The 56665-nt window shown below is 55.4% G+C and carries 53 protein-coding genes, 2 tRNA genes and 1 other RNA gene (1 of these 56 cut by a window edge); 32 read left to right on the top strand and 24 right to left on the bottom strand.

Translation table 11 applies throughout. The annotated features are described in order from the left end of the window. Positions 1-1001: D-alanyl-D-alanine carboxypeptidase/D-alanyl-D-alanine endopeptidase (dacB, locus tag ACOTW6_RS07150; RefSeq protein ID WP_421766237.1), on the bottom strand; the 1001-nt coding region annotated here is incomplete at its 3' end. Positions 1002-1229: 228 nt separating this feature from the next. Between dacB and greA the strand changes: the two genes are divergently transcribed. After that, entirely contained in the window at positions 1230-1706 is a 477-nt protein-coding gene (gene greA / locus ACOTW6_RS07155; RefSeq protein ID WP_006812122.1) for a transcription elongation factor GreA, read from the top strand. Between the two features lie 151 nt (positions 1707-1857). Here the strand turns inward: greA and yhbY are convergent, their stop codons facing one another. Beyond that, entirely contained in the window at positions 1858-2151 is a 294-nt protein-coding gene (yhbY, locus tag ACOTW6_RS07160; protein WP_003861814.1) for a ribosome assembly RNA-binding protein YhbY, read from the bottom strand. A 127-nt stretch (positions 2152-2278) separates the two neighbouring features. Between yhbY and rlmE the strand changes: the two genes are divergently transcribed. The 6 genes from rlmE (at position 2279) to ACOTW6_RS07190 (ending at position 7870) form a co-directional block, all read left to right on the top strand. After that, complete coding sequence (gene rlmE, locus ACOTW6_RS07165; RefSeq protein WP_003861812.1) at positions 2279-2905, top strand: 23S rRNA (uridine(2552)-2'-O)-methyltransferase RlmE; 627 nt, start codon at positions 2279-2281, stop codon at positions 2903-2905. A 102-nt stretch (positions 2906-3007) separates the two neighbouring features. Continuing rightward, the gene (ftsH, locus tag ACOTW6_RS07170; protein ID WP_013098921.1) at positions 3008-4942 is read left to right on the top strand and encodes an ATP-dependent zinc metalloprotease FtsH; all 1935 of its coding nucleotides are present in this window, start codon (positions 3008-3010) and stop codon (positions 4940-4942) included. 98 nt (positions 4943-5040) lie between these two features. Further along, a complete protein-coding gene (gene folP, locus ACOTW6_RS07175; protein WP_062933418.1) occupies positions 5041-5889 on the top strand; it encodes a dihydropteroate synthase in 849 nt (282 codons plus the stop codon). After that, the gene (gene glmM / locus ACOTW6_RS07180; protein ID WP_003861804.1) at positions 5882-7219 is read left to right on the top strand and encodes a phosphoglucosamine mutase; all 1338 of its coding nucleotides are present in this window, start codon (positions 5882-5884) and stop codon (positions 7217-7219) included. The genes folP and glmM overlap by 8 nt, the downstream gene beginning before the upstream one ends. Positions 7220-7441: 222 nt before the next feature. Beyond that, a complete protein-coding gene (secG, locus tag ACOTW6_RS07185; RefSeq protein ID WP_003861803.1) occupies positions 7442-7774 on the top strand; it encodes a preprotein translocase subunit SecG in 333 nt (110 codons plus the stop codon). 9 nt (positions 7775-7783) lie between these two features. Then, positions 7784-7870 (top strand) — tRNA-Leu (locus ACOTW6_RS07190). Between the two features lie 187 nt (positions 7871-8057). Here ACOTW6_RS07190 and argG read toward each other — a convergent pair. Beyond that, positions 8058-9404 (bottom strand): argininosuccinate synthase, encoded by a 1347-nt coding sequence (argG, locus tag ACOTW6_RS07195; protein ID WP_006812118.1) that lies wholly within the window; start codon positions 9402-9404, stop codon positions 8058-8060. A 286-nt stretch (positions 9405-9690) separates the two neighbouring features. On the opposite strand from argG, the gene ACOTW6_RS07200 reads away from it, so the two are divergent. The 12 genes from ACOTW6_RS07200 to mtr all read left to right on the top strand — a co-directional run bounded on the left by ACOTW6_RS07200 (position 9691) and on the right by mtr (position 23395). After that, a tRNA-Met gene (locus tag ACOTW6_RS07200) sits at positions 9691-9767 on the top strand. Positions 9768-9974: 207 nt separating this feature from the next. Next, a complete protein-coding gene (gene rimP, locus ACOTW6_RS07205; protein WP_014833432.1) occupies positions 9975-10427 on the top strand; it encodes a ribosome maturation factor RimP in 453 nt (150 codons plus the stop codon). Between the two features lie 28 nt (positions 10428-10455). After that, entirely contained in the window at positions 10456-11958 is a 1503-nt protein-coding gene (nusA, locus tag ACOTW6_RS07210; protein WP_003861798.1) for a transcription termination factor NusA, read from the top strand. Between the two features lie 24 nt (positions 11959-11982). Next, positions 11983-14670 carry a translation initiation factor IF-2 gene (gene infB, locus ACOTW6_RS07215; RefSeq protein WP_006812117.1) on the top strand — a complete coding sequence of 896 codons (2688 nt, stop codon included), beginning with the start codon at positions 11983-11985 and terminating at the stop codon, positions 14668-14670. Positions 14671-14776: 106 nt separating this feature from the next. After that, entirely contained in the window at positions 14777-15181 is a 405-nt protein-coding gene (gene rbfA, locus ACOTW6_RS07220; RefSeq protein ID WP_003861793.1) for a 30S ribosome-binding factor RbfA, read from the top strand. Continuing rightward, positions 15181-16131 carry a tRNA pseudouridine(55) synthase TruB gene (gene truB / locus ACOTW6_RS07225; RefSeq protein ID WP_062933417.1) on the top strand — a complete coding sequence of 317 codons (951 nt, stop codon included), beginning with the start codon at positions 15181-15183 and terminating at the stop codon, positions 16129-16131. The genes rbfA and truB overlap by 1 nt, the downstream gene beginning before the upstream one ends. A gap of 154 nt (positions 16132-16285) precedes the next feature. Continuing rightward, complete coding sequence (gene rpsO / locus ACOTW6_RS07230; protein ID WP_003861789.1) at positions 16286-16555, top strand: 30S ribosomal protein S15; 270 nt, start codon at positions 16286-16288, stop codon at positions 16553-16555. Between the two features lie 242 nt (positions 16556-16797). Continuing rightward, on the top strand, positions 16798-18936 hold the full coding sequence (gene pnp / locus ACOTW6_RS07235) for a polyribonucleotide nucleotidyltransferase (protein WP_003861786.1): 2139 nt from the start codon (positions 16798-16800) through the stop codon (positions 18934-18936). Between the two features lie 110 nt (positions 18937-19046). Next, complete coding sequence (gene nlpI / locus ACOTW6_RS07240) at positions 19047-19931, top strand: lipoprotein NlpI (RefSeq protein WP_003861782.1); 885 nt, start codon at positions 19047-19049, stop codon at positions 19929-19931. 108 nt (positions 19932-20039) lie between these two features. Continuing rightward, complete coding sequence (yrbN, locus tag ACOTW6_RS07245; RefSeq protein WP_097397692.1) at positions 20040-20120, top strand: protein YrbN; 81 nt, start codon at positions 20040-20042, stop codon at positions 20118-20120. Then, positions 20113-22008, top strand: coding sequence for a DEAD/DEAH family ATP-dependent RNA helicase (locus tag ACOTW6_RS07250; RefSeq protein ID WP_003861780.1), 1896 nt, complete (start codon positions 20113-20115; stop codon positions 22006-22008). Before yrbN ends, ACOTW6_RS07250 begins: the two co-directional genes overlap by 8 nt. Positions 22009-22150: 142 nt before the next feature. Next, positions 22151-23395, top strand: a complete 1245-nt coding sequence (gene mtr / locus ACOTW6_RS07255) for a tryptophan permease (protein WP_006812114.1) — start codon at positions 22151-22153, stop codon at positions 23393-23395. An 84-nt stretch (positions 23396-23479) separates the two neighbouring features. Here the strand turns inward: mtr and ACOTW6_RS07260 are convergent, their stop codons facing one another. The 3 genes from ACOTW6_RS07260 to ubiU form a co-directional block, all read right to left on the bottom strand. Further along, positions 23480-24487, bottom strand: coding sequence for a luciferase-like monooxygenase (locus ACOTW6_RS07260; RefSeq protein ID WP_213789275.1), 1008 nt, complete (start codon positions 24485-24487; stop codon positions 23480-23482). Between the two features lie 78 nt (positions 24488-24565). Beyond that, complete coding sequence (locus ACOTW6_RS07265) at positions 24566-25444, bottom strand: U32 family peptidase (RefSeq protein WP_213789274.1); 879 nt, start codon at positions 25442-25444, stop codon at positions 24566-24568. A 7-nt stretch (positions 25445-25451) separates the two neighbouring features. After that, positions 25452-26447: a ubiquinone anaerobic biosynthesis protein UbiU gene (gene ubiU / locus ACOTW6_RS07270; protein ID WP_045329228.1), complete on the bottom strand. Its 996-nt coding sequence runs from the start codon at positions 26445-26447 to the stop codon at positions 25452-25454. 221 nt (positions 26448-26668) lie between these two features. Between ubiU and ubiT the strand changes: the two genes are divergently transcribed. Together ubiT and ACOTW6_RS07280 are read left to right on the top strand one after the other, a co-directional pair. Then, positions 26669-27193, top strand: a complete 525-nt coding sequence (gene ubiT, locus ACOTW6_RS07275) for a ubiquinone anaerobic biosynthesis accessory factor UbiT (RefSeq protein ID WP_063405147.1) — start codon at positions 26669-26671, stop codon at positions 27191-27193. Next, on the top strand, positions 27187-27690 hold the full coding sequence (locus tag ACOTW6_RS07280; RefSeq protein WP_032649650.1) for a GNAT family N-acetyltransferase: 504 nt from the start codon (positions 27187-27189) through the stop codon (positions 27688-27690). The genes ubiT and ACOTW6_RS07280 overlap by 7 nt, the downstream gene beginning before the upstream one ends. Here ACOTW6_RS07280 and ACOTW6_RS07285 read toward each other — a convergent pair. Then, positions 27677-28006 carry a GIY-YIG nuclease family protein gene (locus ACOTW6_RS07285; RefSeq protein WP_003861768.1) on the bottom strand — a complete coding sequence of 110 codons (330 nt, stop codon included), beginning with the start codon at positions 28004-28006 and terminating at the stop codon, positions 27677-27679. The genes ACOTW6_RS07280 and ACOTW6_RS07285 overlap by 14 nt on opposite strands. Before the next feature lie 14 nt (positions 28007-28020). On the opposite strand from ACOTW6_RS07285, the gene ACOTW6_RS07290 reads away from it, so the two are divergent. Beyond that, positions 28021-28455 carry a YhbP family protein gene (locus tag ACOTW6_RS07290; RefSeq protein ID WP_003861766.1) on the top strand — a complete coding sequence of 145 codons (435 nt, stop codon included), beginning with the start codon at positions 28021-28023 and terminating at the stop codon, positions 28453-28455. Here ACOTW6_RS07290 and ACOTW6_RS07295 read toward each other — a convergent pair. Further along, positions 28435-28953 (bottom strand): type 1 glutamine amidotransferase domain-containing protein, encoded by a 519-nt coding sequence (locus ACOTW6_RS07295; RefSeq protein WP_015571965.1) that lies wholly within the window; start codon positions 28951-28953, stop codon positions 28435-28437. The two genes, ACOTW6_RS07290 and ACOTW6_RS07295, sit on opposite strands and share 21 nt — an antisense overlap. 128 nt (positions 28954-29081) lie before the next feature. Between ACOTW6_RS07295 and ACOTW6_RS07300 the strand changes: the two genes are divergently transcribed. Both ACOTW6_RS07300 and ACOTW6_RS07305 read left to right on the top strand, forming a co-directional pair. Beyond that, entirely contained in the window at positions 29082-29726 is a 645-nt protein-coding gene (locus tag ACOTW6_RS07300) for an NAD(P)H-binding protein (protein WP_023304489.1), read from the top strand. Between the two features lie 40 nt (positions 29727-29766). Continuing rightward, entirely contained in the window at positions 29767-30804 is a 1038-nt protein-coding gene (locus ACOTW6_RS07305) for a permease (protein ID WP_213789273.1), read from the top strand. 49 nt (positions 30805-30853) lie between these two features. Here ACOTW6_RS07305 and dolP read toward each other — a convergent pair whose 3' ends face one another. The 4 genes from dolP to ACOTW6_RS07325 are packed head-to-tail and all read right to left on the bottom strand — an operon-like array spanning position 30854 to position 34542. Continuing rightward, positions 30854-31429, bottom strand: coding sequence for a division/outer membrane stress-associated lipid-binding lipoprotein (dolP, locus tag ACOTW6_RS07310; RefSeq protein ID WP_006812102.1), 576 nt, complete (start codon positions 31427-31429; stop codon positions 30854-30856). Positions 31430-31438: 9 nt separating this feature from the next. After that, positions 31439-32029, bottom strand: a complete 591-nt coding sequence (diaA, locus tag ACOTW6_RS07315) for a DnaA initiator-associating protein DiaA (RefSeq protein ID WP_003861754.1) — start codon at positions 32027-32029, stop codon at positions 31439-31441. Between the two features lie 21 nt (positions 32030-32050). Next, positions 32051-32446 carry a YraN family protein gene (locus ACOTW6_RS07320; RefSeq protein ID WP_003861751.1) on the bottom strand — a complete coding sequence of 132 codons (396 nt, stop codon included), beginning with the start codon at positions 32444-32446 and terminating at the stop codon, positions 32051-32053. Further along, positions 32404-34542: a penicillin-binding protein activator gene (locus tag ACOTW6_RS07325; RefSeq protein ID WP_023295491.1), complete on the bottom strand. Its 2139-nt coding sequence runs from the start codon at positions 34540-34542 to the stop codon at positions 32404-32406. Before ACOTW6_RS07325 ends, ACOTW6_RS07320 begins: the two co-directional genes overlap by 43 nt. A 61-nt stretch (positions 34543-34603) precedes the next feature. Between ACOTW6_RS07325 and rsmI the strand changes: the two genes are divergently transcribed. Further along, positions 34604-35467 (top strand): 16S rRNA (cytidine(1402)-2'-O)-methyltransferase, encoded by an 864-nt coding sequence (gene rsmI, locus ACOTW6_RS07330; RefSeq protein ID WP_121478544.1) that lies wholly within the window; start codon positions 34604-34606, stop codon positions 35465-35467. A gap of 67 nt (positions 35468-35534) precedes the next feature. Here the strand turns inward: rsmI and ACOTW6_RS07335 are convergent, their stop codons facing one another. From ACOTW6_RS07335 to kbaZ, 11 genes are all read right to left on the bottom strand, one after another. Continuing rightward, complete coding sequence (locus ACOTW6_RS07335; protein WP_121478545.1) at positions 35535-37424, bottom strand: enterotoxin; 1890 nt, start codon at positions 37422-37424, stop codon at positions 35535-35537. A gap of 16 nt (positions 37425-37440) precedes the next feature. After that, positions 37441-38613, bottom strand: a complete 1173-nt coding sequence (locus ACOTW6_RS07340) for a MalY/PatB family protein (RefSeq protein ID WP_062933409.1) — start codon at positions 38611-38613, stop codon at positions 37441-37443. A 12-nt stretch (positions 38614-38625) separates the two neighbouring features. Next, positions 38626-40197 carry a maltose/glucose-specific PTS transporter subunit IIBC gene (gene malX / locus ACOTW6_RS07345; protein ID WP_062933408.1) on the bottom strand — a complete coding sequence of 524 codons (1572 nt, stop codon included), beginning with the start codon at positions 40195-40197 and terminating at the stop codon, positions 38626-38628. 116 nt (positions 40198-40313) lie between these two features. Next, positions 40314-41186 carry a tagatose-bisphosphate aldolase subunit KbaY gene (gene kbaY, locus ACOTW6_RS07350; protein ID WP_003861740.1) on the bottom strand — a complete coding sequence of 291 codons (873 nt, stop codon included), beginning with the start codon at positions 41184-41186 and terminating at the stop codon, positions 40314-40316. Between the two features lie 12 nt (positions 41187-41198). Beyond that, positions 41199-42344: an SIS domain-containing protein gene (locus ACOTW6_RS07355; RefSeq protein ID WP_062933406.1), complete on the bottom strand. Its 1146-nt coding sequence runs from the start codon at positions 42342-42344 to the stop codon at positions 41199-41201. Between the two features lie 246 nt (positions 42345-42590). Beyond that, positions 42591-43724, bottom strand: coding sequence for an N-acetylglucosamine-6-phosphate deacetylase (gene nagA / locus ACOTW6_RS07360; RefSeq protein ID WP_121478547.1), 1134 nt, complete (start codon positions 43722-43724; stop codon positions 42591-42593). Continuing rightward, a complete protein-coding gene (agaF, locus tag ACOTW6_RS07365; protein ID WP_017382441.1) occupies positions 43721-44155 on the bottom strand; it encodes a PTS galactosamine/N-acetylgalactosamine transporter subunit IIA in 435 nt (144 codons plus the stop codon). The genes nagA and agaF overlap by 4 nt, the downstream gene beginning before the upstream one ends. 17 nt (positions 44156-44172) lie before the next feature. Beyond that, complete coding sequence (gene agaE / locus ACOTW6_RS07370) at positions 44173-45051, bottom strand: PTS N-acetylgalactosamine transporter subunit IID (protein ID WP_017693933.1); 879 nt, start codon at positions 45049-45051, stop codon at positions 44173-44175. Continuing rightward, positions 45041-45820 carry a PTS N-acetylgalactosamine transporter subunit IIC gene (gene agaW, locus ACOTW6_RS07375; RefSeq protein ID WP_003861730.1) on the bottom strand — a complete coding sequence of 260 codons (780 nt, stop codon included), beginning with the start codon at positions 45818-45820 and terminating at the stop codon, positions 45041-45043. The genes agaE and agaW overlap by 11 nt, the downstream gene beginning before the upstream one ends. A gap of 10 nt (positions 45821-45830) precedes the next feature. Then, positions 45831-46304, bottom strand: coding sequence for a PTS N-acetylgalactosamine transporter subunit IIB (agaV, locus tag ACOTW6_RS07380; protein WP_003861728.1), 474 nt, complete (start codon positions 46302-46304; stop codon positions 45831-45833). Positions 46305-46323: 19 nt separating this feature from the next. Beyond that, positions 46324-47631, bottom strand: coding sequence for a tagatose-bisphosphate aldolase subunit KbaZ (gene kbaZ / locus ACOTW6_RS07385; protein WP_062933404.1), 1308 nt, complete (start codon positions 47629-47631; stop codon positions 46324-46326). Between the two features lie 239 nt (positions 47632-47870). Here kbaZ and ACOTW6_RS07390 point away from each other — a divergent pair, with 239 nt between their 5' ends. After that, positions 47871-48674: a DeoR family transcriptional regulator gene (locus ACOTW6_RS07390; protein ID WP_015571958.1), complete on the top strand. Its 804-nt coding sequence runs from the start codon at positions 47871-47873 to the stop codon at positions 48672-48674. A 541-nt stretch (positions 48675-49215) separates the two neighbouring features. On the opposite strand, the gene garD is transcribed toward ACOTW6_RS07390, so the two are convergent. Continuing rightward, positions 49216-50787, bottom strand: a complete 1572-nt coding sequence (gene garD, locus ACOTW6_RS07395; RefSeq protein ID WP_047051217.1) for a galactarate dehydratase — start codon at positions 50785-50787, stop codon at positions 49216-49218. A gap of 367 nt (positions 50788-51154) precedes the next feature. On the opposite strand from garD, the gene garL reads away from it, so the two are divergent. From garL to tdcB, 6 genes are all read left to right on the top strand, one after another. Next, complete coding sequence (garL, locus tag ACOTW6_RS07400; protein WP_032669109.1) at positions 51155-51925, top strand: 2-dehydro-3-deoxyglucarate aldolase; 771 nt, start codon at positions 51155-51157, stop codon at positions 51923-51925. 21 nt (positions 51926-51946) lie between these two features. Further along, positions 51947-52837, top strand: coding sequence for a 2-hydroxy-3-oxopropionate reductase (gene garR / locus ACOTW6_RS07405; protein WP_017382435.1), 891 nt, complete (start codon positions 51947-51949; stop codon positions 52835-52837). Between the two features lie 56 nt (positions 52838-52893). After that, positions 52894-54039, top strand: a complete 1146-nt coding sequence (gene garK / locus ACOTW6_RS07410; protein WP_421766238.1) for a glycerate 2-kinase — start codon at positions 52894-52896, stop codon at positions 54037-54039. Between the two features lie 32 nt (positions 54040-54071). Beyond that, positions 54072-54448, top strand: an RNA gene (gene rnpB / locus ACOTW6_RS07415) — RNase P RNA component class A. 672 nt (positions 54449-55120) lie between these two features. Then, positions 55121-56041, top strand: a complete 921-nt coding sequence (tdcA, locus tag ACOTW6_RS07420) for a transcriptional regulator TdcA (protein WP_062933402.1) — start codon at positions 55121-55123, stop codon at positions 56039-56041. A gap of 96 nt (positions 56042-56137) precedes the next feature. After that, positions 56138-56665: the 5' portion of a bifunctional threonine ammonia-lyase/L-serine ammonia-lyase TdcB gene (gene tdcB / locus ACOTW6_RS07425; RefSeq protein WP_062933444.1), read on the top strand. The gene runs 462 nt beyond the window's last position; only the first 528 of its 990 coding nucleotides appear in the window; it begins with the start codon at positions 56138-56140; its stop codon lies off the right edge, out of view.

The raw sequence follows: 56665 nt of genomic DNA on the forward strand, positions 1-56665 counted from the left end.
GGCTGATTCAAGGCATTTACGGGAGAAAAAATCGGCTCAAACATGAAGAAATGAAATGACTGAGTCAGCCGAGAAGAATTTCCCCGCTTATTCGCACCTTCCTTAAGCAAATCATGCAGTGGCGCGGACTGTTTGCTGGCGATCACCGTGCCTGGCTCATTTACCTGCGTCTGGCGCAGCAGCGTTCCGGTGTAGGTTATGCCCGCCTGCTTCAGTTCATCTTTAAAAATGGCACCGGCATAGCCCGCGCCATCCTGAATGGCAAAGGCCAGCGGGAGGGGATCGGCCCGCTGGGTCAGGCAGCCGGTAAGCGTATAGCGGTTGAGATCGCCCGGTACCACGTCCAGCTCGCAATACTGCGCCTCCGGGGAACCTTTCGCCAGCGTCCGCACCTGGCTGAACATTGTGACCGGGTAGTATGAGGCCACGCGGATAAAAGCTAAGTCATTTGGTTTTGGCGCGCTGTAAAGCGATACGGAGAAGCAGTTACGGTCAACGATGGCGGCGGCTGGCGGGGCGCTAAAGCACTGCGTCATGTCGTTCCACGGCCAGCCAGGCGCTTTATCGTGGCTGGCGAAAATGGAGGTGTCGATCAGCACGTTGCCATCAATTTTTGTTACGCCGGATTTTTTCAGTACCGCCACCATATTGCGGACATCCTGGCGCTTAAAGGTGGGATCGCCACCAAAACGGGCGATAAGATCGCCTTTCAGTTCGCCACCCTCAACGTTACCTCTGGTTTCAAGGGTGGTAGTAAAACGGAAGTCAGGCCCGAGCTGGAGCAGGGCGGCGAGGGCAGTGATCACCTTCTGGGTACTGGCAGGCAGCGCCATCTGTTGACTGTGATAGTCAATCTCGGGAGCCTGCGCGCCAACCTTCTGCACCATCAGGGCAAGGTTCGCGCCGGCGGGCAGTTGATTAATGTACTCATCAACATTCGCGGCCTGAACGGTGAACGTTATACTGGTAGTCAATCCGATGATAAAACTGGAAAATCGCATAATCTCGCGCTAACAACCCGAAAACAAACCGTCATACTACGGTGCATGGCACTGTAAAGTAAACGATGACCCATAGTGAACTTCGCGGTAAAATGCGTATCAAATTGAAAAATTGCTGCTGACCTGGGGCGTTGCTCCCGGGTCGGTTTTCTTTTTGCTTCTGGCCTGTTCAGGTGGGCTGGAGCAGGGAACACTGCTCCCAACAGGAATGTTTAAGAGGTATAACAAATGCAAGCTATTCCGATGACCTTACGTGGTGCCGAAAAACTGCGCGAAGAGCTGGATTTTCTCAAATCTGTGCGTCGCCCTGAAATCATCGCCGCTATCGCGGAAGCGCGTGAGCATGGCGACCTGAAAGAGAATGCTGAATACCACGCGGCGCGTGAGCAGCAGGGTTTCTGTGAGGGGCGCATTAAAGATATCGAGGCAAAGCTGTCTAACGCGCAGGTTATCGATATCACCAAAATGCCAAATAATGGCCGTGTGATCTTCGGCTCTACCGTCAGCGTCCTGAATCTGGACAACGACGAAGAGCAGACCTATCGCATCGTGGGTGATGATGAAGCGGACTTCAAACAGAACCTGATTTCGGTGAACTCGCCGATTGCTCGTGGCCTGATTGGCAAAGAGCAGGACGATGTGGTCACCATCCGCACCCCTGGTGGTGAAGTGGAATACGAAATTATTAAGGTTGAATACCTGTAATTCGCTTCTCTACTAAGATGTTGATACATTGTAAAGAAAAGAAAAAGGCCGCATAGCGGCCTTTTATCAACTCAAGGAGCATGGCATTTTGCTCGCCTGCTGAAAGAAATCCCTCGTTTCACACAGAAAATGTGTTCGATTCAGGATATCCTTAACGTGGCAGCGAGATTTTGCGCTCTTTAGATGGGCGATAGAGCACCAGCGTTTTACCGATGACCTGTACATTACAGGCGCCGGTTTCGCGCACGATGGCTTCCACGATCAGGTTTTTAGTGTCTCTGTCTTCAGAGGCGATTTTCACCTTGATCAGCTCGTGGTGTTCCAGCGCTTGTTCAATCTCGGCAAGCACCCCTTCGGTCAAACCATTGTTGCCAAGCATCACTACAGGCTTGAGCGGATGTGCCAGACCTTTAAGGTGCTGTTTTTGTTTAGTACTCAGATTCATCGTATATTTTTGCTTACGTTGGGATTGAAAACGGTTCATTCTACCGCCATCTCCCTAATATCGCCAAATAGCTGCGTAGAAATTTACGTCACAGGCAAGCAACGATGAACCAGGACGGAAATGTTAAATGACAGGTAAAAAGCGTTCTGCCAGCTCCAGCCGCTGGCTTCAGGAACACTTTAGCGATAAATATGTTCAACAGGCGCAGAAAAAGGGGTTGCGTTCCCGCGCCTGGTTTAAACTTGATGAAATACAGCAAAGTGACAAACTTTTTAAACCGGGAATGACGGTGGTCGACCTCGGTGCGGCACCTGGCGGATGGTCCCAGTATGCGGTTACGCAGATCGGCGGAACGGGCCGAATCATCGCATGCGATCTTTTACCAATGGATCCCATCGTCGGTGTCGACTTCCTTCAGGGCGACTTTCGTGATGAATTAGTGCTTAAAGCATTACTTGATCGTGTAGGTGACAGTAAGGTCCAGGTTGTCATGTCGGATATGGCGCCAAATATGTGTGGAACACCGGCGGTGGATATCCCCCGCGCCATGTATCTGGTGGAACTAGCGTTAGAAATGTGTCGTGATGTACTAGCGCCTGGTGGTAGTTTTGTTGTGAAGGTGTTTCAGGGCGAAGGTTTCGAGGAGTATCTTAAGGAAATTCGCTCCCTGTTTGCGAAGGTCAAAGTTCGTAAGCCGGACTCTTCCCGGGCCCGTTCCCGTGAAGTGTATATTGTAGCGACCGGGCGAAAATGATAACCGGTAGATTTCAGGCGAAAGTTTGAATGAAACTGGATATAGAGTATCCTGACGCTGTTTTTAACACAGTTGTAATATGAGGTTAATCCCTTGAGTGACATGGCGAAAAACCTAATACTCTGGCTGGTCATTGCCGTTGTGCTGATGTCAGTATTCCAGAGCTTTGGGCCCAGCGAGTCGAATGGCCGCAAGGTGGATTATTCTACCTTCCTGCAAGAGGTCAATCAGGACCAGGTTCGCGAAGCGCGTATCAACGGACGTGAGATCAACGTTACCAAGAAAGATAGTAACCGTTACACGACTTACATCCCGGTGAACGATCCTAAGCTGCTTGATAACCTTCTGACCAAAAACGTCAAAGTGGTAGGCGAGCCGCCGGAAGAACCAAGCCTGCTGGCTTCTATCTTCATTTCCTGGTTCCCGATGCTGCTTCTTATCGGCGTCTGGATCTTCTTTATGCGCCAGATGCAGGGCGGTGGTGGCAAAGGTGCCATGTCGTTCGGTAAGAGCAAGGCGCGTATGCTGACGGAAGACCAGATCAAAACCACGTTTGCTGACGTAGCAGGTTGTGACGAAGCAAAAGAAGAGGTGGGTGAACTGGTTGAATACCTGCGCGAGCCGAGCCGTTTCCAGAAACTGGGCGGTAAGATCCCGAAAGGCGTCCTGATGGTCGGCCCTCCGGGTACCGGTAAAACCCTGCTGGCGAAAGCCATCGCGGGTGAAGCGAAGGTGCCGTTCTTTACTATTTCAGGTTCTGACTTCGTTGAAATGTTCGTGGGTGTCGGTGCATCTCGTGTGCGTGACATGTTCGAGCAGGCTAAGAAGGCAGCACCGTGCATCATCTTTATCGATGAAATCGACGCCGTAGGCCGCCAGCGTGGCGCAGGCCTGGGCGGTGGTCACGATGAACGTGAGCAGACCCTGAACCAGATGCTGGTTGAGATGGACGGCTTCGAAGGTAACGAAGGTATCATCGTTATCGCGGCAACTAACCGTCCGGACGTACTTGACCCTGCGCTGCTGCGTCCAGGCCGTTTCGACCGTCAGGTTGTGGTCGGTCTGCCGGATGTTCGCGGTCGTGAACAGATTCTGAAAGTGCATATGCGTCGCGTACCGCTGGCGCCAGATATCGACGCGGCAATCATCGCGCGTGGTACTCCAGGCTTCTCCGGTGCGGATCTGGCTAACCTGGTCAACGAAGCAGCACTGTTTGCCGCTCGCGGTAACAAGCGCGTGGTGTCCATGGTGGAATTCGAGAAAGCGAAAGACAAAATCATGATGGGTGCGGAACGTCGCTCCATGGTGATGACGGAAGCGCAGAAAGAGTCCACGGCATATCACGAAGCGGGCCACGCGATTATCGGTCGTCTGGTGCCGGAACACGATCCCGTACACAAGGTGACGATTATTCCACGCGGTCGTGCGCTGGGTGTGACCTTCTTCCTGCCTGAAGGCGACGCGATCAGCGCCAGCCGTCAGAAGCTGGAAAGCCAGATTTCAACCCTGTACGGCGGTCGTCTGGCCGAAGAGATTATCTACGGTCCGGAACATGTTTCGACCGGTGCGTCCAACGACATTAAAGTGGCGACAAACCTGGCGCGTAACATGGTGACTCAGTGGGGCTTCTCCGACAAACTCGGTCCGCTGCTGTATGCAGAGGAAGAGGGCGAAGTATTCCTGGGCCGCTCCGTGGCAAAAGCGAAACATATGTCCGATGAAACGGCTCGTATCATCGACCAGGAAGTGAAAGCGCTGATCGAACGTAACTACGGTCGCGCCCGTCAGATCCTGAACGACAATATGGACATCCTGCATTCGATGAAAGATGCGCTCATGAAATATGAGACCATCGATGCACCGCAGATTGACGACCTGATGGCGCGCCGCGAAGTGCGTCCGCCGGCAGGCTGGGAAGACCCAGGCGCGTCTAACAATTCTGACAATAATGGCACCCCGCGTGCGCCGCGTCCGGTCGATGAACCGCGTACGCCAAACCCGGGCAACACCATGTCAGAGCAGTTGGGCGACAAGTAAGTCACTGCTGTTGAAGCGTTTGTCTGTATCTCAAACCCTGGAGCTTGCTCCGGGGTTTTTCTTATCTGTTTAACCACATTAATCCCAGGGATTTAACCATGAAACTATTCGCCCAGGACTCGCATCTCGATCTTTCACATCCTCATGTGATGGGGATCCTGAATGTCACGCCTGATTCCTTCTCTGACGGCGGCACGCATAATTCGCTTATCGACGCGGTTAAACACGCGAATTTAATGATCAACGCGGGTGCCACCATCATTGACGTTGGAGGGGAGTCAACGCGGCCTGGCGCGGCGGAGGTTTCGGTGGAAGAAGAGCTGACGCGCGTGGTGCCGGTGGTGGAGGCTATCGCCGGGCGCTTTGAAGTGTGGATCTCCGTTGATACCTCCAAACCCGAAGTGATCCGTGAAGTGGCGAGAGTGGGCGCTCACATTATCAATGATATCCGCTCGCTGACCGAGCCGGGCGCGATTGAAGCCGCCGCAGAAACCGGGCTACCGGTGTGTCTGATGCATATGCAAGGCCAGCCAAAAACAATGCAGGAGGCGCCAAAATATGACGATGTGTTTGCCGACGTCACCCGCTTCTTTATTGAGCATATCGAACGCTGTGAACGTGCGGGTATCGCAAAAGAGAAATTGCTGCTCGACCCGGGCTTCGGTTTCGGTAAAAATCTCTCACACAATTACGCGTTGCTTGCGCGCTTATCAGAGTTTCATCAGTTCGGCCTGCCACTGCTGGTGGGAATGTCGAGAAAATCGATGATTGGTCAGTTGTTGAATGTCGGGCCGAGCGAACGTCTGAGCGGCAGTCTGGCCTGCGCGGTGATTGCCGCGATGCAAGGTGCACATATCATTCGCGTCCATGACGTAAAAGAAACAGTAGAAGCCATGCGTGTGGTGGAAGCCACACTGGCAGCGAAGGAAAACAAACGCTATGAGTAATCGTAAATATTTTGGTACCGATGGCATCCGTGGGCGCGTAGGCGATGCGCCAATTACCCCTGACTTTGTCCTGAAACTGGGCTGGGCAGCGGGAAAGGTGCTGGCGCGTCATGGCTCCCGTAAGATCATTATTGGTAAAGATACCCGTATTTCGGGTTATATGCTGGAATCCGCGCTGGAAGCCGGGCTGGCGGCGGCAGGGCTTTCTGCCTCCTTTACGGGACCAATGCCGACCCCTGCTGTTGCCTACCTGACCCGCACCTTCCGTGCGGAAGCGGGCATCGTCATTTCCGCTTCCCATAACCCGTTCTATGACAACGGTATCAAATTCTTCTCCATCGACGGCACCAAACTGCCGGATGACGTGGAAGAGGCGATTGAAGCGGAAATGGAAAAAGAGATCACCTGTGTTGACTCCGCTGAGCTGGGTAAAGCAAACCGTATTGTCGATGCCGCAGGCCGCTACATTGAATTCTGCAAAGGCACTTTCCCGAATGAACTGAGCCTGGCACACCTCAAAATTGTGGTGGACTGTGCCAACGGTGCAACTTACCACATTGCGCCGAATGTGTTCCGCGAGCTGGGTGCGAAAGTGATCACTATCGGCTGCGAGCCGGACGGCCTGAACATCAACGAAGAAGTTGGCGCGACAGACGTGCGTGCCTTGCAGGCGCGTGTCCTGGCTGAAAAGGCCGATCTGGGTATTGCCCTGGATGGCGATGGCGACCGTGTGATCATGGTTGACCACGAAGGTAACAAGGTCGATGGCGATCAGATCCTCTACATTATTGCGCGTGAAGGCCTGCGTCAGGGGCAGCTGCGGGGTGGCGCGGTCGGTACGCTGATGAGCAATATGGGCCTGGAGCTGGCGCTGAAACAGCTGGGCATCCCGTTTGTTCGTGCGAAAGTGGGTGACCGCTACGTGCTGGAAAAACTCCAGGAGAAAGGCTGGCGTATCGGCGCGGAAAACTCCGGCCACGTGATCCTGCTCGATAAAACCACCACCGGTGACGGCATTGTGGCGGCGCTTCAGGTTGTTGCCGCGATGGCGCGTAACCATATGAGTCTGCACGATCTGTGCAGCGGCATGAAAATGTTCCCGCAGATTCTGGTCAACGTGCGTTTCACCGCGGGTAAAGGCGACCCGCTGGAAAATGATAACGTGAAAGCGGTGATGGCAGAGGTGGAAGCGACTCTTGGCAGCCGTGGGCGCGTCCTGCTGCGTAAGTCGGGTACCGAGCCGCTGATCCGCGTGATGGTGGAAGGCGAAGACGAAGCGCAGGTGACTGAATTTGCGCACCGCATTGCGGATGCAGTCAAAGCTGCATAATCTTTCAGAATAAGTGTTTAAAAAGGCGGCGTTTGCCGCCTTTGTTTTAAGCAATTAATGGCTTTTTGCTGTTTTTTTCCGCAGTTGATACAATGCCTCGAAAATGCCCTTGCGAAGGTGATTCGCTTTGGTTAGTATTCACACCCGCTTCAGTGGGAAACAAAATCCTGCTAATTGGTCGAAGCATTGGTATGCGGCAAATCCGCAAGGAACAGGTTGATTATGTACGAAGCTCTTTTAGTTATTTTCCTTATTGTAGCCATCGCTCTCGTAGCGCTGATTATGCTACAGCAAGGTAAAGGCGCTGATATGGGAGCCTCCTTCGGAGCAGGCGCTTCCGGTACGCTGTTCGGTTCAAGTGGTTCTGCGAACTTCATGACCCGCACCACGGCGATTCTGGCTACGCTGTTCTTCATCATCAGTCTGGTGCTGGGCAATATCAACAGCAATAAGACCAGTAAAGGAAGCGAGTGGGAAAATCTGAGCGCGCCAGCGAAAACTGAGCAAACTCAGCCAGCTGCACCGGCTAAGCCAACCAGCGATATCCCGCAGTAAGTATTCCGTACCGAGGTGGTGGAATTGGTAGACACGCTACCTTGAGGTGGTAGTGCCCTAACGGGCTTGTGGGTTCGAGTCCCATCCTCGGTACCAATATTCCAGAAGAAAGACGTCGCAAGACGTCTTTTTTTTCGTCTGTATATTCTGTGTTTCCGATCTTTTGTAGGGCGGGTAAGCGCAGCGCCACCCGCCGTTTTGCCCGGTGGCGCTGCGCTTACCAGGCCTACGAAGACCACAAAAAAGGCGCCCAATGGGCGCCTTTTGCATGTCTCATTGTCGATTATTTCTTATCGCTGTGTTCCAGGTTCTCAACCTGCGGCAGACCGTTACCGGAGTTTGCGGAGAGCAGGCCATTCTCAACATAGTTGAACAGCTTCTCACGGGTATCGGTGATGTCCAGGTTACGCATGGTCAGCTGGCCAATACGATCGTCCGGAGAGAACACTGACTCACCTTTCTCCATGGTCAGACGCTCTGCTTTATAGGTCAGGTTGTCAGACACAGTGTTCAGGATGGAGTAGTCGTTACCGCGACGCAGTTCCAGCGTCACTTCGCCGGTGATTGCGCTTGCCACCCAACGTTGCAGGGCGTCACGCAGCATCAGCGCCTGTGGATCAAACCAGCGACCCTGATACAGCAGTTTGCCCAGCTGACGGCCATGAGAGTGATACTGCTCAATGGTGTCTTCGTTGTGAATACCGGTCAGCAGACGCTCGTAAGCGATGTGCAGCAGCGCCATCCCCGGCGCTTCGTAAATACCACGGCTTTTTGCTTCGATGATACGGTTTTCGATCTGATCGCTCATACCCAGCCCGTGACGACCGCCGATGCGGTTTGCTTCCAGCATCAGTTCAACATCGTCGGAGAAGGTTTTACCGTTCAGGGCAACCGGATGACCACGTTCGAAACGCACGGTCACTTCTTCCGCCGGGATCTTCACGTTCTCATCCCAGAACTTCACGCCCATGATCGGGTTAACAATTTTTACGCTGGAGTTCAGGAATTCCAGGTCCTTCGCTTCGTGCGTCGCACCCAGCATGTTGGAGTCGGTTGAGTAGGCTTTCTCAACGGACATCTTGTAGTCAAAGCCGCAGGCAATCATAAACTCAGACATTTCATGACGGCCACCCAGCTCGTCGATGAAGTCGGTATCCAGCCACGGCTTGTAGATCTGCAACTCGGCGTTGGTCAGCAGGCCATAACGATAGAAACGTTCAATATCGTTGCCTTTATAGGTGCTACCGTCCCCCCAGATGTTCACGCCATCTTCTTTCATGGCGGCGACCAGCATAGTGCCGGTGACAGCACGACCCAGCGGGGTGGTATTGAAATAGGTCAGGCCGCCGGTCGTATTATGGAAAGCACCGCACTGGATCGCGGCAATCCCTTCGGCAACCAGCTGCTTACGGCAGTCGATCAGACGTGCGTTCTCTGCGCCATATTCCATGGCACGACGAGGGATCGCGTCATAATCTTCCTCGTCCGGCTGACCCAGGTTCGCAGTATATGCATAAGGAACCGCTCCCTTCTGGCGCATCCACAGCAGTGCAGCGCTGGTATCCAGGCCGCCAGAAAAAGCGATGCCAATACGTTGTCCTACCGGGAGATGCTTGAGAATCGTCGTCATATAATAAAACCCTGCTTGATTGACTGATTAGAGACCGCTTTCGCTCTCGATGCATGTTTATGCAAAATAAGTGAGTATTCATTTAATCATCTTTTATCGACGACCGAAAGAGACGTGTGCGTTTTTTGTAAAAATTTCCCTTTTATTGCCCTGGCTGAAGTTGGGTTGACAGGTGGGGTCAACTATCAATATACTGAACGCCGATTTTACGTCCCGTCTTCGGTACCAAATCCCAGCATTATTTGCAAATTCTGTCCAAAACGCGTAGAATTTGCCACGTTTCAGGCGCGGGGTGGAGCAGCCTGGTAGCTCGTCGGGCTCATAACCCGAAGGTCGTCGGTTCAAATCCGGCCCCCGCAACCACTTTCCCATAAAGTTCTTTTTCAAATATACTGTGAAGACTTAGAGCCTTCGTAGCTGGATTTGAAAAAATGCTTTCGGAGAGTGCTCCAGGCCACAGTTGTGGCTATAGGGTTCAGTTATCTAAAGCCCCGATTTATCGGGGTTTTTTGTTATCTGACTACAGAATAACTGGGCTTTACGCCCTTTTTTTATGTCTTGGGGGTGGGCTTGTCCACATTAGAGCAAAAATTAACAGAGATGATTACTGCGCCGGTCGAAGCACTGGGCTACGAACTGGTCGGCATCGAATTCGTTCGCGGCCGTACATCCACACTGCGCATCTATATTGATAGTGAAGATGGCATCAATGTTGATGATTGTGCTGATGTCAGCCACCAGGTGAGTGCGGTTCTTGATGTTGAAGATCCGATTACCGTTGCGTACAACCTGGAAGTTTCCTCACCTGGCCTCGATCGTCCGATGTTCACGGCCGAGCACTACGTGCGCTTTACCGGTGAAGAAGTGGCTCTCGTTCTGCGTATGGCCGTACAGAACCGCCGTAAATGGCAGGGAATTATCAAAGCCGTTGATGGTGAAATGATCACGGTGACAGTCGAAGGCAAAGATGAAGTGTTCGCGCTGAGTAATATCCAGAAGGCGAACCTGGTTCCCCACTTTTAACAGTCTGGATTGAGGTGAAAAGCCCGCGATGAACAAAGAAATTTTGGCTGTTGTTGAAGCCGTCTCCAACGAGAAATCACTGCCGCGTGAGAAGATTTTCGAAGCGCTGGAAAGTGCACTGGCTACAGCAACCAAGAAAAAATACGAACAAGAGATCGATGTTCGCGTAGAAATCGATCGTAAAAGCGGTGACTTCGATACATTCCGTCGTTGGGTAATCGTTGAAGAAGTGACCCAACCGACCAAAGAGATCACCCTGGAAGCGGCACGTTTTGAAGACGAAAGTCTGAACGTGGGTGACTACGTTGAAGATCAGATTGAATCTGTTACCTTCGACCGTATCACCACCCAGACCGCGAAGCAGGTTATCGTGCAGAAAGTTCGCGAAGCCGAGCGCGCGCTGGTTGTCGATCAGTTCCGCGATCAGGAAGGCGAAATCATCACTGGCGTGGTGAAGAAAGTGAACCGCGATAACATCTCTCTGGAGATCAAATCCGAAGGGCTGCCGGGTAACGCTGAAGCCGTGATCCTGCGTGAAGACATGCTGCCGCGTGAAAACTTCCGCCCAGGCGACCGTATTCGTGGTGTGCTGTATGCCGTACGTCCTGAAGCGCGTGGTGCACAGCTGTTCGTGACGCGTTCTAAACCAGAGATGCTGGTTGAACTGTTCCGTATCGAAGTGCCGGAAATCGGCGAAGAAGTTATCGAAATCAAAGCGGCGGCCCGCGATCCGGGTTCCCGTGCGAAAATTGCGGTGAAAACCAACGACAAGCGTATCGACCCGGTCGGTGCTTGCGTCGGTATGCGTGGCGCACGTGTTCAGGCGGTTTCTACCGAACTGGGCGGCGAGCGCATTGATATCGTTCTGTGGGACGATAACCCGGCGCAGTTCGTGATCAACGCAATGGCACCGGCTGATGTGGCGTCTATCGTTGTTGACGAAGACAAACACACCATGGATATCGCTGTAGAAGCGGGCAACCTGGCGCAGGCGATTGGCCGTAACGGTCAGAACGTACGTCTGGCGTCACAGCTGAGCGGCTGGGAACTCAACGTGATGACCGTTGATGACCTTCAGGCCAAGCATCAGGCTGAAGCCCACGCGGCGATCGATACCTTCACCAAATACCTGGACATTGACGAAGACTTCGCCACTGTGCTGGTTGAAGAAGGTTTCTCTACGCTGGAAGAACTGGCCTACGTGCCAATGAAAGAGCTGCTGGAAATTGACGGTCTGGATGAACCAACCGTTGAAGCCCTGCGTGAACGCGCTAAAAACGCACTGACCACCCTGGCGCTGGCTCAGGAAGAAAGCCTTGGCGATAAGAAGCCGGCTGATGACCTGCTGAATCTGGAAGGTCTTGATCGTGCGATTGCGTTCAAGCTGGCTGCCCGTGGTGTTTGTACGCTGGAAGATCTCGCTGAGCAAGGCGTTGATGACCTGGCCGATATCGAAGGTTTAACCGACGAGAAAGCCGGCGAACTCATCATGGCCGCACGTAATATTTGCTGGTTCGGCGACGAAGCGTAATAAACTGTAGCAGGAAGGAACAGCATGACTGATGTAACTGTAAAATCGCTGGCTGCTGAGATTCAGACCTCCGTGGACCGCCTGGTACAGCAATTTGCTGATGCAGGGATCCCGAAGTCCGCTGATGACTCGGTGACCGCGCAAGAAAAACAAACCTTGTTAGCGCACCTGAACCGTGAACACGGCTCTACGCCTGACAAGTTAACGCTACAGCGTAAAACGCGTAGCACGTTGAACATCCCTGGTACCGGTGGCAAAAGCAAGTCGGTACAAATTGAAGTCCGCAAGACGCGCACCTTTGTAAAACGTGATCCGCAAGAGGCAGAACGCCTTGCCGCGGAAGAGCAGGCACAGCGTGAAGCGGAAGAACAAGCTCAGCGTGAGGCAGAAGCCACTGCCAAACGTGAAGCAGAATTAAAAGCTGAACGTGAGGCCGCAGAAAAAGCGAAACGCGACGCCGGTGAAAAAGCGAAGCGTGACGCTGCGGAAAAAGACAAAGTGAGCAATCAACAGACCGACGAAATGACCAAAACTGCCCAGGCTGAAAAAGCCCGCCGTGAAAATGAAGCTGCCGAGCTGAAGCGTAAAGCGGAAGAAGAAGCCCGCCGCAAGCTTGAAGAAGAAGCTCGCCGCGTCGCCGAAGAAGCGCGTCGCATGGCAGAAGAAAACGAGAAGAACGGTGTGAATACCGCTGAACCAACTGAAGATACCAGCGATTATCACGTCACCACGTCTCAGCATGCGCGTCAGGCAGAAGACGACAACGACCGCGAAGTTGAAGGTGGTCGTGGCCGTACTCGCAGTGCAAAAGCTGCGCGTCCTGCGAAAAAAGGTAACAAACACGCTGAATCAAAAGCTGACCGTGAAGAAGCGCGTGCAGCGGTTCGCGGCGGTAAAGGCGGCAAGCGTAAAGGTTCCGCTCTCCAGCAGGGCTTCCAGAAGCCTGCTCAGGCCGTTAACCGTGACGTTGTGATCGGCGAAACCATCACCGTTGGCGAACTGGCTAACAAGATGGCGGTGAAAGGCTCTCAGGTCATCAAAGCGATGATGAAACTGGGCGCAATGGCCACCATCAACCAGGTCATCGACCAGGAAACCGCACAGCTGGTTGCCGAAGAGATGGGCCACAAAGTTATCCTGCGTCGTGAAAACGAGCTGGAAGAAGCAGTAATGAGCGACCGTGATACGGGCGCAGCGGCTGAACCGCGCGCACCGGTCGTGACCATCATGGGTCACGTTGACCACGGTAAAACCTCTCTGCTTGACTACATTCGTTCTACTAAGGTTGCCTCCGGCGAAGCGGGTGGTATTACCCAGCACATCGGTGCTTACCACGTAGAAACCGAAAACGGCATGATCACCTTCCTGGATACCCCAGGCCACGCAGCGTTTACCTCAATGCGTGCTCGTGGTGCTCAGGCAACGGATATCGTTGTTCTGGTTGTTGCTGCCGACGATGGCGTGATGCCACAGACCATTGAAGCTATCCAGCACGCGAAAGCGGCGCAGGTGCCTCTGGTTGTCGCAGTTAACAAAATCGATAAGCCAGAAGCCGATATGGATCGCGTGAAGAACGAACTGTCCCAGTACGGCGTTATGCCGGAAGAGTGGGGCGGTGAAGCGCAGTTCATCCCTGTATCAGCAAAAGCAGGTACCGGTATCGACGACCTGCTGAACGCTATCCTGCTTCAGGCTGAAGTTCTGGAGCTGAAAGCGGTTCGTAAAGGTATGGCGAGCGGCGCGGTAATCGAATCCTTCCTGGATAAAGGTCGTGGTCCGGTTGCAACCGTTCTGGTTCGCGAAGGTACTCTGCACAAGGGCGACATCGTTCTGTGTGGTTTCGAATACGGTCGCGTTCGTGCGATGCGTAACGAACTGGGTCAGGAAGTGCTGGAAGCGGGTCCGTCCATTCCAGTGGAAATCCTCGGCCTGTCCGGTGTTCCGGCTGCCGGTGACGAAGTCACCGTGGTACGTGACGAGAAGAAAGCGCGTGAAGTCGCTCTGTATCGTCAGGGTAAATTCCGTGAAGTGAAGCTGGCTCGTCAGCAGAAATCTAAACTCGAGAACATGTTCGCCAACATGACCGAAGGCGAAGTTCACGAAGTGAACATCGTTCTGAAAGCGGACGTTCAGGGTTCTGTGGAAGCGATCTCCGACTCCTTGCTGAAACTGTCTACCGACGAAGTGAAAGTGAAGATCATCGGTTCTGGCGTAGGTGGTATCACCGAAACCGACGCAACCCTGGCAGCAGCGTCCAACGCGATCCTGGTTGGCTTCAACGTTCGTGCTGACGCATCTGCGCGTAAAGTGATTGATGCTGAAAGCCTGGATCTGCGTTACTACTCCGTCATCTATAACCTGATTGACGAAGTGAAAGCAGCGATGAGCGGCATGCTGTCTCCTGAGCTGAAACAGCAGATCATCGGTCTGGCTGAAGTACGTGACGTGTTCAAATCACCGAAATTCGGTGCGATCGCGGGCTGTATGGTTACCGAAGGGACCATCAAGCGTCACAACCCAATCCGCGTACTGCGTGACAACGTGGTTATCTACGAAGGCGAGCTGGAATCCCTGCGCCGCTTCAAAGATGACGTTAACGAAGTCCGTAACGGTATGGAATGTGGTATCGGCGTGAAGAACTACAACGACGTTCGCGTTGGCGATATGATCGAAGTGTTCGAGATCATCGAAATTCAGCGTACCATCGCGTAATCTTCGTCAACTGAAGATTAATTAGCGTAGGCCGGGTAAGCGAAGCGCCACCCGGCAGTAATTTTAAAAAGGGGCTTAAGCCCCTTTTTTGTCTGGAGAATTTATTATGGCGAAAGAATTTGGTCGCCCACAGCGCGTCGCGCAGGAGATGCAGAAAGAGATCGCTCTCATTCTGCAACGTGAAATCAAAGATCCACGCGTGGGTATGATGACCACCGTGTCTGGCGTGGAAATGTCTCGCGACCTGGCGTACGCCAAAGTGTTTGTAACTTTCCTGAATGACCAGGATGAAGACGCCGTGAAGAACGGCATTAAAGCGTTGCAGGAAGCCTCGGGTTTCATCCGCTCTCTGCTTGGCAAAGCGATGCGCCTGCGTATCGTGCCAGAGCTGACCTTCTTCTACGACAACTCGCTGGTTGAAGGTATGCGTATGTCCAACCTGGTGACCAGCGTGGTGAAACATGACGATGAGCGTCGTGTTAACCCGGCGGACGACAGCAAGGAGGACTGATGAGTCGTCCTCGTCGTCGCGGTCGTGACGTGCATGGCGTGCTGTTGCTGGATAAACCACAGGGCGCATCCAGCAACGACGTGCTGCAAAAAGTGAAGCGTATTTATAACGCCAACCGTGCAGGGCACACTGGCGCGCTGGATCCGCTGGCAACCGGCATGCTGCCGATCTGCCTGGGGGAAGCCACAAAGTTTTCCCAGTACCTGCTGGATTCCGATAAACGCTACCGCGTGATTGCCAAACTGGGCCAGCGCACGGATACCTCCGATGCAGATGGCCAGGTGGTGGAAGAGCGCCCGGTGACCTTCAGCGCAGAGCAACTTGATGCGGCGCTGGACAGCTTCCGTGGTGATACGCTACAGGTGCCGTCGATGTATTCGGCGCTGAAATATCAGGGCAAGAAGCTTTACGAATATGCGCGTCAGGGCATTGAGGTTCCGCGCGAAGCTCGTCCGATTACTGTGTATGAGCTGCTGTTTATTCGTCACGAAGGTGATGAGCTGGAGCTGGAAGTGCACTGTTCGAAAGGGACCTATATCCGCACCATTATTGATGACCTCGGTGAAAAGCTGGGCTGCGGCGCGCATGTGATTTATCTGCGTCGTCTGGCGGTCAGCAAATATCCGGTCGAACGCATGGTGACGCTTGAGCATCTGCACGCCCTGGTTGAACAGGCGCAAGCGCAGGGCGTTGCGCCGGCCGATCTGCTGGACCCGCTGCTGATGCCAATGGACAGTCCGGCAGTGGACTTCCCGGTTGTTAATCTTCCTTTAACATCGTCCGTTTACTTTAAGAACGGAAACCCGGTTCGCACAACGGGAGCTCCCCTTGAGGGCCTGGTACGCGTGACGGAAGGTGACGAAGGCAAATTCATCGGTATGGGCGAAATGGACGGCGAAGGGCGTGTGGCGCCGCGTCGTCTGGTCGTCGACTATCCGGTCGAAGCGTGACGGTGATAACGCCTCACCTTGCGATAAGCAGGGGAGACGAGTAGAATATCGCCGCTTAACGCCTGGTAAATTGTTTAACAATCTGCGGGGCGTACATGGGATAGCTGAATTAGAGATCGGCATCCTTACATTCTTTATACTTTGGAGTTTGAAAATGTCTCTAAGCGTTGAAGCTAAAGCTAAAATCGTTTCTGAGTTTGGTCGTGGTACTAACGACAGCGGTTCTACCGAAGTTCAGGTTGCACTGCTGACTGCACAGATTAACCACCTGCAAGGTCACTTTGCAGAGCACAAAAAAGATCACCACAGCCGTCGTGGTCTGCTGCGTATGGTTTCTCAGCGTCGTAAACTGCTCGACTACCTGAAGCGTAAAGATGTTGCACGCTACACCGCGCTGATCGAGCGTCTGGGTCTGCGTCGCTAATTCTTGCGAGTTTCAGAAAAGGGGGCCTGATGGCCCCTTTTTTCAACCAGACGGCAGCAATTCAATGGAAACTATTGTATTGTTGCTATAAATGATCTTCATTGCAGAGGTTCGCGCGGCTAATGAGAGGCTTCACCCATGGGGGTGTCGGTTGTCATTAGTCGCGAGGATGCGAAGAAGGTCGGGTTAAATCGTCAGCACACCGGTGGTGTGCTTTCAAACATTTAAGAAAGGACAGAATTTTGCTGAATCCGATCGTTCGTAAATTCCAGTATGGTCAGCATACCGTCACGCTGGAAACCGGCATGATGGCGCGTCAGGCTACTGCTGCCGTTATGGTAAGCATGGATGACACTGCTGTATTCGTTACCGTAGTTGGCCAGAAAAAAGCTAAACCAGGTCAGGACTTCTTCCCGCTGACCGTTAACTACCAGGAGCGTACCTACGCTGCCGGTAAAATCCCGGGTGGCTTCTTCCGTCGTGAAGGCCGTCCAAGCGAAGGCGAAACCCTGATCGCGCGTCTGATTGACCGCCCGGTTCGTCCGCTGTTCCCGGAAGGCTTCGTGAACGAAGTGCAGGTTATCGCAACCGTTGTTTCCGTTAACCCGCAGGTTAACCCGGACATCGTCGCGATGATCGGTGCGTCTGCTGCCCTGTCACTGTCTGGTATTCCATTCAATGGCCCAATCGGTGCTGCGCGCGTCGGTTACATCAACGATCAGTACGTGCTGAACCCAACTCAGGAAGAGCTGAAAGAGAGTAAGCTGGACCTGGTTGTCGCTGGTACTGAAGCCGCGGTGCTGATGGTTGAATCCGAAGCTGAACTGCTGAGCGAAGACCAGATGCTGGGCGCTGTGGTATTTGGCCACGACCAGCAGCAGGTTGTTATCCAGAACATCAACGATCTGGTGAAAGAAGCCGGTAAACCACGTTGGGACTGGCAGCCAGAAGCGGCCAACGACGCGCTGAACGCACGCGTTGCTGCACTGGCAGAATCTCGTCTGAGCGACGCATACCGCATCACCGACAAACAGGAGCGCTATGCTCAGGTTGATGTGATCAAATCTGAAGTGACCGCGACCCTGGTTGCCGAAGACGAAACGCTGGACGCTAACGAAATTGGCGAAATCCTGCACGCCATCGAGAAAAACGTTGTTCGTAGCCGCGTACTGGCAGGCGAGCCGCGTATCGATGGCCGTGAAAAAGACATGATCCGTGGCCTGGACGTGCGTACTGGTGTACTGCCACGTACTCACGGTTCTGCGCTGTTCACCCGTGGTGAAACGCAGGCGCTGGTAACCGCGACCCTGGGTACCGCACGTGACGCACAGATCATCGACGAACTGATGGGCGAGCGCACTGACAGCTTCCTGTTCCACTACAACTTCCCTCCGTACTCTGTGGGCGAAACCGGTATGGTTGGCTCACCGAAGCGTCGTGAAATTGGTCACGGTCGTCTGGCGAAGCGCGGCGTGCTGGCAGTGATGCCAGAAGCAGACAAATTCCCGTACACCGTACGTGTGGTGTCTGAAATCACCGAATCCAACGGTTCTTCTTCCATGGCTTCCGTGTGTGGTGCTTCTCTGGCGCTGATGGATGCAGGCGTGCCAATTAAAGCCGCCGTTGCGGGTATCGCAATGGGTCTGGTGAAAGAAGGCGACAACTACGTTGTTCTGTCTGACATTCTGGGTGACGAAGACCACCTGGGCGATATGGACTTCAAAGTGGCGGGTTCCCGCGACGGTATCTCTGCCTTGCAGATGGATATCAAAATTGAAGGCATCACCAAAGAGATCATGCAGGTTGCTCTGAACCAGGCTAAAGGTGCGCGTCTGCACATCCTGGGCGTAATGGAACAGGCTATCAACGCGCCACGCGGTGATATCTCTGAATTCGCTCCGCGTATTCACACCATCAAGATCAATCCAGACAAGATCAAAGATGTTATCGGTAAGGGCGGTTCTGTTATCCGTGCACTGACCGAAGAAACGGGCACCACCATCGAAATCGAAGATGACGGTACTGTGAAGATCGCAGCAACCGACGGCGAGAAAGCGAAATACGCTATCCGTCGTATCGAAGAGATCACGGCAGAAATCGAAGTGGGCCGTATCTACAATGGTAAAGTGACCCGTATCGTTGACTTTGGCGCATTCGTTGCCATCGGTGGCGGTAAAGAAGGTCTGGTACACATCTCTCAGATCGCTGACAAGCGCGTTGAGAAAGTGACCGATTACCTGCAAATGGGTCAGGAAGTACCGGTGAAAGTTCTGGAAGTTGACCGCCAGGGCCGTATCCGTCTGAGCATTAAAGAAGCAACCGAGCAGTCTCAGCCTGCTGCGGCGCCGGAAGCTCCGGCTGCTGAACAGCAAGGCGAGTAAGGTTGCCATTTGCCCTCCGCGCAGGCGGAGGGCTTATTATCAGGCAGGACGCCTTGTTAAGCCGCCGGGGGACAGGACGTTCATCCAATAGTTGTCTTCGGGAGTGGGAAATGAAGCCTTTTTTGCGCTGGTGTTTCGTTGCGACAGCTTTAACGCTGGCAGGATGCAGCAACTCTGCCTGGCGTAAGAGCGAAGTCCTCGCAGTGCCATTGCAACCGACTTTGCAGCAGGAAGTCATTCTGGCACGCATGGAACAAATACTTGCCAGTCGGGCTTTAACCGATGACGAACGCGCACAGCTTTTATATGAGCGCGGAGTGTTGTATGATAGTCTCGGTCTGAGGGCACTGGCGCGAAATGATTTTTCACAAGCGCTGGCGATTCGACCTGATATGCCTGAAGTATTCAATTACTTAGGCATTTATTTAACGCAGGCAGGCAATTTTGATGCTGCCTATGAAGCGTTTGATTCTGTACTTGAGCTTGATCCAACTTACAACTACGCGCACTTGAATCGCGGTATCGCATTGTATTACGGCGGTCGTGATAAGTTAGCGCAAGATGATCTGCTGGCGTTTTATCAAGACGATCCTAATGATCCTTTCCGCAGCCTGTGGCTTTACATCGTTGAGCAGAAGCTCGATGAGAAGCAGGCCAAAGAAGCACTGAAACAGCGCTTCGAGAAATCGGACAAGGAACAGTGGGGATGGAACATTGTCGAGTTCTACCTGGGCAACATTAGCGAAGCAACGCTGATGGAACGCCTCAAGGCGGACGCAACGGATAACACCTCGCTCGCTGAGCATCTCAGTGAAACCAACTTCTATTTAGGTAAGTACTACCTAAGTCTGGGGGATATGGACAGCGCTACGGCACTGTTCAAATTAGCGGTTGCTAACAACGTACATAACTTCGTTGAGCACCGTTATGCATTGTTGGAATTATCGCTCTTGGGCCAGGAGCAAGACGACCTGGCAGAATCGGACCAGCAATAGCTGACGACATAAACATCAGCCCGTAATCTTTTTGATTGCCATCACCTTCACTGGTGAGGGCGTTGTTGTTCGTCAATACACCTAATTTGAGCCGGTTCACACTTTTCAATGAAAATTGCTAATCATTTTCACGATGAGCTAAGTAGACTGGCCGCCATTAATATCGAGGCACTTGTACTACATGGCTGAATTCGAAACCACTTTTGCAGATCTGGGCCTGAAGGCTCCTATCCTTGAAGCCCTTAACGATCTGGGTTACGAAAAACCATCTCCGATCCAGGCTGAGTGTATCCCACACCTGCTTTCTGGTCGTGACGTGCTGGGCATGGCCCAGACTGGTAGCGGTAAAACCGCAGCATTCTCGCTGCCGCTGCTGAACAACATTGATCCGGACCTGCGCGCGCCGCAGATCCTCGTCCTGGCTCCAACCCGTGAACTGGCTGTTCAGGTTGCTGAAGCTATGACGGAATTCTCTAAACATATGCGCGGCGTAAACGTGGTAGCCCTGTACGGCGGCCAGCGTTATGACGTGCAGTTACGCGCCCTGCGCCAGGGCCCACAGATTGTTGTCGGTACGCCGGGCCGTCTGCTGGATCACCTGAAGCGCGGTACCCTGGATCTCTCTAAACTGAGCGGCCTGGTACTGGACGAAGCCGATGAAATGCTGCGTATGGGCTTCATCGAAGACGTAGAAACCATCATGGCGCAGATCCCGGAAGGTCATCAGACCGCTCTGTTCTCTGCAACCATGCCAGAAGCGATCCGTCGCATTACCCGCCGCTTCATGAAAGAGCCGCAGGAAGTGCGCATTCAGTCCAGCGTGACCACTCGCCCGGACATCAGCCAGAGCTACTGGTCTGTATACGGCATGCGCAAAAACGAAGCGCTGGTGCGTTTCCTGGAAGCGGAAGATTTTGATGCGGCGATTATCTTCGTTCGTACCAAAAACGCGACCCTGGAAGTGGCTGAAGCCCTGGAGCGTAGCGGCTACAACAGCGCAGCGCTGAACGGCGACATGAACCAGGCCCTGCGTGAGCAGACGCTGGAGCGTCTGAAAGACGGTCGTCTGGATATCCTGATTGCAACCGACGTGGCAGCACGTGGCCTGGACGTTGAGCGTATCAGCCTGGTTGTAAACTACGATATCCCGATGGACTCCGAGTCTTACGTTCACCGTATCGGCCGTACCGGTCGTGCGGGCCGTGCGGGCCGTGCGCTGCTGTTCGTTGAGAACCGCGAGCGTCGTCTGCTGCGTAACATTGAACGCACCATGAAGCTGACCATTCCAGAAGCCGAGCTGCCAAACGCAGAACTGCTGGGCAAACGCCGTCTGGAAAAATTCGCCGCGAAAGTACAGCAGCAGCTGGAAAGCAGCGATCTGGATCAGTACCGTGCGCTGCTGTCCCAGATCCAGCCTGTCGCTGAAGGCGAAGAGCTGGACATGGAAACCCTGGCCGCAGCACTGCTGAAAATGGCGCAGGGCGAACGTAGCCTGATCGTGCCACCTGATGCGCCGATGCGTCCTAAGCGTGAGTTCCGTGACCGTGACGATCGTTTCGAACGTCGTGGCGACCGTAACGACCGTGGTCCACGTGGTGACCGTCCAGAGCGTGGTGGTGAAGACCGTCCACGTCGCGAGCGTCGTGACGCTGGCGAAATGGAACTGTATCGCATTGAAGTGGGCCGTGATGATGGTGTTGAAGTTCGTCACATCGTTGGCGCGATCGCTAACGAAGGCGACATCAGCAGCCGTTACATCGGTAACATTAAGCTGTTCGGTTCCCACTCCACCATCGAGCTGCCAAAAGGCATGCCGGGCGAAGTACTGCAACACTTTACTCGCACTCGCATCCTGAATAAGCCGATGAACATGCAGCTGCTGGGCGATGCACAGCCACGTCCTGACCGTGGCGGCGAACGTCGTGGCGGTGGTCGCGGTTTCGGTGGCGAGCGTCGTGAAGGCGGTCGCAGCGAAGGTCGCGGTGGTGAAGGCCGTCGTTTCTCCGGCGAGCGCCGCGAAAACCGTGGTCCACGCCGTGAAGAAGGCGCCAGCCGTCGTCGTTTCGGTGACGCGTAAGCCTTTCGCTTCTGACGTAAAGTAAAATATACAGCCCCGATAGTTGCTATCGGGGCTTTTTTTATTCCTTTTGTACTCTTGTACTGGTACAGTGCAACACACTAAAATGCAGAACCACATTTTTCACTGGAGATAAGGCCGCATGGCAACACTAACCACCACCCAAACGTCACCTTCGCTGCTTGGCGGCGTGGTGATCATCGGCGGAACCATCATTGGTGCCGGGATGTTTTCCCTGCCTGTGGTCATGTCCGGTGCGTGGTTCTTCTGGTCGCTGGCGGCGCTGGTTTTCACCTGGTTCTGCATGCTCCATTCCGGGCTGATGATCCTTGAAGCAAACCTGAACTACCGCATTGGCTCCAGCTTCGACACCATCACCCGGGATCTGCTGGGCAAAGGCTGGAACCTGGTGAACGGGCTGTCCATCGCGTTTGTACTCTACATCCTGACCTACGCGTACATTTCAGCGAGCGGGTCGATTCTGCATCACACCTTCTCAGAGATGTCGCTGAATGTTCCGGCGCGTCTGGCGGGTCTCTGCTTCGCGCTGGGCGTGGCGTTTATCGTCTGGATGAGCACCAAAGCGGTCAGCCGCATGACGGCGATCGTGCTGGGCGCAAAGGTCATCACCTTCTTTCTGACCTTCGGCAGCCTGCTGGGGCATGTCACGCCGGCCACGCTGTTTAACGTTGCGGAAGTGAACACCTCCTACACGCCGTACCTGCTGATGACGCTGCCATTCTGTCTTGCGTCGTTCGGCTACCACGGCAACGTACCGAGCCTGATGAAGTACTACGGCAAGGATCCGCGCACCATCGTGAAATGCCTGGTTTACGGCACGCTGCTGGCGCTAGGGCTGTATGTGATCTGGCTGCTGGGGACGATGGGTAACATCCCGCGTCCGGAATTTATCGGCATTGCGCAGAAGGGCGGTAACATTGATGTGCTGGTACAGGCGCTGAGCGGCGTGCTGAACAGCCGCAGCCTGGATCTGCTTCTGGTGGTCTTCTCGAACTTTGCGGTGGCGAGCTCATTCCTCGGCGTGACGCTGGGTCTGTTTGACTATCTGGCGGATCTGTTTGGTTTTGATGACTCTGCGATGGGGCGCTTCAAAACCGCGCTGTTGACCTTCCTGCCGCCGATTGTGGGCGGCCTGCTGTGGCCGAACGGCTTCCTGTACGCCATCGGCTATGCAGGACTGGCGGCCACCATCTGGGCGGCGATTGTACCGGCGCTGCTGGCGCGCAAATCACGTAAGCGCTTCGGCAGCCCGAAATTCCGCGTCTGGGGCGGAAAGCCGATGATTGCGCTGATTCTGGTATTTGGTATCGGCAACGCGGTGGTCCACGTGCTGTCGAGTTTTAACCTGTTGCCTGTGTATCAGTAAACAGAAAGCCCGGTGGCGCTACGCTTACCGGGCCTACAAGGATCGCGTAGGCCGGATAAGGCGAAGCCGCCATCCGGCAAAAAACTACCCCACCAACTCCTCTTTCACCTGCATTGCCAAATCAAACGAATGCAGACGCGCCTGGTGATCGAAAATCTGGCCGTTAACCATAATCTCATCCGCCTGCGTTTCACGCAGCACCGCCTCCAGCCCGTGACGCACTTTCGCCTTATCACCCACCAGCGACATACTCAGAGCCTGCTGCACGCCATACTGCTCGGAGGCCGACCACAGCTGATGCATATTCTCTACCGGCGGCGGAAGCTGGCCCGTCTCACCGCGACGCAGCTTCACAAACGCCTGCTGCATAGAGGTAAACAGGAATTCCGCGTCGCGGTTGCTGTCGGCGGCAATGATATTGATACACACCATCGCATACGGCTTCTCCAGACGTTCAGACGGATTGAAGTGCGTACGATAAAGATGCAGCGCCTGATGCAGCATATCCGGTGCGAAGTGGGAAGCGAACGCGAACGGCAGCCCCAGCTGAGCGGCGAGCTGCGCGCTGTACAGACTTGAGCCTAACAGCCATACCGGGATCTTTTCCCCGTACCCCGGCACAGGACGCACGTGCGGGTTCGGATCCCGCGCGTCAAACCAGTCCACCAGCTCCGCCATGTCACGCGGGAAGTTATCGATATCGCCGCTCATATGGCGACGCAGGGCGCGCATGGTCGGCTGGTCGCTGCCCGGCGCGCGGCCAAGCCCTAGATCAATACGGCCCGGATAGAGGGTATTCAGCGTCCCGAACTGCTCGGCAATCACCAGTGGAGCGTGGTTCGGCAGCATCACACCGCCGGAGCCCAGGTGCAGAGTGGTGGTATTCGCCGCCAGATAGCCAATCAGCACCGAGGTGGCGGCGCTGGCGATGCCCACCATATTGTGGTGCTCCGCCAGCCAGTAGCGGTGATAGCCGCGCTTTTCGGCAAGCTGAGCAAGATCGAGAGAGTGCGTGAAGGCTTCTCTGGCCGAGGAGCCTTGTGGGATCGGCGCCAGATCCAGCACCGAAAACGGAATGGTTTTGTCAGTCATAACAGCTCACTTTGTCGACGGTCAATCTTTAATACTGCATTAAAAAATGATAACCGTTGTTAACAAAGTGAGCTTTTTTTACGCCTGCAATTCCAGCCCGGCGAGACGTCGCCAGTAACCGTTGCAGTCGCTGTTTGCCGTCAGCGGCAGCGGCGAGGCGCCGTTTTCGTTGGCGCGGAAGGCGTCCAGCATGGCGAAAACACCGGTATCAAGCGGCGAAAGCCGCACCATATCCACCAGCCCGTGCATTGACGCCAGTTCGTTGCCGAGGTTATAGACGTAACCGCTCATGGTCTGAATGCCGTTAAGAACAAACACCTGCTGATTCTCCTGCGACAGCATACTGCGTCCGTTCGGGTACTTAATGCAGCAGGTTTCGCACTCGTCTTTCGGGCGATCTTCGGAACGTGCGGTGAAACAGCGGGCAGAGTAGGCCAGCGGCAGATGCCCATAGCTCAGCACTTCCACTTCAAACTTGTTGCGAATGCCCAGCTCTTCGCACTGATGCAGCAGGTTGGCCAGCCAGTCGCGGGAGAGCTCTACCGGCATGCACCAGCGGGTCATCCCCTGTTTGAGCAGCAGGCGCAGAGTCACCGCGTTATAGCAGTTCAGCGCATGTCCGGCGACAAACGGCAGCTTACGCTCGGCACACATGTTCACCACGCCCAGGTCGCTCGCCTCCAGCAGAAACTCACCGTTTTCGACGTAGCGCTTCAGCTCGCCCAGTTCAGAGGACGCCTGCACCAGCGCCAGCGTCGAGAGCACCACCTGCTTGCCGCTGCCGGCCAGGCTTTTCGCTATATCCAGCCAGTCGCCCACTTTGGTGGCGCGGCGCTTGCTGCACACCGCTTCGCCGAGGTAAATCACATCGGCGCTGCTGTTAGCCGCCTGCTGGTAAAAATCTTCCAGCGTTTCTTTTGGCCAGTAGTAAAGCACCGGCCCTAATGAATATTTCATGATTATCTCACTGCCATTTACGGTGATACGCGCCGAGCGTGGTTTGGGTGCCTTCGGACATCGCGCCGAGCGTCTCCATCCATGCTGGCTGCGGGGCGTAGTTTTGCGGATCCGCCATGCAGCGGTCGATGGCCTGACGCCACACCTTCGCCACCTGGCTCACGTAGGCCGGGCTGCGCTGGCGGCCTTCGATTTTCACCGAGGCAATGTTGGCGGCCAGCAGCTCTGGCAGCAACTCCAGCGTGTTGAGGCTGGTAGGCTCCTCCAGTGCGTGGTAACGCTCGCCGTCCACCAGATAGCGGCCTTTGCACAGCGTCGGGTAGCCCGCGTTTTCACCGTCCTGATAGCGGTCAATTAACACGTCATTCAGGCGCGACTCCAGTCCCTGCGGCGTTTGCTGCCAGCGAACAAAGCGGGCAGGCGAGCAGGCGCCGACGGTATTTGGCGATTCACCGGTGAGATAGGAAGAAAGATAGCAGCGGCCTTCGGCCATGATGCACAGGCTGCCGAAGGCAAAAACCTCCAGCGGCACTGGCGTGACGCGCGCCAGTTGCTTAACCTGATGAATAGAGAGCACGCGCGGCAGCACCACGCGAGCCACGTCAAAGTGTCGATGATAAAAACGCACGGCCTCTTCATTGGTGGCCGATGCCTGAACAGAGACGTGGCGCTCAATATGCGGATAACGTTCTGCCGCATACTCAAGCATGGCGAGGTCGGCCAGGATCAGCGCATCGGCGCCCAGCTGGGCCGCCATATCCACGGCGCGCTGCCAGCGGGCGTAGCCATCAGGATGGGCAAAGGTATTGATGGCGATGTGCAGTTTGCGCCGGTGCTGGTGAACGAAGTTAACGGCTTCCTGAAGCTTTTTCTCCGTAAAGTTAAGACCCGCAAAATGGCGGGCGTTGGTATCATCTTTCAGCCCGATATAGACCGCATCGGCCCCATTTTCGATGGCCGCCTTAAGCGCCGGAAGGTTTCCGGCAGGGCAGAGCAGCTCCATAATTTATCCCGATGTTGTCGATCGCAGGGATCGTAAAAAATGTTAACGAGCTGGGATTTTAATTAACCCATACGCGACAATTTTTGATTTAAGGCAGCTAATGGCGTATTGATGGCACCAATAATGAGGTATACCGGACAACGGTTTGTTGATTTACGCCGCTATCTTCTTGTCGGGATATGGCAAAATAGCAGGACTATAGCTATCAGGGAGTAAAGCTCGTGCTGGATAAACTGCGTTCACGTCTCGTACAATTTGGTCCATCAATGCTGAGCGTGCCGGTAAAACTGGCGCCGTTCGCGCTTAAACGCCAGGTGCTGGAACAGGTACTGAGCTGGCAGTTCCGCCAGGCGCTACAGGACGGTGAGCTGGAGTTTCTGGAAGGCCGCTGGTTAAAGATTGAAGTGCGCGATATCGGGTTACGCTGGTTTACTTCCGTTGAGAACGATCGGCTGATCGTCCGTGAAACCGCCGAGGTGGATGTCAGCTTTAGCGCGGATGCCAGCGATCTGCTGATGATTGCCGCGCGCAAACAGGATCCGGACACGCTCTTCTTCCAGCGTCGTCTGGTGATTGAAGGCGACACGGAGCTCGGTCTGTACGTCAAAAATTTAATGGATGCCATTGAGCTGGAGCAGATGCCGAAAGCGCTGCGTATGATGTTGATGCAAATGGCAGATTTCGTTGAGGCCGGGCTAAAAACCCCGCCGGACAGTAAACACACTTCAGTAGGTGAGCCATGCTGATTCGAGTCGAAATTGGGATTGATGCGCCGGGTATCGATGCGTTGTTACGCCGCTCTTTTGCAGGCGACGCCGAAGCCCAACTGGTTCACGATCTTCGCGAAGATGGCCTGATTACGCTGGGCCTGGTTGCCACTGACGATGAAGGGCAGGTGGTCGGCTACGTGGCCTTCAGCCCGGTGATTGTGCAGGGTGAAGAGTTGCAGTGGGTCGGCATGGCGCCGCTGGCGGTGGATGAAAACTACCGTGGCCAGGGCCTGGCGCGCCAGCTGGTCTATGAAGGGCTGGATTCCCTGAATGAATTTGGCTATGCCGCTGTCGTCGTTCTGGGCGATCCGGCCTTCTACGAACGTTTAGGTTTTGAGCCAGCGTCCAGATACGATCTGCGCTGCCACTGGCCGGGCACGGAAACATCTTTCCTGGTGCATCCTCTGGCGGATGATGCGCTAGACGGCGTTACCGGTCTGGTGGAGTACCACGATCATTTCAATCGTTTTTAAGCAGGCTTTCGCGTAGCGCCTCGAAAGAGCCGTCCCCGTTGACGAGACGCTCTTTCTGGCGCTTCGTCAGCTGCTTGATGCGGTATTCCAGCCTGAGCGCCAGGGATCGGTCGCCCACGGCGGCTGAAAACGCTAACTGAAGTTCACCTTTCCCCCGCAGTGCTTTCGCTCCTTTCCCCGTTTGATGTTGTAAAAAACGCCGTGCCACATCGGTCGTGATCCCGGTGTAGAGTGCGTTATCAGCGGTTCGGACAAGATAGAGAAACCAGCACACGGTAAACAGATTCAGTATGTTAAGGTGAACGCACCATAGCATGAGAGAGAGCGAAAATGGAAACACTGGCCGCCATTAACCGCTGGCTGGCAAAGCAGCATGTCGTGACCTGGTGCGTCTGTAAAGACGAGGAGATGTGGTGCGCAAATGCCTTTTATTACTACGATCCCGAGCGCGTGGCCTTTTACGTGATGAGCGAAGATAAAACGCGGCATGCGCAGATGACGGGCCAGCAGGCAAAAGTGGCGGGCACGGTAAACGGTCAGCCTAAAACCGTTGCGCTGATCCGCGGGGTCCAGTTCAAAGGCGAAATTCGTCGCCTGGAAGGGGAGGAGAGCGACGCGCAACGTAAACGCTATACGCGCCGCTTCCCGGTGGCTGCGGCGCTAAAAGCCCCGGTGTGGGAAATACGCCTTGATGAGCTGAAATTTACCGACAACACCCTGGGCTTTGGTAAAAAGCTGCACTGGTTACGCGCCGAGCAGGCGTAGCGCTTCGCGGTTAAACGCCGGCAGATCGTCCGGTGTACGGCTGGTGATCAGCTGATCGTTATCGTTCACCACTTCCTGATCGTAAAACTCGGCTCCCGCGTTTTTCAGATCGATAACGATCGGCTTCACCGCGGTGAGCTTACGCCCGCGTACCACCTCGGCGCTGATCAGCAGCTGCGGACCGTGGCAAATGGCAAATACCGGTTTACCGGTGCCGACGAAGTCACGGGTAAAGGTGACGAAACGCTCGTCTCCGCGCAGGGAATCCGGTGAATGGCCGCCCGGTAACAGCAGGGCGTCGAAATCCGACGGGCTGACGTTATCAATGGATTCGTCAATGGTCACGCTGGCTTCGCCCTTATGGCCCTTCACGGTTTTCCCCGCTTCTTTCTCGATGGTAACCACCTCGTGGCCCGCCTTGCGGAATGCCTCTGCTGGTGACGTAAATTCTGAATCTTCAAACTCGTCGGTAATCAAGACTGCGATTTTTTTACCCATGCTTCCTCCGTTGTTTTCGCTTCAGACTGTTTTTTTCCCGTTTGTGGTAAATACTTACCGGTAACAGACTTTTAAGTGTGGTAGAGCAGGCCCAGAACGCAAACGGACAATTCTGTAAAGGGGATAAGATGAGTCAGGTACTGATTACCGGCGCAACCGGGCTGGTGGGTGGACATCTGCTGCGGCTGCTGATCCAGGATCGTCATATCAACTATATCGCCGCCCCGACGCGTCGCCCGCTGTTGGATATCACCGGCGTCTATAACCCGCACGATCCACAGCTCACCGACGCGCTGGCGCAGGTGCAGGATCCCATTGATATCGCCTTTTGCTGCCTTGGCACCACCCGACGGGAAGCGGGCAGTAAAGAAGCCTTTGTCCATGCGGATTACACGCTGGTGGTGGATACCGCCCTGACGGCGAAAAAGCTGGGCGCTAAACATTTCCTGGTGGTCAGCGCGCACGGCGCGAACGCAGGCTCGCCGTTTTTTTACAACCAGGTGAAGGGCAAAATGGAAGAGGCGTTAATCGCGCAGAAATGGGAGCGCCTGACCATCGCGCGGCCTTCCATGCTGATGGGGCACCGTGACGAACGTCGTTTTAACGAGTCTTTTTTCGCTCCGCTGTTTCGCATTCTGCCGGGTAACTGGAAGTCCATCGAGGCGCGGGATGTCGCGCTGGCGATGCTAAAAGAGGCGCTGGCTCCGTCGCAGGAGGGGGTTAATATTATCCCTTCGGCAAAACTGCGTGAAATCGCGCAGGGCGAGGCGTAAACTTCCCCGGCTTATTAAATAACACCTTCCGGGGAATGGTATGACTGGTCAGTCTTCATCTCAGGCGGCAACACCTGTTCAGTGGTGGAAGCCCGCACTCTTCTTTCTCGTGGTCATCATTGGCCTCTGGTATGTGAAATGGCAGCCGTACTACGGTAAAGCCTTCACCGCCGCCGACACCCACAGCATCGGTAAATCGATTCTCGCGCAGGCCGATTCCAGCCCGCTACGCGCGGCGTGGGATTACGCCATGGTCTATTTTCTTGCCGTCTGGAAAGCGGCGGTATTGGGCGTATTGCTGGGCTCGCTGATTCAGGTACTTATCCCGCGTAACTGGCTGGTGAAAACCCTGGGACAGCCGCGCTTGCAGGGCACTTTGCTGGGGACGATTTTCTCCCTGCCGGGCATGATGTGCTCCTGCTGCGCCGCACCGGTGGCGGCGGGTATGCGCCGACAGCGCGTGTCGATGGGCGGCGCGCTTGCCTTCTGGATGGGTAACCCCCTGCTGAACCCGGCAACGCTGGTGTTTATGGGTTTCGTTCTCGGCTGGCATTTTGCGTTTATCCGTCTGGCGGCTGGCCTGCTGACGGTGGTGCTTGTCGCTACGCTGGTGCAGCACCTGGTGAAAGACAACGAGGCCGGGCCTGCCTCCGTTGAGCTGTACGTCAGCGAGCCGCAGGGCAGTTTCTTTGCTCGCTGGGGCAAAGCGCTGTGGCAGCTTTTCTGGAGCACCATTCCGGTCTATATCCTGGCCGTACTGGTGCTGGGGGCGGCGCGCGTCTGGCTGTTCCCGCATGCGGATGGCGCTATCGACAACACGCTGATGTGGGTGATTGCGATGGCGGTGGCCGGGTGCCTGTTTGTGATCCCAACCGCGGCGGAGATCCCGATTATTCAGACCATGATGATGGCCGGTATGGGGACCGCACCGGCGCTGGCGCTGCTCATCACGCTGCCGGCGGTGAGCCTGCCGTCGCTTATCATGCTGCGTAAGTCATTCCCGGCGAAAGCGCTGTGGCTGACTGCGGGGCTGGTGGCGTTGAGCGGAGTGATTGTGGGGAGTATGGCACTTGTGTGAAAAAAGCCCGGTGGCGCTAGCGCTTACCGGGCCTGTAGCCAGGTGGGAATTACTTAATGTAAGTAAAGGCGGTGGTGACGTGTTTCACGCCGCTCACCCGGCTGGCGATATCCGCCGCCGCTTTCCCTTCACGTTCCGTCACCAGACCCAGCAGGAACACTTCGCCGTTCTCCGTGGTCACTTTCACGTTTGAGGATTTCACCTGGTCGGTACCCAGCAGCTGGGAACGCACTTTAGTGGTGATCCAGGTATCAGATGACGCGGTGCCGAGACCAATCGGCTGGCCCTGGCGGATCTCGTTAAACACTTCCGCCGTACCTTCCACACCCATCGCGATCTGTTTGGCGCGCGAGGCGAGTTCAGGATTTGGCGCCTGGCCTGCCAGCAGCACTTTGCCCTGATAAGCCGTCACGTTGATGCGTGCTTCCTTCTTGATCTGCTCGTCTTTCGACAGCGCACTGTTTACGCGCAGCTCAAGCGTACCGTCATCCACCTGCGTCCCAACGGTACGCGGATCGGTCGCTGCTTTGGTGCCGACCGCTGCGGTGCCGACGACAGCGGCAGCGATGCATCCCTGAAGCAGTAATGCAGACATCACGACTGCAAGGGCCGATAAAACCTTCATGAGAACTCCTTAATCATCCTGGTGAGGGAAAAGCGTGTTATCGATCAGATCGCATAAGCAGTTCACCGTGAGCATATGCATCTCCTGGATGCGGGCGCTACGGTGCGAAGGAATGCGGATCTCCACATCCTGCGGCCCCAGCAGGCCAGCCAGCTCACCGCCGTCGTAACCGGTCAGGGCGACAATCGTCATATCCCGGGTCACTGCCGCTTCAACCGCTTTAACGATATCCCGGCTGTTACCGCGCGTGGAGATCGCCAGCAGCACGTCTCCGGCATGGCCTAAGGCGCGCACCTGCTTGGCGTAGATTTCGTCATGCAGACGATCGTTAGCAATCGCAGTTAAGACCACGTTATCGGTGTTTAGTGCAATGGCAGGTAAACTCGGGCGCTCGGTTTCGAAGCGATTGATCATGCTGGCAGCAAAATGCTGTGCGTTGGCGGCGGACGTGCCATTGCCACAACAGAGGATTTTGTTGCCGTTGAGCAGCGACTGAACCAGCGTCATCGCTGCACGCGAGATCGCGTCCGGAAGGGCTTCCGCCGCGGCAATCTGCGTTTGAATGCTTTCTGTGAAGCACACTTTAATTCGTTCGAGCACGGTATCCCTTTAAAATCTTATTTATGCGTCTTCGCCAAACGCGTTTTTAAGCCAGTCGATCGCATTTCCGGTGAAGGCTACCACATCGAAACGGCAATCCACAGTATCAAAACTCCCATTATGGCGGGCAAGCCACAAGTGGGCAGTCTGTAATAATTTTTGTTGTTTGGCGAGCGTCACGCTGGCGGCAGCACCGCCAAAACGGGACGACTGTCGGTAGCGAACTTCAACAAACACGATGGTCTGACCGTCTTTCATGATCAGGTCAATTTCGCCGCCGCGCCCGCGAACGTTTGCGGCGACAAAGCGCAGTCCTTTGCCTTCAAGCCAGCGACGCGCCTTTAACTCCCACGCGTCGCCGGTCTGTTTACGGCTTAACTGGCCGGGACAATCTGCCCCTGCTGGTATTTGAGCCATGATAACTTCCTGTTAATCACACAATCCTGATCGGCGGTCAGATCGCCGGTATTCCCGTTAAGCTCGAAGCCCGGTACCTGACGCATCTGGGTGAAGTGGTTTGCCAGCGCCCAGGCATCAACGCCCATCGCGTACAGACGCGCCAGGGAATAGTCATTGCGCACCGCGCCCAGCGCCTGCTGCATCAACTGCGGGTTGCTGCCTGCCAGCATGGGGATCTCGCTGTATTGCAGTCCTTCCATTTCCAGACGGAAATCCGGGCCTGCGGTACCCTGTGCGCTGCGTGAGCTGGCGTAGAGCGTTGCGCCGCTCTGGCTGCCGTTACGCATGGCGATCATCGGTTTGATAAAAGCGATCTCTTCCGGCGTAGCGACGATGTACGCCGAATCCACTTTACCGCCGCCGCTTATTTGCGCGTCGGTAGGTGGCGCCGGGATCGTCAGACCGCCGATGGTGACGCTCTGCTGCTGCGGCAGGCTGGCGCTGACCGGGCTGCCGTTAAGGGCGATACCTGCGCCGCCGTTGACGCCCGCTCTCAGTTCGGAAGCTGAGCCAAATTTCTGCTGCAACACCACGCCACCGCCAAGGGTCTGCCACTCTTGCGCAAACGCGTTGGCAACGCGATCGCCCAGCGTGCTGCGTGGGATCAGCAGCAGCGGCGCCTGCTTGCCCTGCTCGTGAATATGGCGGGCCGCATCGCGGGCTTCATCCTCCGGAGAGAGGGCGAAGTAACAGATATTGGCGCGGTTCTGAACCTGCTCAGGCTGGTTAAGCGCCAGCACGTTCAGCGTGGTGTTGCTCTTCATCAGCGCTTCCACGTTGTTTTTCAACAGCGGGCCGACAACGATGCTGGCCCCGTCCTGCTGAACCTGCGCCAGCACCTGGTCAAGCGGCTGGGCGCTGGTGTCGTAGATTTTCAACTCTGCACCAGGATTAGCGCTGGTGGTGGCCACAGCCTGCGGCTGGGTTGCTGGCTGCTGTTCCGGCTGCGCGGTTTGCGGCTGAGGTTGTTCTGCCGTCGCGGGCGCCGGTGTTTCAGCCGGGGCCTGTGTTGCCGCAGGCGCTGGGGTAGCAGGCTGCGTCGTTGGGGCGGTAACCGGATTCTGCATGGTGCCCTGCGCAGGGGTTTGCGCGGTGGTCAGGTCGCTGGTTTCGGCGGCGGACGGGCTGACAACGTCATTCACATTCGCCGCCTGTGCAGCCTGCGCCGGAACCGCGCTGCCGCTGACAGCGGTAGTGCCGTTTTTCGCGGCTTCAAAACCTTGCTGAATGGCGCGACCAAATACCGCTGCCTGGCCGTTTAACGGCAGCAGCAGGGCGATTTTGCTGGTGGAGGCGGGCTTAAAGTTTTGCACGTTCACCAGCTGCGTTGGCAGCATTTTCGCTCCCGGATTTTGCGGGTAACGCTTTTGCCAGTCGGTAATGCCGGCTTTCAGCATGTTCGGATCGCTGCGGTTGTTGAACCACATCTGTTGCAGATCCAGCCAGCCTTGCAGGACATTTTCATCGGCGTTGATGACCAGCGCTTTGGCCTGATCCTGGGTCATGGAGGCGAGCGCCTGCCAGGTTGCGTCAATATTTTTCTGCTTGTCCGCACCCGCGAGCAGAGGCTCCTGGGCAATCAGCGCGCGGAGTAGCGTCAGGGAAGGGCGACCCTGCTCAGCGGTGATACCGGCCTGCCAGAAACGGGCCTGCTGGTTTTTATCCAGCGTGCTGAGATCGATGGTGCCGAGGATCTTCTTCGCGCCGTCGTAATCTTTTTGCGCGACCTTCAGTTCTGCCGACAGCAGCGTCTGCTCATGGCGCTGAGTGTCGTTAAGATCCTGCGGCAGCTGGCTGAACAGCTCGGCGGCCTGCTGGGTTTTCCCTTCTTTCAGCAGTGCACGAATGGCGAGTAATTGCCAGTTGATCCTGGTATCATTTGTACTCTGCGACATTTGTTGCAGATAAAAGCCAGAATCAGCCTGAGCGGATCCCTGCATATGAGCAGTGCTCTGGTCAGGTGCCTGGGTGCCGCAGCCGGTAAAGATCAGGGCTGCCAGCAGGAGGGGCACGCTGTGCGCGGCTTTTTTTCGAAGAAACGTTAACGGTACCATACTGTATCCAGTGATTTTTTTACGCAATGCTCAATATTAAATCGGCAATACGGACGAAACAATGAAACAACACGAAACGGCAGATAATTCTCAAGGCCAGCTTTATATTGTACCTACTCCTATCGGGAATTTGTCTGATATTACCCAACGTGCGCTTACCGTATTGCAAGCTGTTGATTTAATTGCTGCTGAAGACACCCGTCATACCGGTTTACTGCTACAACACTTTGCCATTAACGCCCGTTTGTTTGCCCTGCACGATCACAATGAGCAACAAAAAGCCGAAACGCTGGTGGCGAAGCTTAAAGAAGGGCAGAACATCGCGCTGGTCTCCGATGCGGGAACGCCGCTGATCAACGATCCGGGCTACCATCTGGTTCGCACCTGCCGTGAAGCAGGCATCCGCGTTGTGCCGCTGCCGGGGCCGTGTGCGGCGATTGCGGCGTTAAGCGCTGCGGGTCTGCCGTCCGATCGTTTCTGCTACGAAGGCTTCCTGCCTGCTAAATCCAAAGGCCGTCGCGATGTGTTAAAGGAGCTGGAAGCTGAACCGCGTACGTTGATCTTCTACGAATCAACCCACCGTCTGCTGGAAAGCCTGGAAGATATGGTGACCGTCTGGGGCGAAGCCCGCTATGTGGTGCTGGCGCGCGAGCTGACCAAAACGTGGGAAACCATTCACGGTGCGCCGGTTGGCGAACTGCTGGCGTGGGTGAAAGAGGATGAAAACCGCCGCAAGGGCGAAATGGTGCTGATTGTTGAAGGCCACAAAGCGCAGGAAGACGCTCTGCCTGCCGATGCGCTGCGTACGCTGGTCCTGCTACAGGCTGAACTCCCCCTGAAAAAAGCGGCGGCGCTGGCGGCGGAGATCCACGGCGTGAAGAAAAATGCGCTGTATAAATATGCGCTGGAGCAGCAGGGGGAGTAAGACCCTGCCGCCTGTTTTGCCGGGTGGCGGCTTCGCCTTACCCGGCCTACACCGTGTCAAAGCCTCACTATTTCTCCGGCATCGCCTCAAACACCAGCGTTTCCAGCGGTTGCAGCGTAATCACCACAGCGTTTTTATACTCCTCTGGTACGGTCGAATTACTGCCGTACACGGCTTTCAGGGTAAACTGCGAACGCTCTCCTGCCGGGATCTCAAAATCTTTGGTTAAATCCAGGAAGTAACGTTGCGGCTTATCCGATGGGTTGCGTAAGCCAAAAATCGCTTTGTCTTTACTCCATGAGGCCCAGCCGTAAACCTCAAGCGAAGTTGGGTCACCGCCAATCCAGTGAGTATCCACCAGCACGCTGGCATTCTCACGCGACCATTTCGCCGCCTGCGCCAGGGTATCCCACTTCGCCTTATTCAGCATGGACGGCGTAATGTACAGCTCCTGAAGCTGAGTTCCGGTTGCAAAGTAGCTCCAGACCTGATCGGCAAAATCGCTGTCTGTTTGCACTTTCTCGAGTCCATAGTAAGCGTTCTCTGCGCTGACGATCCCGTGGTACATCAGTGAGTTCAGCGGGAACAGCGGACCTTTACGCACGATGGATCGCCAGGTTTCGGCATCGCGGTAGGTCATCCACTGCTGCACTGGCGTGCCGGGGCCGTACAGGTTGATATCATCGCCCTGACGCCAGATTGAATCAGCATAGAACAGCCAGGACGGGCTGGCGTCGGTGCCGGTGGTCAGGTTGATAAACAGGTTCGGATTTGCGCTGCGCATGTTGTGCAGCAGGGCAATGGACGCGTCAAAATCCGATGCAAATGGGCTGCCCTTGATATGCGAATTGGCGTTACCCATTCCGTCGAGCTTGAACGAGGTAATATGCTCGTTTTTGATCAGCTTAATGATCTGATCGTTAAAGTTTTTAAAGTAGTTCGGCCCCGACAGCGCCAGCTTGCCGTCTACGGTTTCGAAACCATACTCTTTTGCATGCGAGACGCGAATATCGCGCGGCTTGTTGTATCCGCCCCACGGAGAAAGCCACAGCCCAACCGAGCTATGCAGGCTGTCAGCTTTTTCCCTGACTTTGCCAAAACCGTTGCTGAATGCCGGGCCAAACAGCCAGCGTCCGGTGCGATCGTCCCAGCCATCGTCCAGCAGGAACGCGTCCAGCGCCACCCCGCGTCCGGCAATAAATTCTTTATTCCATTCGTCCATCCGCCCAATGACATCCTGCTCGGAGTAAGGGGTAAAGAAGCCGATGTCCATCCAGCTGTTGTAGTGCAGGTAAGGCTTATAAGGCCGCGGACGCACGGCATCGATAAACTGGTTTACGCTGCGGCGCAGCTGATTAGTTTCCGGGAAAGTGCCGAACCAGGTGGTAAAACTAACCGGTGTCTCAGGCAGAATTGGCGTTTTCAGCTCCACGTTGAGGTTCGTGGTGGCTTCATAAGCGTAAGTATTCACAATCGGTTTGTCTGGCAGGATGAAGAACGAGTCGGCCACGATTGGCGAGCTGTTAATCGCCCCGTCAACGTAAGGTGCCTGAGACTGCTTCTTCGTCGGGAAGAAGGTAATTTTCGCTACGTCCCGCGGCTGCCCGACGGCGGCGATGGTGTAGCCAATGCTGGCGTATTTTCCCTTCACCAGGTTCAGTTTCACCGTTACGATAAAATCCGGATGCGTAAAGTCGATGACTATCGCATTGTCCTGCTTTTCGACGTGCTTGATTTTGAAATCAGCGGTGTGGATTTTTGTTTCATCCGGTAGCGTCAGAAAGAACAACTCCTGAGGCGTGAGCGGATGGTTAGCTTTGCTGTCCGTTACCACTACCGTTGCGTTTGCATCATCAAACGAAAGGGCAATATTGTCGTTACTGAGCGCGTAGTTTGCTGCCGCCGCGCCATGAGAAACACAGAGAGCCAGCAGCGAGAGAGTGAGCATTTTTTTCATCGGGGTAAGATCCTTATCAGTAATGCTTCAGCATTCGGTTGATGGACTGTTCCAGCCAGTAGCGCTGGGTGCCGAAGTTAATACGCAGGTAGTTTTCGCCGTTTTGTACGTAGTGGCTGCCATCTTCAATGACCACGCCAGCCTGTTTTGCGAAATGTTGAGTTAGCGCCGTCGCACTGCGATCGTCCGCACTGACGTCTATCCAGGCGAGATACGACGACTCCGGGTTCATCATCTTCCATGCAGGGAAATGGGTCTGAATGGCATCCGCAAGGTAGCGGGCATTGCCGCGCAGATAACCATTCAGCGCGTCGAGCCATGGCAGACCTTGCTGATAAGCCAGAATAATTCCCCACACGCCGAAGATATTGGGCGAGGTAATGGAGTTCTTCTCCAGCTGCTGGCGGAAACGCTGGCGCAGCGAATCGTCTGGAATCATTGAGTAGGATGTTTTTAGCCCGCCAAGGTTGAAGGCTTTATTGGGGGAGGTCAGCACAATCAGGTTGTCCTGGGCGGCACAGCCCGAAGTCAGACAACTGACGAATGTACCGTCCAGAATGTGCTCGGCGTGAACCTCATCAACCACCAGAATCGTGCCGTAGCGCTTACAGAGATCGGACACCTGACGTATCTCATCCGCGCGCCAGATTCGGCCCGAGGGGTTATGCGGCGAGCAGAAGAACCACAGTTTTGGACGGTGAGTTTTGAGCTGAACTTCAATCAAATTAAAATCCAGCTGATAGCGGTTTTCCTCCACGCTCAGCGGATTTGCAAGCACCCGCACGCCCTGTCGCTGTGTCGCCATCGCAAACGGGTCATACACCGGGGTATTCATCATCACGCAGTCGCCGGGTTTGCAGAACGCCTGAACCGTATAGTGCAGCGTGGAAACGGTGCCGTAGGTCAGGGTGATCCATGACTTATGCACCTCAACCTGATGACGGGTGCGCTGGAAGGCGATGACCGCATCGTAGAATTCGTCGAAGCACCAGGTGTAACCGAAGGTGCCATGCTCCACGATGCGCTGGAAGCCTTCAATCACGGCGGGTGGCGAGGTGAAATCCATGTCTGCTATCCACAGCGGGATAAATCCCTCCGGGACATCACCGAAACGCGAGCACACAAAAGTATGATCCCATTTACGGCATTTATCGCTTTTACGCTCAATGATTCTGTCGAAATCAAACACAACGACCCCCTGTTAAATTAAGGCTTCAATGCCGGATTTGACGCTCTGCACCTGCGGGCCGATGATCACCTGAACGCTGTGGGCATCAAGCACCACTACTGACAAGGCGCCCGCGGCCTTCAGCGCCTGCTGGTCGATAAGCCCCATATCTTTCACCACCAGACGTAAGCGGGTGATGCAGTTGTCGAGCGACTCAATATTCTCTTTACCGCCAAGCGCGCTAAGAATAAGCCCATGATCGTATTTTGATTTTCCACGTGCCCGGGTATTGGCTTCCACCGCCTGGAGCGCACCCTGCGCGTCAACCTCACGGCCCGGCGTTTTTATATCGTGCCTGAGGATGTACCAGCGGAAGACGAAGAAGTAGATAGCAAACCAGGCAATACCCACCGGGAACAGCAGATACCATTTGGTCGACATTCCCTGCATGACGCCGAAGATCAGCAGATCCAGAATGCCGCCGTCGGTGTTGCCGATGGTGACGCCGAGCAGCGCCATCACCATCAGCGCCAGGCCAGACATAACGATATGAAACGCGTAAAGCACAGGGGCAATAAACAGGAACAGGAACTCAATCGGCTCTGAAATACCCGTGACAACTGAAACCAGCACGCCTGAAAGCAGCAGCCCTTTAATCACCGGACGGTTTTCCGGGCGCGCGGTGCGGTAGATAGCGTAAGCCACGGCAGGCAGGCCGAAGATAAAGGTCGGCATAAACCCTTGCGATAAAAATGCCGTAACGTGCGGGCTAAACGGCAGGCCAGCTTTCAGCTCGGCGTAGAAAATGTTCAGCGCACCGGCCACTTCCTGGCCGTTAACCATCTCAATGCCGCCCGCCGGGGTGAAGCGCACCATCGCCAGCAGGATGTGGTGCAGGCCAAAAGGTTTGAGCAGCAGTACGCCCACGCCATACAGGAACGGCCCAAAGACGCTGGTGCTCTGGATGATATGACCAATCCCGGCAATGCCCATTGCCACATATTCCCACAGCAGGGGGATGAACAAGCCGACCAGCGACAGGGTGAGGGCAGTAACAATCGGTACAAAACGAATGCCGCTAAAGAAGGCAAACGCGTCGTGCAGCACCGTGTCCTGAAAACGTTCGTGCAGGAAGTAGGTGATCACCCCTACGACAATGCCGCCGAGCACGCCCATCTCCAGCGTTTGAATGCCAAGCACGATGGATTGTCCCACCTGTCTCATGGTGGCGGCATCCGCAAGCTGGTGGGTGGCGGTCAGGTAGTAGTTGATGCTCATGTTCATCAGCATGTAGCCAACGAATCCGGCAAAAGCGCCCACCGCTTTATTACGTCTGGCAAGGCCCATCGGGATCGCCATGGCAAACATCAGCGGCAGATAGGTAAAAGCAAAGCCGCCGACCATGGCGATAAAACCAAAGGTGAGCTGCGTTAACTCGCCGCCCAGAAAGGGAAAACTTTTGATGGTGGAAGGGCTGGTGACAGAACTACCGATACCTAACAACAACCCCATAAAGGCCAACAGCGAGACCGGGAACATAAATGTCTTTCCCAGGCTCTGGAAAAACTCCCACGCTTTCGATTTAAACGACTTTTCCTGTGTCATGTAGGGACTCCTCGGATTTTTAGGATAATGGAAGGCGCTGTCCGGCTTAAGGACGCGCCTTCATATTTGCGAGGCTTATAGTTATTTTTTAGGTACTAACGTTATGCGCGATGGGTTCAGGCTTCAGCCGGAAGCAGCAGCCGGTTCGCCGAGCCGCAAACGGTGATTTTGCTTCTGACCACCTCTTTCATGGCATCCATGCCGACGCGCATGTAGAAGCGCGGATCGTTGCCCTGTGGGTTCTCGGCAAACCAGGCTTTGACTGCGTCAGAGAAGGCGATTTTCAGCTCTGTTGCGACGTTAACTTTGCAGACGCCCAGCTCAATGGTGCGGCGCACATCCTCATCCGGCACATCACTCGCACCGTGCAGCACCAGCGGCACTGTCACTACCTCGCGGATCTCGGCCAGCCGCTGGAAGTCGATTTTTGGCCGTTTGGTATAGAGACCGTGTGCGGTACCGATGGCAACGGCGAGGCTGTCTACGCCTGTCAGTTCGACAAAGCGTTTTGCTTCCTGCGGGTCGGTCAGGAACGCGCTTTCGGCGTCGACGCTCATGTCATCTTCCACCCCACCCAGTCGGCCCAGTTCGGCCTCGACGCTACAGTCGTTGAGGTGGCAGAAATCGACGACCGATTTCACCAGCTTGACGTTTTGTTCGAAGGGGTAATGGCTACCGTCGATCATTGCGCTACGTACACCGGCATGGACTTTGCGGCGAATGTCGTCCAGCGATTCGTGGTGATCGAGGTGTAGCGCCAGCGGCATGTCATAAGTAAGGGAATATGCGCTGCACAAGGCGTAGATCTCTTCCAGCGCAATATGTTTAAACGTCCCCGGCGTACCCGCGAGGATCACCGGCGATCGCATTTCGCTACAGACTTCGAGGATCGCCTGGATCGTCTCGGCGTTATGGATGTTAAAGGCCGGAACGGCATAGCCCTTCGCCTGTGCGTCCTGCAAAAGATATTTAGTAGAAATAATACTCATGAGCCTGTCCTCTTAAGCCTGCCACGGATGAATAACGACGCCCTGGACCACACGGTTAACCGTACCGCTGGCGGATGGCGTATCCGGCGTATTGCCAACGTGCAGAGACTGGGTCAGTGCGAAGACCTGGGCGTACATCAGGAAGCAGAACGCCTGCTCCATATCGTTAAATGAACGGGAAGGCGGCAGCAGGATATGCGGGCCAGCTTCAATGACCGGATCCGTTTCGGCTGCAATGGCTACCACGCGCATAGCCTGACGATCGCGTCGCAGCTCGGCGAGCAGATCCCGATCGTACTGACGCGTATACGGATGGCTGGAGACAAACACGACGACCAGCGTTTCGTTGTCTACCAGCGACTTAGGCCCGTGACGGAAACCCGTTGGCGAATCGTAGAATGCCGCCAGCTTGCCGGCGGTCAGCTCCAGCACCTTCAGCGCAGACTCCCGTGCGGCGCCCTGTAATCCACCGCTGCCCAGATAAACAATGCGTTTCCACGGTTCGTTACCAAAGACGCCGGGACTGAAATCGCCGAGCGACGTGAGGATCGCCTGACAGCGATCGGACACGTCGCGGAACGTTTTGCTGTTGATCGTTTCCGGTGCGAATACCGCAAGGCAGCTCGCCATCATGGTGGTGATGCTGCTTGTCATCGCGAACCCGCGATCGTGCGTTTCGGCTGGCATGAGCAGAGCGCAGGCGTTATCACTGTCGACGGCATTCTGGTACAGGCTGCCCGCTTCATTACAGGTGATCGACAGGTGGTAGCACTCCGGTACAAACTGATTCGCCAGCTCAACGGCAGCGACGCTCTCCGGGCTATTGCCAGAACGGGCGAAAGAGACCAGCAGCAGCGGGTGCGCAGGGCTGAAGTAATCCATCGGGTTGGTGACCAGATCGGTCGTAGGTATCGCGGTGATGTTTTTTCCTGTGTGGCTGGCAAGCCATGGCGCAATGATGTCGCCGATAAAAGCGGACGTGCCCGCGCCGGTCAGAACGATCCGCAGATCGGGCTTGCGCAACAGTGGCGTCAGAAAACTGTCGATCGACACGCGCAGATTATCAATATTGTTGAGCGAGCGAAGCCAGCTGGCTGGCTGCTGGCGGATCTCTTTTTCGGTCCAGGTGCCGGTGGTGGCGATAGTGGTTTGTGGCATAACTCAGTCCTTAGTCGTGTGAATTCCACATCAGACGCTGGCAAATGTGTCGCTATCTTTCGTTTCGTTTCACTTGTTCACTTTAGCAGTTAAAGAAAATCTATAGAAAAGAAATCGAAAGTTCAATGGCGAAAAAGAAATAAAACGAAAAGTGTGATCGCGAAAGGAAAGGCGAAAATCAAGGAAAGGAAAAGAAAGGCCTTACGATCGTCTTCCGTAAGGCCAACAGGGCACACTGTGAAAGGGCTACAGGGAACGAGCCTGACCCTGGATCCAGATCTGCCGGAGGTGTAAACCCGCATCCAGCGCAATAATATTGGCGCGTTTGCCTGGCGCTAACGTTCCCAGCAGGTGATCCATACCGAGCAGACGGGCGGGATGCAGCGAGGCCATATGGATAGCGTTTTCTGGGGCGACCCCCGCATGCTCCACCATATTTCGCACGGCGGCATCCAGCGCGAGCGTGCTGCCCGCCAGCCCGCCTGAGGCCGTGCGGACAACGCCGCCCTGCATCCCGACATTTTCACCACACAACGTATAGCGACCATCAGGCATACCCGCTGCCTGCATGGCATCGGTAATCAGCACCGTACGATCCTTCGCGCAGCAACAACACAGCCGCATGGCTCCAGGATGAACGTGATGCCCGTCGGCAATAAGCTCCAGCCACGCGCGTGGGTCCGTAAGCCCGGCGCCAACCATGCCCGGCTCCCGGTGGTGTAACCCCGTCATGCCGTTGTAGCAGTGCACCAGCCCGGCTGCGCCTGCATCAAATGCGGCCAGGGTTTGCGCGTATGTAGCGGCGCTGTGGCCCAGCATGACGCGTATCCCTTTTTGCTTGAGGTGATGGATCGCCTTCAGGGCGTCCACTTTTTCCGGAGCAAGCGCCACCACCCGCAGCGTGTTCTGCGAAACCGCAATCAGCTCATCAAGTTCCGCGAGATCCAGTTCGCGAAACAGTTCTGGCGGGTGCGCCCCTTTGTTCTGCGGCGTAAAGTACGGGCCTTCCAGATAGCTGCCCAGGATCTGCGCGCCGGGGCCACCGGCATGACAGCGCCGGGCAATGCGCCGTAACGCGCCATGGATCGTCTCCAGCGGAGCGGTGACGGTGGTAGGCAGAAACGCCCCCACGCCTTCACGCGCTTTGTGCATGGCTAACCGGTCCAGCACGTCGGGCGCATCATCCATCACATCCACACCCGCGCCGCCGTGGACGTGGATATCAATGTATGCCGGGCAAAGCAGGTCTGCCTCACGGGTGTTAACCCCTGCCGGAATCGGCTCGATGGCGGTGATGACGCCTCTATCCATACGCAGCTGATGGTCTTCCAGCCAGCCCTGCCCGGTAAGCAGACGACGCGCGCGCAGCAGCTGGCTCATATCCCTTCCTCGGCGGGCGCTTCCTCGCGACAGCGTGCAAGTTCATCCACCAGGCTGGTCAGGCCGCGATGGCCGCACTCCAGCGCCTGCAAACGAAAGGCTTCACTGCTTAACCCGTCGCGCTCCAGAACCATCTCCAGCAAAAGCTGGAGATTGGTGCCGGTGATCACTTCGCTGCCGGGGCGCTGCATCGCGAGGGTAGAGGCCACACGAAACGGCGTACCGCCGAGAAGATCGGTGAGAAACACGATATCGTGCTCTGCATCCAGTTCATTCACTGCCTGCTCAAGCTGCGCGGTCAGCCGCGCAGTGGTGGAGCTTTCCGGAAAATCGATGGCGATAAACTGCGGCTGTTCGCCGAGGATTTGCTTCATCGCCTGTTCCAGCCCGCTGGCAAAACCGCCGTGACCCGTCAAAATAATGCCTAACATCGCAACCTCTTTGCTTATTACAGGAAGTGACAGAATTTACCGACAACGCCCAGCACCACGGTGATACCAATCAGGCGCAGCGGGCTCCAGCCACGGCGTACCAGCCAGAACATGGTCAGGGTGTAGACCAGCGGCAGAAAGGCGGGCATCAGTTTGTCGATCACATCGGTTTGCAGTTTGACGACCGCATCCCCGGCTTTAATCTCGAGTGTGGTATTCAGGCGCACGTAGGTAGCGACCAGCGCGCCGATCACTGTCATCCCGACAATGGACGCAGCATGACCAACCTTTTTGGTGTTGGCCTTGATCAGCGGGATCGCGGCGACACCCATTCGGTACGCATAGTGCGCCAGACCAAAACGCAGGCCGAGATGCACCACGTTAAACAGCACGATAAAGACCACCGCGCCAAGAATGGAGCCCTGTAGCGCAAGGCTGGCGCCAATTCCCCCGCAGATGGGCAGCAGGGTCAGCCAGAACATGGCGTCACCAATGCCACCGAGCGGTGCGCCGACGGCAATTTTAGTGCTCTGGATGCTGTTCACATCCTGCTTGGAACGCTCCATTGCCAGAATAATGCCGATGACGAAGGTCACCAGGAACGGGTGGGTGTTAAAGAAACCCATATGGCCTTTCATGGCGCGCGCCAGGTCCCGCTTATTGGTGTGGATCTTTTTCAGCGCGGGCAGTAGCCCATACAGCCAGCCGGAGGCCTGCATACGCTCGTAGTTAAACGAGGCCTGTAGCAGCATGGAACGCCAGGCGACACGGTTAATATCCTTTTTCGTTAGCTCAGCGCCAATACTCTGGTCTTCGTAGACGTTTTCATTCACGCCGGTCAGCAGTGTCTCTTCACTTTCAGACACGCCCGGCAGGGTGGTGTGATTAGATGCCATCTTCAAATTCCTCTTTCTGGGCCGCAGGCGCCGTGGGTTCAGGCGATTTGCGCAGCAGGTCGATCAGCGCCATCGCCAGCGCAGCCGCGGCAATCGCCAGCACCGGGAGTTTCAGCCAGGCCGCGGCGACAAAGCCGATAATGAAGTAAGGGATGTAAACGTTTTTCATCATGATCTTCAGCAGCACGGCGAAGCCGATCGCTGGCATGATGCCGCCCGCGACGCCGAGACCGTCGATCAGACGTTCCGGCAGCACGTCAATGGCGGTTTTCGCATGTTCAGCCCCGAAGTAGATGGGCAGAAACGCACACAGGAAGTAGAAGACGCCGAGCGCCAGCAGTGCCAGATAGTTGACTCGTTCAATACCACGGGTGTCTGCGTTAGCCGCCATGCGATCGCAGCGGGACATCACGCCGGACATCACCGAGAAGAGGAACGTGATCCCCATCTGAACCGCCACGGCAAACGGCACGGCGACCCCAACGGCGACATCCGGCTTCACGCCTGTGGTAATGGCAAATGTGGTGCCAACGATGGTGCCGATAATCACGTTTGGCGGCTGCGCGCCCGCCAGCGGCGCGAGTCCCATCCAGACCAGTTCTAACGTACCGCCGGTCAGAATTCCGGTGTGCAGATCGCCCAGAATCAGGCCAACCAGTGGCCCGAGTACAACCGGGCGGTGCATGTGTGTTAAGCCGTTAAACATATCCAGGCCCGCTATAAAGGCGAGAAGCCCCAGCGCGAAAGCCTGCAACAGACTGATTTCCATTGTGAATCCCTCAGAGCAGTTTAAAGAGATCCAAAGCAGTCTCTGTTGGAACGCCCTGAACGAAGCATTCCACTCCGGCCGCCTTCAGGCCGTTAAACGCGGCGATATCGTTCGCGTCTACAGATACCGTTTTGGCAATTTGCTGTTTGCCACTGGCGTAATGCATATTTCCGACGTTTATACGGGTGATGGGCACGCCGCCCTCGACCAGCGTTAAAAAATCAGCCGGTGTTTTACAGACCAGCAGGATTTTCTGCCGGTCGGCGGCGCGATGAATGTTGTCGATCACTTTTTGCAGGGACCAGAAACGCACGGCGATGCCTTCCGCCAGCACCATCTCCATCAGATTTTGCTGAACCGGATCGTCTGCAACCTCGTCATTTGCCACCAGCACCAGGTTCGCCCCCGCAAACCCTACCCACTGTACGCCCACCTGACCGTGGATCAGGCGTTCATCAATGCGGCATAAGACAATGTTTGGCATAGCGTTTTCCTCTTTTTAATTATGCGTGTTGAGTCGTTACGCCTTCGCAGGCGGCATGGTACTGCTGGAGTATGTCCTGAATGTGGTCGAGGATGAGTTCCCGTGGTGTGGACCTGAGAGCGCCATCGCGAACTTTGCTGTACTGCAACGGCAGATACTGGCTGATCAGCGGCAGCGGGATCGGTTCATCCGCCAGGTTGCGTACCAGCCGCTCAAAGGCGTCGTCAATCTGGCTGTCTGGCCAGTAATAGCGCACGCGGTCGGAATAGCTGTAACCGCGCGCCAGGCGACGTGCATTGCCGTCGCCGTGATAGTGGCTTTGCCAGTATTCCGGGCGATCGAGCATCACGTTTTCCAGGACGTGACGCAGCCCTGAGCAGGCTTTTGCCGGCAGCAGCTCTTCTTCAATTGCTGCCAGTGAGAACAGCGCTTCGCGCAGCGCGAAGGTTAGCGCAGGGCCGACTTTCAGAATGGCGAAGTGATCTTTCACCAACTGGCGCAGCGCCTGCGGCGTCTGGTAATCGGTAGAGTGTGCTTCAAATACAAGTGTGTCGTAGGCTTCAACCATCTCGCTCAGCGCGACGGCTTTATGCGGTTGATAGTCACAAACGTGCGCATGGTCGAACTCAACGCCAGGCTGAACCACCAGGCCAATAATGCGCGGCCAGATGTCGCTTAACCCTTCCTTCTCGAATGCGTGGCGGTGTGCCTCAAGCGTGGCGCGTGCCGCCTCTGGCGTGGTGACCTCAAGCTCGGTCAGCGTCTCGTGTGCCCCACCGGGAACCGGAACTTCCGTGCCGATAACGTAGACCAGATCGGCTACGCCAAATTGCTCGAGACAGGTGGTTTCGGCAATTTTAGCCAGCCGAGCGGCACGCCCGGCAACAATTGCATCGGTTAACGGAACCGGGTCGTCTTCGCAGGACATGCTGCAATCGAGGTGAATTTTTTTAAACCCGGCCGCCACGTAGCTTCTGATCAGATCGTCGGCGTTCGCCATCGCCTGCGAACCCGGCAGATTTTGCCAGCGGTTTGGACCTAAATGATCGCCGCCAAGGATCAGCTGCGAGGTGGGGAAACCGAGAGATCCCGCCAGCTTGCAGACAAACCCATAAAAATCGGCGGGCGTCATACCGGTATAACCGCCAAACTGATCCACCTGGTTTGAGGTGGCTTCAATCAGCAGAGGCGTCTGTTGTGAATGGGCGTAGCGTAGTGCAGCTTCAAGTACCAGTGGATGTGCGGAACAGACGGCATAAATCCCGTTTGTATTCCCCCGTTTATGTTGTTCCACCATTTCTGTCAGATGTTTCACTTTCCTCTCCATTTCGGATGGTGTTGGCATTCATCTTTCGTTTTGTTTCATTTGATACTGCATTATGGTGGGGTAAAAATAAAACGAAAGATAATAGTTTTCCGATCTGTTTCACAAAAGAAACATAATGAAAGGTTTCAGCGGCAGTTAAGCTTGCGTCTGCCCACCATACAGGGCTTGCATTCCCTCAAAAGAAAGGCGTTAATAAGCAAAACGAAATGAAACGAAAGTGTATTTACTAAGGAGCTCGTATGAGCAGCACCGATTCATCCGCAGAGAAGCGCATCACCGGCACCAGTGAAAGGCGAGAGCAGATCATTCAGCGGTTGCGGGCGCAGGGAAGCGTGCAGGTTAACGATCTTTCTCTTTTATACGGCGTGTCGACGGTGACGATCCGTAACGATCTGGCCTTTCTGGAAAAGCAGGGGATTGCCGTTCGCGCTTACGGCGGCGCGCTGATTTGCGAAGGCAATGCCCCCGGCGTGGAGCCGTCCGTTGAGGACAAAAGTTCCCTTAATACGGCAGTGAAGCGCAGCATCGCGCAGGCGGCGGCTGAACTGGTGAAGCCGGGTCATCGCATTATTCTGGATTCCGGCACCACGACCTTTGAAATTGCCCGCATGCTGCGCCAGCACACCGATGTCATTGCCATGACCAACGGGATGAATGTGGCAAACGCGCTGCTGGAAGCGGAGGGCGTAGAGCTGCTGATGACCGGCGGGCATTTGCGCCGTCAGTCGCAGTCCTTCTACGGCGACCAGGCGGAGCAGTCCTTACAGAATTACCATTTTGACCTGCTGTTCCTGGGCGTCGATGCCATCGATCTCGACCGGGGGGTGAGTACGCATAACGAGGATGAAGCCCGTCTGAACCGCAAAATGTGCGAAGTGGCGGAGCGTATTATCGTGGTCACTGACTCCAGCAAGTTTAACCGTTCAAGCCTGCATAAAATCATTGATACCCAGCGGATCGACATGATTATCGTTGATGAAGGCATTCCGGCGGAAAGCCTGGAAGGATTACGCAAAAGCGGGATCGATGTGGTGCTGGTCTAAAGGGGCTTTTCCCCCTCACCCTAACCCTCTCCCCATAGGGAGAGGGTTCCCCAGTAATTTGAAAGCAAAAGCGATAACGTTGCCTCAGAATAACTGAGGGCTTTCAGCGATGCCTCGGTCCGGCTGTAAATCGCTGAGGCGTTTTCTGTAGGCCGGGGCGAGGCGCAGGGATGCGCCGAGAGGGCGGGCTTTACAGGGATGTTACCTCCGCCCGTCCCCGATAAGCCGGAAGGAATAAGCCGAAGGCACCGCGAAGCGGCGATTTACCGCCGGAAGCCCGGGTCGCCAGGGTGGTGGCGACTGAGCCACCCTGGTACGTTCACCGGTCATGTCGTGACAGAGTAGCAAGGAACATAAAGTGAACGGAATGACCACCAGAGCCGTATGTTCCCCCTCACCCCAGCCCTCTCCCTCAAGGGAGAGGGGGCCGTCTGTGCAGGCATTATTTTGTGGGGAACCCTCAGCTCCATAGGGGAGAGGGGACTGCTCGTTGCGGTTTTTTACCCTCTCCCTGGTGGGGAGAAGGCAGGATGAGGGGCCATCAGGTCACCGGCGCCGGGTTAAACACCGCCAGCGAGTTATGCAATCCCCATTGATCGGAGAAGGTTTTCTTCCGCCCGCTTGCCACATCCAGAATGAAGTGGAACAGCTTCCAGCCCACCTCTTCAATACTCTCTTCCCCGGTGGCGATGGTGCCCGCGTTGATATCCATTAAGTCATACCAGCGGTTTGCCAGCTCGGTGCGGGTCGCCATTTTGATCACCGGTACCGCCATCAGGCCGTACGGCGTGCCGCGCCCGGTGGTAAAGACCTGTACCGTAATGCCGGATGCCACCTGCTGGGTGCCGCACACGAAATCACTGGCAGGCGTTGCCGCGTAGATCAGGCCGCGTTTGGTTGGTCGCTGGCCAGGTGAGAGCACTTCCACAATCGCGCTCTGGCCGGATTTGGCAATTGACCCGAGGGCCTTTTCCACCACGTTCGCCAGGCCGCCTTTCTTGTTACCCGGAGACGGGTTGGCGCTGCGGTCCGTTTTGCCCATGTCGAGATAGTTATCGTACCAGGCCATCTCCTCCAGCAGGCGTTTGCCCACCTCTTCGTTGACGGCGCGCGGCGTGAGCAGGTGGATAGCATCACGCACTTCGGTGACTTCAGAGAACATCACCGTGGCGCCGCAGCGCACGAACAGATCGGAGGCATAACCGACCGCCGGGTTAGCGGTGACGCCGGAAAACGCATCGCTGCCGCCACACTGTGTCCCAACGACCAGTTCAGAGGCCGGGCAGGTTTCACGCTGGCGTTTGTTCAGCTTCTCGAGATGGCGCTCTGCCACCTGTAAAATGTCGTCGACCATCGATCTGAAGCCGACATGGTGTTCATCCTGAAGACGCACAATACTGGCATCGTCAACCGGAATGGCTTTCACATCCTCCGTACCCTGCAACAGGCGTTCTGGCTGCAATTTTTCACAGCCGAGGCCAATCACCATGACCTCACCGCCAAAGTTTGGGTTAAGGGCGATATTGTGAATCGTGCGGATCGGCACGACCGCTGCGGGTGCGTTGATCGCCACGCCGCAGCCGTACAGATGGTTAAGACCCACCACGCCGTCAACGTTGGGGTATTTCGGCAGCAGATCGCGCTCAATAATTTTCACCACGTAATCCACTACGCCCGCCACGCAATGCACGCTGGTGGTGATGCCTAGCAGGTTTTTGGTGCCCACGCTGCCATCCGCGTTGCGGTAACCCTCGAAGGTATAACCCTCCAGCGGAGGCATCGGCTCAGGGACGCGGGTAGCCAGCGGCAACGACTCCAGCGGAGGGGCGGTGGGCAGCTCAACCAGCGACTCCTCAATCCAGCTACCCTGCGGGATAGCGCGCACCGCATAGCCGATGACTTCGCCGTAGCGCACGATTTCGCCCTGCGCCGGAATATCGACCAGTGCGACTTTATGCCCCTGCGGAATGTGCTCAATCAGCTCCAGGCCATCCGGAAAGCGGGTGCCAGCTTTTAAGCCATTGTCGTTGACAATAATCGCCACGTTATCGGTATCGTGCACTTTTATATAGAACGCCGTCGGCGACGCCTGTCGAATTTCAATATCGGCCATTGTTCACTCTTCTCCAGCAAAATATCTGATACTAAATATAGCCAGATGGTTAATTGTTTCTTATTGAGGAAATAAAGAATGTCAGGAGAGGAAAGGTGAGAATGTGATCGCGATCGCTCCCGAACCACTAATCGTTGATTCTGTGCATCAGCGCCCACTGCATTGGGCATATGCTCAAAATAGCGTGCTGCTCCCGTTGGATAATTGAGCATTGAAACAATGTACTGCCGGGTGGTGGCGATTATACTGAATGACGATTTTATAACGCCAAAATTCAGTCAGGAAAATAAATATAACGCTGACGCTGAGTCGGAATAAATAAGAAAAGCTACTGGCTAAAACTGCGGAATTAAAAAAGGTATAAGTAATGAGTAACGATATCTTCCCGAATAAATTTAAAGCGGCCCTTGCGGCGCACCAGATTCAGATTGGCTGCTGGTCTGCGCTGGCCAACCCCATCAGCACCGAAGTGCTGGGCCTGGCCGGGTTCGACTGGCTGGTGCTGGACGGCGAACATGCGCCAAACGATATCAGCACGTTTATTCCGCAGCTGATGGCGCTGAAAGGCAGCCACAGCGCGCCGGTGGTGCGTGTGCCCACCAACGAGCCGGTGATCATCAAGCGACTGCTGGATATCGGCTTCTACAACTTCCTGATCCCGTTTGTTGAAACGGAAGAAGAAGCGGTGCTGGCCGTGGCGGCGACCCGCTATCCACCGGAAGGGATCCGCGGCGTCTCCGTCTCGCACCGCGCCAACATGTTTGGCACCGTGCCGGACTATTTCGCCCAGTCCAACAAGAACATCACCATTCTGGTTCAGATCGAGAGCCAGCAGGGGGTCGATAACGTCGACGCCATTGCCGCGACGGAGGGAGTAGACGGCATTTTCGTCGGCCCGAGCGATCTGGCGGCCGCCTTTGGTCATCTGGGTAACGCCAGCCATCCGGACGTGCAGCGCGCAATTCAGCACATTTTTGCCCGTGCCAAAGCGCACGGTAAACCGTGCGGCATTCTGGCGCCAGTGGAAGCCGATGCCCGCCGCTACCTGGAGTGGGGCGCAACGTTTGTTGCCGTCGGCAGCGACCTCGGCGTATTCCGCGCCGCCACGCAGAAATTAGCGGACGCTTTTAAAAAATAACCATCATTGAGGAAACAGATTATGACGCTGAAAGTGGGTTTTATTGGCCTGGGTATCATGGGCAAACCAATGAGCAAAAACCTCATCAAAGCAGGTTACTCACTGGTGGTTTTAGATCGTAATTCAGACGCGGTGGCAGAGGTGATTGCGGCTGGCGCAGAAACGGCGACAACCGCAAAAGCGATTGCTGAGCAGTGCGACGTGATTATCACCATGCTGCCAAACTCCCCGCACGTGAAAGAGGTGGCGCTGGGTGAGAACGGCATTATCGACGGCGCGAAGCCGGGTCTGGTGGTGATCGACATGAGTTCTATCGCACCGCTGGCAAGCCGCGAAATCAGCGAAGCGCTGAAAGCGAAGGGCGTGGAGATGCTGGATGCGCCGGTCAGCGGCGGCGAACCGAAAGCCATCGACGGCACCCTGTCGGTGATGGTCGGGGGCGATAAAGCCGTGTTCGACAAATACTACGACCTGATGAAAGCCATGGCTGGCTCCGTGGTGCACACCGGTGAAATTGGCGCAGGCAACGTCACCAAGCTGGCAAACCAGGTGATTGTGGCGTTGAACATCGCGGCCATGTCCGAAGCGCTGACGCTGGCCACCAAAGCGGGCGTCAATCCGGATCTGGTCTATCAGGCCATTCGCGGTGGTCTGGCGGGCAGCACCGTGCTGGATGCCAAGGCGCCGATGGTGATGGATCGTAACTTCAGGCCGGGCTTCCGCATCGATCTGCACATTAAGGATCTGGCGAATGCGCTGGATACCTCCCACGGCGTGGGCGCGCAGCTGCCGCTGACTGCCGCCGTCATGGAGATGATGCAGGCGCTGCGTGCGGACGGTCTGGGCACCGCCGATCACAGCGCGTTAGCGTGCTATTACGAAAAACTGGCGAAGGTTGAAATTGCTCGCTAATGACGTCCCGCCCGGTGGCGTTACGCTTACCGGGCCTACGGCTCAGGCATACAACTATGAAAATCGTAATCGCGCCAGACTCTTATAAAGAAAGCCTGTCTGCCACCGAGGTGGCGCAGGCGATAGAAAAAGGATTTCGGGAAATTTTCCCCGACGCTCATTACGTGTCTGTTCCCGTTGCTGACGGCGGAGAAGGTACGGTTGAAGCGATGATCGCTGCGACGCAGGGCACCTGGCAGCAGGCTGTCGTCACCGGCCCGTTAGGGGAAAAGGTGAAGGCCAGTTGGGGGATCTCGGGCGACGGTACCACCGCGTTTATCGAGATGGCCGCCGCCAGCGGCCTGGTGCTTGTTCCTCCCGCGCAGCGTAACCCGCTGGTCACGACGTCGCGCGGGACGGGGGAGCTGATCCTCAGCGCGCTGGATAAAGGCGCGCGCAACATCATTATCGGTATCGGCGGGAGCGCAACCAACGATGGGGGCGCGGGTATGATGCAGGCGCTGGGCGCGAGGTTTACGGATGCGAACGGGACGGAGATCGGCTACGGCGGCGGCAGCCTGATGGCGCTTAACCGGATTGATATTTCCGATCTCGATCCGCGTCTTCAGGGATGCGTAATCCGCGTCGCCTGTGACGTGACGAATCCGCTGGTGGGTGAAAGCGGCGCGTCGCGTATCTTTGGCCCGCAAAAAGGCGCCACGGAGGAGATGATCCTCGAACTCGACGCCAATCTTAGCCACTACGCCGGGGTGATCAAAAAATCGCTGCGCATTGACGTCAACCGGGTTCCGGGGGCTGGCGCCGCGGGCGGCATGGGCGCGGCGCTGATGGCCTTCCTGGGCGCTGAGCTGAAAAGCGGCATCGAGATTGTCACTCAGGCGCTCAATCTTGAAGAACATATTCACGACTGCACGTGGGTGCTGACGGGGGAAGGGAGCATCGACAGCCAGAGCATTAATGGCAAAGTGCCCGTCGGTGTGGCGAGCGTCGCCAAAAAATACCATAAGCCGGTGATCGGGATTGCCGGAAGTCTGACGCAGGATGTGGGTGTGGTGCATCAGCACGGCATCGACGCGGTGTTCAGCGTACTGACACGCATCGGTTCACTGGAAGAGGCGTTCCAGGGAGCGTATGACAACATTTACCGCGCCTCGCGGAATATCGCGGCCACATTGCAGGTAGGCATGCGTAGCCAGGGGTGACAGCGGCGCGCAAACCCTCTATACTGCGCGCCGAAGCTGACCAGACAGTCGCCGCTTCGTCGTCGTCCCTTTCGGGGGAGACGGGCGGAGGGGAGGAAAGTCCGGGCTCCACAGGGCAGGGTGCCAGGTAACGCCTGGGGGGGAAACCCACGACCAGTGCAACAGAGAGCAAACCGCCGATGGCCCGCGCAAGCGGGATCAGGTAAGGGTGAAAGGGTGCGGTAAGAGCGCACCGCGCGGCTGGTAACAGTCCGTGGCACGGTAAACTCCACCCGGAGCAAGGCCAAATAGGGGTTCACATGGTACGGCCCGTACTGAACCCGGGTAGGCTGCTTGAGCCAGTGAGCGATTGCTGGCCTAGATGAATGACTGTCCACGACAGAACCCGGCTTATCGGTCAGCTTCAACTTCTTACGAAACCCCGCTTCGGCGGGGTTTTTGCTTTCTGAAGGTTGCAGGCCGGGTAAGCGAAGCGCCAAACGACATCAATTCTCAATTTTGCGACGCTAAGCACATTTCACTGTCTGTCCGGATATCCGTTCCTTTCATCTGCTGCGCATGATCGTAATCACAAAATTTAACGCTATAAAATTAGAAAATTTTAGTGTTGAGCAGATGTTGTAAATGTTTGGTCAGTGATGCCGAATGTTATTCATTTGATAATTTAATATTGAATCTAAAAACATTCTTCTGGTGAATGTGTGATATATCCCACTCTTTAACCGGGAACTGAATAAATATTCCTGGTAAAGTTGATAAACCACAAAAATGTTTTAAAAGAATAATGGTGGTTTATTAACCTTTAATTGCCTGAAAGATAGTCTTTATTAATATTTTTAAGGCAAAAAAATTCACGCAGGTTATTGCCATAAAATAAATTTATTACTGCGGATTTTGTTGATCAATATCAGCGTAATTGCGTATTTTAAGTTGCTTAACTGTTTGATTAATAAGGTGATAAATCGGTTTTGAATGCAGTGATAAAAAGGGCGTCATGGCAAATTGTGAGTAACAGCACATACCCCCTGAAACAATATTGGGTAGAATCCGCTGCGTCATAGGGAAATAAGCGCAGAATATTATGAATACTATTATTCTACCGAAAACACAGCACCTCGTGGTATTTCAGGAAGTCATCAAAAGTGGCTCCATAGGTTCTGCTGCAAGACAACTGGGGCTGACGCAACCTGCCGTCAGCAAAATCATCAGCGACATCGAATCCTACTTTGGGGTGGAAGTGATGGTGCGTAAGAACACCGGCGTAAAACTCACTGCCGCCGGTCAGGTGCTGCTGTCCTACGCTGAGTCGATCACCCGCGAAATGAAAAACATGGTGAGCGAGATCAACAGCCTCAGCTTCAGTACCGTCATGGACGTCTCCTTCGGCTATCCGTCGCTGATTGGCTTCACCTTCCTGTCCGGGATGATCAAAAAATTCAAGGAAGTGTTCCCGAAAGCGCGCGTCTCAATGTATGAAGCGCAGCTCTCTTCATTCCTGCCCGCCATTCGCGATGGCCGGCTGGATTTCGCCATCGGCACGCTGAGCGACGGGATGCAGCTTCAGGATCTTCACGTTGAGCCACTGTTTGAATCCGAGTTTGTGCTGGTGGCGAGTAAATCACGAACGTGCACCGGCCCGACCAGACTGGCATCGCTCACGCACGAGCAGTGGGTGATGCCGCAAACCGATATGGGCTACTACAACGAACTCCTGACCACCCTGCAAGACAACCACATCAGCATTGAAAACATCGTCCAGACCGATTCCGTCGTCACCATCTATAACCTTGTCCTCAATGCCGATTACCTGACGGTGATCCCCCGTGACATGATTGCGCCATTCGGCTCGGACCAGTTTATTGTCCTGCCTGTGGAAGATGAATTACCCGTGGCGCGTTATGCCGCCGTGTGGTCAAAAAATTACAGTATTAAAAAATCGGCGTCAATATTAGTTGAACTGGCAAAACAATATTCGTCGATGAATACCGAAAAACGACGATAGAGATAATGATGATTTAAAACACCCGGAGCGACGCTTTTTAACGCTCTGATACCCTGACTTTGCCTGAAAACAATGAATTATTATAACGAGGATATTATGCACATTACTTACGATCTCCCGGTGACCATTGAAGATATTCAGGACGCCAGAAAACGACTGGCGGGAAAGATCTATAAAACCGGAATGCCGCGCTCGAATTATCTGAGCGAACGGTGTAAGGGTGAGATATTCCTGAAATTTGAAAATATGCAGCGTACCGGTTCGTTTAAAATACGTGGGGCGTTCAATAAATTAAGCTCGCTGACCGATGCGGAAAAACGCAAGGGCGTGGTGGCCTGTTCCGCAGGGAACCACGCGCAGGGGGTCTCTCTCTCCTGCGCCATGCTCGGCATCGACGGCAAAGTGGTCATGCCGATGGGCGCGCCGAAATCCAAGGTTGCCGCCACGCGCGACTACTCCGCCGAAGTGGTGCTGCACGGCGAAAACTTTAACGACACCATCGCCAAAGTGAGCGAAATCGTCGAGATGGAAGGGCGCATTTTTATCCCGCCTTACGACGATCCGAAAGTCATTGCCGGGCAGGGCACCATCGGCCTGGAAATCCTCGAAGATTTATATGACGTG

This window comes from Enterobacter cloacae complex sp. IR5403 (assembly GCF_049238705.1).
Classification (GTDB): Bacteria; Pseudomonadota; Gammaproteobacteria; order Enterobacterales; family Enterobacteriaceae; genus Enterobacter; species Enterobacter hormaechei_C.

Excerpts from the sequence above, each read along its gene's own strand:
- folP (WP_062933418.1), top strand. The coding sequence starts at position 5,041 with ATGAAACTATTCGCCCAGGACTCGCATCTCGATCTTTCACATCCTCAT.
- rpsO (WP_003861789.1), top strand. The coding sequence starts at position 16,286 with ATGTCTCTAAGCGTTGAAGCTAAAGCTAAAATCGTTTCTGAGTTTGGT.
- kbaZ (WP_062933404.1), bottom strand. The coding sequence starts at position 47,631 with ATGGAGAGGAAAGTGAAACATCTGACAGAAATGGTGGAACAACATAAA.
- ACOTW6_RS07335 (WP_121478545.1), bottom strand. The coding sequence starts at position 37,424 with ATGAAAAAAATGCTCACTCTCTCGCTGCTGGCTCTCTGTGTTTCTCAT.
- greA (WP_006812122.1), top strand. The coding sequence starts at position 1,230 with ATGCAAGCTATTCCGATGACCTTACGTGGTGCCGAAAAACTGCGCGAA.
- ACOTW6_RS07285 (WP_003861768.1), bottom strand. The coding sequence starts at position 28,006 with ATGCTATGGTGCGTTCACCTTAACATACTGAATCTGTTTACCGTGTGC.
- yrbN (WP_097397692.1), top strand. The coding sequence starts at position 20,040 with ATGAAAATTGCTAATCATTTTCACGATGAGCTAAGTAGACTGGCCGCC.
- nusA (WP_003861798.1), top strand. The coding sequence starts at position 10,456 with ATGAACAAAGAAATTTTGGCTGTTGTTGAAGCCGTCTCCAACGAGAAA.
- glmM (WP_003861804.1), top strand. The coding sequence starts at position 5,882 with ATGAGTAATCGTAAATATTTTGGTACCGATGGCATCCGTGGGCGCGTA.
- ACOTW6_RS07280 (WP_032649650.1), top strand. The coding sequence starts at position 27,187 with ATGCTGATTCGAGTCGAAATTGGGATTGATGCGCCGGGTATCGATGCG.
- agaE (WP_017693933.1), bottom strand. The coding sequence starts at position 45,051 with ATGGCATCTAATCACACCACCCTGCCGGGCGTGTCTGAAAGTGAAGAG.
- nagA (WP_121478547.1), bottom strand. The coding sequence starts at position 43,724 with ATGAGCCAGCTGCTGCGCGCGCGTCGTCTGCTTACCGGGCAGGGCTGG.
- agaV (WP_003861728.1), bottom strand. The coding sequence starts at position 46,304 with ATGCCAAACATTGTCTTATGCCGCATTGATGAACGCCTGATCCACGGT.
- secG (WP_003861803.1), top strand. The coding sequence starts at position 7,442 with ATGTACGAAGCTCTTTTAGTTATTTTCCTTATTGTAGCCATCGCTCTC.
- garD (WP_047051217.1), bottom strand. The coding sequence starts at position 50,787 with ATGGCCGATATTGAAATTCGACAGGCGTCGCCGACGGCGTTCTATATA.
- ACOTW6_RS07265 (WP_213789274.1), bottom strand. The coding sequence starts at position 25,444 with ATGAAATATTCATTAGGGCCGGTGCTTTACTACTGGCCAAAAGAAACG.
- yhbY (WP_003861814.1), bottom strand. The coding sequence starts at position 2,151 with ATGAATCTGAGTACTAAACAAAAACAGCACCTTAAAGGTCTGGCACAT.
- garK (WP_421766238.1), top strand. The coding sequence starts at position 52,894 with ATGAAAATCGTAATCGCGCCAGACTCTTATAAAGAAAGCCTGTCTGCC.
- tdcA (WP_062933402.1), top strand. The coding sequence starts at position 55,121 with ATGAATACTATTATTCTACCGAAAACACAGCACCTCGTGGTATTTCAG.
- ftsH (WP_013098921.1), top strand. The coding sequence starts at position 3,008 with ATGGCGAAAAACCTAATACTCTGGCTGGTCATTGCCGTTGTGCTGATG.
- garR (WP_017382435.1), top strand. The coding sequence starts at position 51,947 with ATGACGCTGAAAGTGGGTTTTATTGGCCTGGGTATCATGGGCAAACCA.
- ACOTW6_RS07295 (WP_015571965.1), bottom strand. The coding sequence starts at position 28,953 with ATGGGTAAAAAAATCGCAGTCTTGATTACCGACGAGTTTGAAGATTCA.
- agaW (WP_003861730.1), bottom strand. The coding sequence starts at position 45,820 with ATGGAAATCAGTCTGTTGCAGGCTTTCGCGCTGGGGCTTCTCGCCTTT.
- ubiU (WP_045329228.1), bottom strand. The coding sequence starts at position 26,447 with ATGGAGCTGCTCTGCCCTGCCGGAAACCTTCCGGCGCTTAAGGCGGCC.
- ACOTW6_RS07305 (WP_213789273.1), top strand. The coding sequence starts at position 29,767 with ATGACTGGTCAGTCTTCATCTCAGGCGGCAACACCTGTTCAGTGGTGG.
- ACOTW6_RS07355 (WP_062933406.1), bottom strand. The coding sequence starts at position 42,344 with ATGCCACAAACCACTATCGCCACCACCGGCACCTGGACCGAAAAAGAG.
- dolP (WP_006812102.1), bottom strand. The coding sequence starts at position 31,429 with ATGAAGGTTTTATCGGCCCTTGCAGTCGTGATGTCTGCATTACTGCTT.
- ACOTW6_RS07250 (WP_003861780.1), top strand. The coding sequence starts at position 20,113 with ATGGCTGAATTCGAAACCACTTTTGCAGATCTGGGCCTGAAGGCTCCT.
- rlmE (WP_003861812.1), top strand. The coding sequence starts at position 2,279 with ATGACAGGTAAAAAGCGTTCTGCCAGCTCCAGCCGCTGGCTTCAGGAA.
- ACOTW6_RS07260 (WP_213789275.1), bottom strand. The coding sequence starts at position 24,487 with ATGACTGACAAAACCATTCCGTTTTCGGTGCTGGATCTGGCGCCGATC.
- ACOTW6_RS07300 (WP_023304489.1), top strand. The coding sequence starts at position 29,082 with ATGAGTCAGGTACTGATTACCGGCGCAACCGGGCTGGTGGGTGGACAT.
- malX (WP_062933408.1), bottom strand. The coding sequence starts at position 40,197 with ATGACACAGGAAAAGTCGTTTAAATCGAAAGCGTGGGAGTTTTTCCAG.
- ACOTW6_RS07320 (WP_003861751.1), bottom strand. The coding sequence starts at position 32,446 with ATGGCTCAAATACCAGCAGGGGCAGATTGTCCCGGCCAGTTAAGCCGT.
- rbfA (WP_003861793.1), top strand. The coding sequence starts at position 14,777 with ATGGCGAAAGAATTTGGTCGCCCACAGCGCGTCGCGCAGGAGATGCAG.
- ACOTW6_RS07325 (WP_023295491.1), bottom strand. The coding sequence starts at position 34,542 with ATGGTACCGTTAACGTTTCTTCGAAAAAAAGCCGCGCACAGCGTGCCC.
- agaF (WP_017382441.1), bottom strand. The coding sequence starts at position 44,155 with ATGTTAGGCATTATTTTGACGGGTCACGGCGGTTTTGCCAGCGGGCTG.
- infB (WP_006812117.1), top strand. The coding sequence starts at position 11,983 with ATGACTGATGTAACTGTAAAATCGCTGGCTGCTGAGATTCAGACCTCC.
- garL (WP_032669109.1), top strand. The coding sequence starts at position 51,155 with ATGAGTAACGATATCTTCCCGAATAAATTTAAAGCGGCCCTTGCGGCG.
- truB (WP_062933417.1), top strand. The coding sequence starts at position 15,181 with ATGAGTCGTCCTCGTCGTCGCGGTCGTGACGTGCATGGCGTGCTGTTG.
- ACOTW6_RS07390 (WP_015571958.1), top strand. The coding sequence starts at position 47,871 with ATGAGCAGCACCGATTCATCCGCAGAGAAGCGCATCACCGGCACCAGT.
- kbaY (WP_003861740.1), bottom strand. The coding sequence starts at position 41,186 with ATGAGTATTATTTCTACTAAATATCTTTTGCAGGACGCACAGGCGAAG.
- nlpI (WP_003861782.1), top strand. The coding sequence starts at position 19,047 with ATGAAGCCTTTTTTGCGCTGGTGTTTCGTTGCGACAGCTTTAACGCTG.
- rsmI (WP_121478544.1), top strand. The coding sequence starts at position 34,604 with ATGAAACAACACGAAACGGCAGATAATTCTCAAGGCCAGCTTTATATT.
- ACOTW6_RS07290 (WP_003861766.1), top strand. The coding sequence starts at position 28,021 with ATGGAAACACTGGCCGCCATTAACCGCTGGCTGGCAAAGCAGCATGTC.
- argG (WP_006812118.1), bottom strand. The coding sequence starts at position 9,404 with ATGACGACGATTCTCAAGCATCTCCCGGTAGGACAACGTATTGGCATC.
- mtr (WP_006812114.1), top strand. The coding sequence starts at position 22,151 with ATGGCAACACTAACCACCACCCAAACGTCACCTTCGCTGCTTGGCGGC.